Origin of the sequence: Pseudoxanthomonas sp. JBR18 (assembly GCF_028198165.1) — a bacterium.
Classification (GTDB): domain Bacteria; phylum Pseudomonadota; class Gammaproteobacteria; order Xanthomonadales; family Xanthomonadaceae; genus Pseudoxanthomonas_A.
In genome coordinates, this window is the sequence record NZ_CP116339.1 from 1,091,575 (window position 1) to 1,149,245 (window position 57,671).

The following is a 57,671-nucleotide window of genomic DNA, read 5'->3' on the forward strand; positions in this document are numbered from 1 at the left end:
GGCGGCTGTCCCCCACGCGGGAGGGGCAGTTGCTGTTCGAGTTGGCGCAGCCACTGGTGGAAGGCGTCGACGGCCTGGCGGCCACCTTCCGGGAGAAGGTCAGCGGGCTGGATGCCGGCGAGCTGAACATTGCCGCCAACAGCTCGACCATCCTCTACCTGCTGCCACGCATCGTGGACGCCTTCCGCCGCGCCCACCCGGACGTGCGCCTGACCCTGCACAACGCCATCAGCGCCGACGGCACCGATTTGCTGCGCGAGGATGCGGTGGACCTGGCGGTCGGCTCGATGGTGGATGTGCCGGCGGATCTGAGCTACGAGCCGGTCTACCGCTTCGAGCCGATGCTGATCACCCCGCACGACCACCCGCTGGCCAAGAAGTCCCGGGTCACCCTGGAGGACATCTCGCCTTACGGCCTGATCCTGCCGCCGCGCCGGCAGATCACCTACCGGCTGGTCGACCTGACCTTCCAGCAGGCCCGCGTGCCCTACAACGTGGTCCTGGAAGTCGGCGGCTGGGAGGTGATCAAGCAGTACGTGGCCATGGGCATGGGCCTGTCGATCGTCAGCTCGATCTGCCTGGGCGAGGCCGACCGCGGCCGCATCGCCGCACGCTCGCTCAGCGCGTACTTCCCCTCGCGCAGCTACGGGGTGGTGGTGCGCAAGGGCAAGTACCTCTCGCCGCAGGCGCGCGCCTTCATCGCCCTGATCCGGCCAGACCTGTTCCATCCGCGCGACCACGACGAGAGCGGGCATTCGGAGCGCTGAGGCGGCGCCGTTGCGCCGCGGCCTGGACCCACAAGCCGACGACCAGCAGCGTGGCCAGCACCACCGAGGCCCCGCCCGTGCCCAACTCCAGCCCGCCTTCGCCCCGCGGCTTGGTCAGCAGGTCGCCAAAGGTCGCGCCGAAGGGCCGGGTCGCCACGAACGCCACCCAGAACAGCAGCACGGGGCTGGCCGCGGTGAAGCGCCAGGCCAGCGCGGCGGCGGCGATCACCGCACCGGTCAGCGCCGCGCCCGCGGCGAAGCCCAGGCCCAGACCATCGGCCAGATAGTCCCCCAGCGCGGTGCCCAAGGTGTTGCCGACCAGGATGGCCGCCCAGTAGAAGACTTCCGTGCGGCGGCTACGGATCAGGTCCACCGAAACATTGCGCTCGACCGCGAACCAAACACCGAGCACCGCCGCCAGCGCGACGGCCAGCAGCAGCGCCCCGCGCAGATACCCAAGACCGAGCGTGCGATCCATGAAATCGGAAATCGCCGTGCCGGCCGTGCTGGTGGCCAGGATCACCGACCAGTACAGCCCGCGATGGAAGCGCCGCACCGCCAGCTGCCCGGCCAGGGTCGCCGCCAGCACGCCACCAAGCACCAGCACGCCCAGGCCATATCCCAGCCCCAGGCTCATGGTCAGCCAGTCGCCACCGGTCTCGCCCAGCGTGGTGGCGAGGATCTTGAGGATCCAGAAGCCCAGGGTGACCGCCGCGACCTTGCTGGCGACCGCCGGCCGCGCGTGGTGTTCGGACATGTCCAGCAACCTCCAGGCTCGAGCCAGTCCCTGCACGGTCGCAGCCGCGCTGTCGGATTTCGGTCGCATCGCACGCCGTGGGCGAGTGGCCGCCCGAGCTCAACGCCTCCTCAGTCTCGACCGCCCGAGGCGGATGCGATCGAGCGAATGAACGCGAGCAGGTCGCGATTGAAGCGGTCCGGTTCTTCCAGGAACGGCGCATGGCCGGATTCGGCGTAGAGCACGCTGCGGATCCGCGGATTGAGGGCCTTGGCGCGCGCGATGCTCGGCGCGGCCTCCACCAGCGCGTCGCGCGCGCCGTAAAGCAGCAGCACCGGGACCGTGGCCCGGCTCAACCCGCCGGCAGCGTCGACGGTCATCGACGGGACGGCTTTCTGCATCTCCCACGACGCCAGCGCCGCATTGGCGAGCAGCAGCGAGAAGGTGTCCGGATCGGGCTGACGGTGGAAGCACAGCCGCAGGAAGGCGCGTTCGCCCTGCAGATGGGTCTTCAGGTCCGGGGCGACCATGTCGCGATAGACGTCCGGATGCGGCACCAGCTGCTCGGGCTTGAGCTCGATCACGCCATCGACATAGACCGCACCGCCGATGGCGCGGTCGCCGTAGGCGGCGAGGTAGTTCGAGAGCACGGCGCCGCCCAGCGACCAGCCGACGAGGATCGGCCTGCGTGCCTGTGTGGACGCGATGACCGCCGCCAGGTCGTCAGCCCACCTGCGCCCGTCGGTATAGACGGCGGCGTCGATGGGCTTGCCGGACAGGCCGTGGCCCCGCAGGTCGTAGGTGATCAGTCGATGGCGCTGCAGCTGGGGGTCGTGCAGTTGCTTGTCCCAGTTCAGCCGGCTGCCCAGCAGGCCGTGGATAAAGATGACTGGAGTACCGTCGGGATCACCGGACTCCTGCACGGCCAGCGCCACGCCATCCGGCGCGGAGACGGTGTATTGCCTGGTCGCGGCGAGCGCGGCCGGTGCGCCGATCAGCAGCGCGAGCCCGACGATCAGCGCGCCGAGCGCGCGGTGAAGCCTGGACGGAAACATGGCGAATCCTCATCGATGCCTTGGATGCGCGCAGCCTCAAGCCTCACACCAATGTGAGAGTCAAGCGCGGCCTGTGCTAGCGTTCGCCCATGCCCAAGGCCCGTCCCCAAGCTGCCATGTCCATCGGCGAACTGGCCCGCGAGACCGGGGCCAGCCTGCGCTCGATCCGCCACTATGACGACCATCGGCTGCTGTCGTCGGTCCGCGCCGAGAACGGCTATCGCGTGTTCCCCGCCCTGGCCGTGACCCAGGTCCGCCAGATCCAGCGCCTGATCGGCGCGGGCTTCAGCCTGGCCGAGATCCGCGAGTTTCCCGATTGCATGCGGATGATCGAAGGCGCGGCGGCCTGTTCGGAAACGACCGAAGTGCAGCGCCGACGGCTGGCTTCGATCGAGCGGCAGATCGCCGAACTCGAGCAACGACGCAGCCGACTGCGCCAGATGCTGGAAAAGGGACAGCAGACCGATCGCGATCCGGTCTAGCGCCTGGATGGCTTTCCCGCAGGGCGTCGGCCGTGCTTGCCCTGCTGCTCGGCCTCACGCTTGGCCAGCTTGGCGGCGGCCGTGGCGACCTCTTCCTGCAGCTTGAGGTAGTTGGCCAGGCGGCCTGGGTCGAGCACGTCAGCCTCGATGGCGGCCTGCACCGCGCAGCCCGGCTCGCCCTGGTGGGCGCAATCGCGGAAGCGGCACTGCGCAGCCAGCGCCTCGATGTCGGCGAAGCCGCCTTCGGCCAGGTCTTCCTCGCCGGTGGGCTTGAGCTCGCGCATGCCAGGCGTGTCGATCAGGCAGGCGCCGGAGGGCAGCGGAATCAGGGCGCGATGGGTGGTGGTGTGGCGGCCGCGCGAATCGGTCTCGCGCACCGCGCCGGTCTTCATCCTCTCGATGCCCAGCAAGGTGTTGGTCAGGGTCGACTTGCCGGCGCCCGAAGAGCCCACCAGCACCGCCGTGCGCCCTGGCCCCAGCCAGCCATGCAACTGGGCGACGCTGGCCGGGTCCTTGGCGTTGACCGTGCGCAGCGGCACGTCCTGCGCGGCCAGGTCAGCGAGCACCTCGAGCGCGTCATCGGCGTAGTCGGTGCGATCGGCCTTGGTCAGCACCACCACCGGTTGCGGGGCACCGGTCTGCTGTCCGCCCGCACCACCGACCAGCATCAGGTAGCGCTCGATCCGACGCGGATTGAAGTCCGCATCCAGCCCGCAGACGATGAACACCACATCGACGTTGGCGGCGATCACCTGCTGGTGGTAATGCTCGCCGGCCGCGGCGCGCTTGATCGCGGTCCGACGCGGCAGCAGCGCGACGATGCGCTTGGCCTCCTCCACCAGCACCCAATCGCCCACCGCCGGGCGCGCGTGGGCGGGAAAGCGCGGTCGCTGCCAGTCCGGCAGGGATTCGGGCCTGAGGGTCTGCCCGGGCGCCGGCCCATGGGCGACGACATAGCCGGAACGGTGCTGCTCCACCACCCGCGCCGGGCGTGCCTGCAGATGGGCGGCGAACAGCGCCTGCCATGCCGGGTCGGCAGGACGGTCGGCAGCCAGGGGCCAGCCGATCCGGCGCAGGTCGGCATCTTCGGAAGCAACATCGGTCATCGCAAGATTCTACGGGGTGACCAAGCGCCCGCCGCAGGTCGCTGCATCGACGGCGCGCCGGAGCCGGCCCGCGGCGCACCAACCGCAGCCGTAAACGCAGGCAATGGTTTCCTTTGAAACGCCCGCAGGGACGGCGTATCAGGCGTATGCTTGGGGCGTTTTTCACCCTTGATCCCGTCCGCCATGTCCTCCGCTCCCGTCAAGCCGCTCGCCGTCCGTGAACGCCTGTCCGAAGTCCGCTACGAGATCCGCGGAGAACTGGCCCGGCGAGCGCGTGAGCTGGAGGCCCAGGGCCGCAAGCTGATCAAGCTCAACATCGGCAATCCGGGCGCCTTCGGCTTCCGCGCGCCCGAGCACCTGCAGCACGCGATCGCCGACGACATGGGGCGCACCGACCCCTACACCCACCAGCAGGGCCTGCCGGCCGCGCGCGAGGCCGTCGCCGCCTACTACGCGCGGCGCAATGCCCCCGATGCCCACCCGGACCGGGTCTTCATCGGCAATGGCGTGTCCGAGCTGATCGACCTGTCCCTGCGCGCCCTGCTCAACCCGGGCGACGAAATCCTGGTGCCCTCGCCCGACTATCCGCTGTGGTCGGCCGCGACCATCCTCAACGACGGCCGCCCTGTGTATTACCGGTGCGACGCGGCCAACGGCTTCCTGCCCGATCCGTCGGAGATCGAGACGCTGGTGTCCAGCCGCACCCGCGCCATCGTGCTGATCAATCCCAACAACCCGACCGGCGCGACGTATCCGCGTGAGCTGCTCAAGCGCATCGTGGCCATCGCCGCCAAGCACCGCCTGCTGCTGCTGGTCGATGAGATCTACGACCAGATCCTCTACGACGGGGCGAGCTTCGAGCCGCTGGCACCGCTGGCCGGCGACGTGCCGTGCATCACCTTCTCCGGCCTGTCCAAGGTGCACCGCGCCTGCGGCTGGCGCGTGGGCTGGGCCCTGCTGTCCGGCAGCGCCGAGTTGATCACCCCGCTGCAGCACGCCATGGACCTGCTGGGCGCGCTGCGCCTGTGCGCCAACGTGCCGGGACAGTACGCGGTGGAGGCCGCCATCAACGGGCCGGACACCATCAGCGCCCTGGTCGCCCCGGGCGGGCGCCTGTACGAAACCCGCCGCGCGGTGATCGAGGCCTGCGCCACATCCGAGCACCTGCGGCTGTGTGCGCCCGCCGGCGCACTGTATGCCTTTCCGGCCGTGGTCGGCGACGCGGCCAAGGGCTTCGACGACTACCGCTTCGCCCTGGATCTGATGGAAGAGGAAGGCGTGCTGGTGGTGCCGGGTTCCAGTTTCAACGTGCCCTACCGCAACCACTTCCGCGTGACCCTGCTGCCTGACGCGCTCTCCATGCGCGATGTGTTCGCCCGCATCGACCGCGCGCTGGCGCGGCGCGCCGAGGCCAACACCAAGGTCGTGCCGATCAAGCCGGCCTCGCGCAACGCCGCGGCCTGACCATGGCGGGTGAAAGCCTGCGCTATCTGGCGCTGGGCGACTCCTACACCATCGGCGAAGGCGTGCCGCATGCCGCGCGCTGGCCGGTGCAGTTGGCCGCGGCGCTGCGCCAGGCCGGCGTCCCGCTGGCCGATCCGGACACCATCGCCACCACCGGCTGGACCACCGACGAACTGGAAGCAGCCATCGACGCGGCCACGCCGGCGGGCGATTACGCTCTGGTCACGCTGGCGATCGGGGTGAACAACCAGTACCGCGGCCGGTCGGTGGACGAATACGCCACCCAGTTCGACGCACTGCTGCGACGGGCGATCGGCTTTGCCGGCCAGCGCGCCGGGCGGGTGCTGGTGTTGTCGATCCCGGATTGGGGCATGACCCCGTTCGCCGCCGCCAATGGCCGCCAGAACGCCACCACTTCGGCGCAGATCGATGCCTTCAATGCCGCCGCGGCGCAGGTCTGCGCACGGCACGGCGTGCGCTTCGTGGACGTCACCCCGGACAGTCGGGACCACGGCATGGCACCAGCGATGTTGGCCGACGACGGGCTGCATCCCTCCGGCGCGATGTACGCGCTGTGGACCGGCCACGCCCTCCCTGCCGCGCTGAATGCGTTAGCCTGAACACCTCTCACCCCGCCACGCGCCGAAGGAACGACGTTGAGCGAGTCCATCCGTCCCATGCCCGCCTCACAGGCCCTGGCCATCGCCCGTGCCTTCCTGCCCCGGCGCCCGTGGGGCAACCGCTACGACTACTACTACACCCGCGCCAAGCTACGCACTGACCCGCTCTACCCGGGCGTACTGGCGGCGCTGCGCGACCATCCGGGCCCGGTCCTGGACCTGGGCTGCGGTCTGGGCCTGCTGGCCCATGCCCTGCAGGCCGACGGCCAGGCGCGCGGCTATTACGGCGTGGACATCGACGCGAACAAGATCGCGCGCGCAAAGCGCATCGCCCAGCGCAGCGGGCTGCGCGACACCCGCTTCGAGGTGGTGGACCTGGCCGCGCGCTGGCCCGCGCATCGCGGCAACATCGCCATCCTGGACATGCTCCAGTACCTGCCCGACCACGTGCAGGCCGGCATGCTGGCGCACATGGCCGGCATGCTGGAAGGCGGCGCCCGCCTGGTGATCCGCACCGCCCTGGGCGATGACACCCGCCGCGGCCGCACCTCCAAGATCACCGACCTGATGGCGCACTTCGCCGGCTGGATGCAGGAAGTCCCCAAGAGCTACCCGACCCGCGACAGCCTGGAACACCACCTCGCCAACGCTGGCCTGCACGCGCGCTTCTCACCGCTGTACGGCAACACGCCGTTCAACAACTGGTTGATCGTGGCCGAGCGCGTCCACGCCTGACCAGCGCTACGCGGCACAGCGCGGTGAACCGATCTCCACCGGATCATGCAGGCGCCCACCCGCCGATTCCCGTCGCGCCGAGCTTGCTCGGCTGGGCTTTATCGGCCATGCCCTAGCCGAGCAAGCTCGGCGCTACATCGGCTGGGCTATCTATCGGCCATGTCCCCGCCGAGCAAGCTCGGCTCTACAGACGAGTCCACCGCATTACGGCAGCACTGCATGCAGGCCGCGTGCCTTCAGCGCCGCCAGCGCCCGCCGCAGGATCTCCACGTTATGGCCATGCGCCGCACCTTCGTGCAGCAGGACGACGGCGCCGGGCTTCAGATCCGGTGCGATCCGGGCGAGCACCTGGTCCGGCGTGCAGCGCACGCCGTCGAAGCCGCGCGCGCTCCAGGCCACGCGGGTCAGGCCGTGACGCGCAAGCACCGGGCCGATAAAGGGATTGGTGTGGCCCACGACCGAGCGGAACCAGCGCGGCGCGCTGCCGGCGATCTCGGCCAGGCTGCGCTGGTTGGCGGCGATCTCGGCCTCCAGTCGTCCCGGGCCCAGGCGCCAGAACGCCGCCTGCGGGTGACTGTCGCTGTGGTTGCCCAGGCCATGGCCGCGACGCACGATCTCGCGCACCAGGTCCGGCCGCGCCCGCGCCCGCGCGCCGACCACGAAGAAGGTCGCCTTGGCGTCGTGGGCGTCCAGCAGGTCCAGGATCGGCAGGGTGTCCTCGGAGGGACCATCGTCGATGGTCAGCCACACCCGGGGCTGGTCGCCCGGCAGGCGCACCAGGGCCGGGCAGAACAACTGCGAGCGCGGGTGGAAGGTAGACCACAGCACCGCCGCATGGCTGAGCAGCAACAGGGCCAGGCCAGCCTGCCAGCCCAGCCACCACCAAAGCGCCACCGCGACCACTTGCGATAGCGCCAGCAGCCCCAACCTCAGTCGGGGCGTGCGGGGCACACGATGCTGCGTTGCGCGGGCTTCCATCCCGCCGATCATGCCACGCGCGTAAAATTCCCTGTCCGCTCAACTGCCGGTGTTGCCATGTCCCTCGATCCCGCCCTGCGTTCGCGCATCGATTCCCTGCTGCAGTCCAACCGCGTGGTCCTGTTCATGAAGGGGCAGCCGACCATGCCGCAGTGCGGCTTCTCGGCCAAGGCCGTCGGCGCCCTGTCCACGCTGGGCGTGGACTATGCCCACGTCAACGTGCTGGCCGACCAGGACATCCGCGAGGGCATCAAGGCCTACGGCGACTGGCCGACCATCCCGCAGCTGTACATCGACGGGGAGTTGGTCGGGGGCAGCGACATCATTGAGCAGATGACCAACTCCGGCGAGCTGGCCGCCCTGCTGGGCGTCCAGGCGCCCGATCGCACCCCGCCTTCGATCACCGTGACGAGCTCGGCCGCCGAAATGCTGGCCAATGCCCTGGAAGACGCCGGCCCGGGCGCCGCGCTGATCCTGGCCATCGATGCGCAGTTCCAGCCGAACTTCCAGCTGGGCCCGTTCGATGCCGGCGCGATCGCCGCCGAGTCCAATGGCGTGCGCATCCAGTTCGACCTGGCCAGCGCACGCCGCGCCGAAGGCGTCACCATCGACTGGGTCGACGACATCCGCGGCAAGGGCCTGGCCATCGACAACCCCAATGCACCGCGCCCGGTGAGCCAGCTGGCGGCCACCGACGCCGCCGCCCAAGTCGCCGCCGGCGAACTGCTGCTGGTGGACGTGCGCCCGGCCGAGGAACGCGCGATCGCCTCGGTCAACGTGCCGTTCAAGACCTTCGACGGCAGCGGCCGCGCCGAACTGGAAGCCCTGCCCAAGGACACGCGCATCGCCTTCCTGTGCCATGCCGGCGGGCGCAGCCACCAGGCCGCCGAACAGTTCCGCGTCCTCGGTTTCACCGATGTCCACAACATCGTGGGCGGCATCGAGGCCTGGGCCAGCGACGTGGACCCCAACGTCCCGCGCTACTGAGCCGTACGCGCGCATGGCCTACGCAACACGCCCCGCAAGGAGCGTGTTGTCGTTTGGGAATATCGATTTGGAAGAGCGGCCAGGCGCCATCTTTTCCCGTGGGAGCCGCCATGGCGGCGATGAGGCTTCCCTGCACTGCCTCAGACCAGGGATTTTTGGCTTAGACGGCTCGGGTTTGAACGACCCATCGGGAAAGCCCCGTCGCCGCCGTGGCGGCTCCCACCCAGCCGCGCCACCGAACAACTAGAAGCCACCCCCGGCATCGAGCCAGGCCTGTTCCTCGGCGGTCGTGGTCCTGCCCAGGGCGGCATTTCGATGCGGAAATCGGCCAAAACGCGCGATCACCTTCTGATGCGCGTGCGCATACTGGAGCGACTTGGCGTCTCCCAGCGCCTCGAACAACGCCACCGCACGCGCCTGCTCGGCCGGCGCCTCGGCATGCTCGAAGGGCATGTAGAAAAAGGCACGCAGGGAGGGGTCGACCGCCTGGTCATGGCCGGCCTCCAGGGCGGCTCGTGCGTAGACCAGCGCCAACCCGTCGGTCGCGAAGGCATGACCACTGCCGCGAAACGCGTTGCGCGGAAACTGGTCCAGCAAGAGCACCAGCGCCAAGGCGCCATCCGCGCTGTCCAGCCAGTGGGCATGTTCGCCGCGCGCGGCGGCATGGTGGGTCTCCAGGAAACGGGTCTTGAAGTTGAGGTCGAACGAGGCGTTGCTGGCGAACCAGCGCTCAGGGCCGGCCTGGCGCCAGAACTCGACAACCTCCTGCGCCAGCGCCGGGGCCGTGCTCATCGGACGGCTCCGATGGCGTCGCGCAGCAAGGCGTGCAGGGATGGGCGTGGCGGCATGGTCGACTCCGTCGCAAGGGGCGTCCGAGCATAAGGGTGGGGCATGAACCTCCCGTCGAATGTCCGGGCGCCCTGCGCAGCGGCCACCACCCGCACCGGATCAATGACGCGATGGTCATGCGACCGTACGTATCCGCATGCCCTCGGGGCGAGGTCTGGGCCACAATACCGTCCTGGCAGGGTCACGCTGCGCTGCGGTTCGACGCGGCGCGGCGGCCGTGGTACACAGCGCCGCGCATCCAGGCGAGACGCCATGCAAGAGGGGGAACGAACGCATGCGGATTGGAATCGTGGTGGACTCGGCCTGCGACCTGCCGGCCGACTTCATCGAGCAACACAACATCGTGGTCTTGCCCATCACCGTGCGCATCGGCGAGGCGGTGCTGGCCGACCATCGCGACGAGGAGGCCACGCTCGAATTCCTGCGTGCCCACGTGGCCGAGCGCGGCCATGAAGCCGAGACCACGCCGTTTTCGGTCAACCAGATCCGAGACCTGTTCCTGCAGCGGCTGGTGATGGACTACGACCATGTGTTCTGCCTGACCATCTCCAAGCTGCGCAGCCAGATCCACGACAACGCGATGCAGGCCAGCTTCGCGATCCTCAACGACTACAAGCCGATCCGGCAGGCGGCCGGGCACAGCTCGCCGTTCGCGCTGCGGGTGATCGACACGCTCAACCTGTTCGCCGGCCAGGGCATCACCGCAATCGAAGCGGTGCGCCTGCGCGAGGCCAACGAGAGCGTGGCCACCATCCGCACCCGCCTGGAATCGCTGGCCGAGAACACCTACGGCTACATGATTCCGCGCGACCTGTACTACCTCCGCGCCCGCGCCCGCAGCAAGGGCGACCGCAGCGTGGGCCTGATCGGCGCGGCGCTGGGCAGCGCGTTGGACATCAAGCCGGTGCTGCGGGCATACCGTGGCGTCACCGAGCCGGTGGCCAAGCTCAAGGGCTTCGAGCCCTCTGCGCAGAAGCTGTTCGAGTTCACCGGCAAGCAGGTGCGTGCCGGCCTGCTCACGCCGGTGGTCAACATCGGCTATGGCGGCGAGCTGTCCGAGCTGCGGGCCCTGCCCGGCTACACGCAGCTGCGCCAGGTCTGCAGCGAGCATGGCGTGCAGGTGACCGAATCGGTGATGAGCCTGACCGGCATGGTCAACGTGGGCAAGGGCGCGCTGGGCGTGGGTTTCGCCGCGCAACCGCATACGTTCTCGACATGAACACGGCGCGCTGACGGGGCTGCGGCTAGTTTGGCCCCTTCAAGACCGGTTGGAGGACACCCATGCCCCGTTTCTACATTGCCCTGCCCGATCCCGCCCAGGCGCGTGGCCCGGAGCCGGCCTTCAGCTTCAGCGAGTCCAGTGCCGAGGGCCTGGCCCAGCAGCTGCAGGATGCCTTGCGCACCGATGGCCTGTTCTCGCGCTGGCGTGCGGCGCAGGACGAGCCCGACGAGGTCGATCCGGCGCTGGGCGCGGTCGATCCGGCCGCACGCGTGACCGGGCAGGTCGACGACCTGCATATCGACCTGGTCGCCGAGACCAGCATCCCTGGCGAGGTCCTCAAGCATCGCCTGCGCCTGTTGGCCGGCAGCGGCTGGCAGCTGCGCGACGTGCGCTGAGCAGCGGCTCCACGATGTAGGGGAAGGCCGCGCCTGGCGCGGCCTTTTGCCGTCAGAAGGTCGCGTCCAGCGGCGCGGCACGTCGCGGCCAAAGGCGCCATTTCAGATTGACGCCCAGCGTGCCGACCACGATCAGGATCAGGCCCGCCAGCTGCACCGCGTCCAGGCGATGGCCGTAGAGCGCGTAGTCCAGCACCAGCGTCACCAGCGGATAGACGAAGGCCACCACCGCGATCGTCGCCACCGGCAGGTGCCGGTAGGATGAATAGAACAGCACGTAAACGATGCCGCTGTGGATCACGCCCAGGCCGACCAGCCAGAACCAGTGCGGGCCCGGATGCAGCGCGGCGGGCGAGGCGAATGCGCCGAGCATCAAGGTGCCAACACAGCATTGCACCGTGACCACGGCGAACGGCCGCTGCCGGCCGACGCTGCGCGACATCAGCAGCGACGCGCCGCACAGCAGTGCCGCCAGCAAGGTCAGGCCGATACCGGACAGATAGCCGACATCGGCCTGGCGCAGCAGGCGCAATGGATCGGCCGAACCGATCACGCCAACGAAGGCCAGCGCGGTCCAGCCCCAGTCCGCCGGCCGCGTGCGTTCGCCCAGCAACAGCGCGGCCAGGATCAGCATCACGAACGGGAAGAAGTGATAGACCATCGTCGCCACGCCGATCGACGAGCGTGCCATCCCGGCGAACAGTGCCACCCAGTTGAGCACCAGCAGCACGCCGGAGATGACCGCGCCACGCAGCAGCGCGCGATCTTGCCACAGCCCGCGCAGGTGGCCGCGCGCCACGCCCCAGGCGATGAGGAACAGCGCGCCGAACAGGCAGCGATAGAACACGGCAGTCACCGGATCCTGGCCGCTCTCGTGGACGAATACGCCCACCGAGCCGATCAGCACCTCGCCCAACAGCAATTGCCATAGCGCAGCGCGCGACGCAGCGGGATCGGGGGCGGGAGAGGACATGGCGCTGGTTCCTGCGAAGGGAACCACAGGCTAGGTCGGGCCGCGCATGCAATACAGATTCAGTTATCCTGAAAGTGCACCGGTACAGATGCGGGAACGACATGCTGCTTTACGAGACCATCGCCACCGGCCTGCGCCGGCAGATCGCCCAGGGCACGCTGCGCGCCGGCGAGCGCTTGCCGTCGGTGCGCCAGCTCGCCCGGGCACACCAGATCAGCCCGGCCACGGCGGTACAGGCCTGCCTGCAGCTGGAGCGCGAAGGTCTGGTGCAGGCACGACCGCGCTCGGGCTACTTCGTCCATGCCGCGCCCTCTGCCGCCCCGATCGCATCGGCGCCACGCCGACGCGCGCCAGGCATGGTTGACAACCCTGCGCTGCAGGATCTGCTGGAGCTGCCCGAACGTCCCGGCCTGCTGCCCCTGCACGCGGCGGTCGCCGATGCATCGTTGTTGCCCCACGCCGCGTTGAGCGCGGCGCTGGCCCGCGTGCTGCGACGGCGTCCGACCGCGAGCTTCGACTACGCGCCACCGCAGGGCGACGCGGCGCTGCGCCGCCGGATCGCCCTGCGCTACGAACAGATCGGCACGCCGATGACGGCCGAGGAAGTCGTGGTCACCGCCGGGGCGATGGAGGCGATCAGCCTGGCGCTGCGTACGGTCACCGCGCCGGGCGACGTGGTGCTTGTCGAGACCCCGACCTACTACGGCATCCTGCAGGCAATCGCCGCGCTGCGCCTGAAGGTGCTGGAAGTCCCCAGCCGCCTGGGCAATGGCATCGACGTGGCGCGACTGGACCGCCTGCTGCAGCACACGCCAGTGCGCGCGGCGGTGCTGGTGCCGAATTTCAGCAATCCCACCGGCGGCCTGACCTCCGATGTGGACAAGGCGGCACTGGTGGCCAGCTGCGCGCGCCATGGCACGGTGGTGATCGAGGACGACATCTATGGCGAGCTGGCGTGGTCCGGGCAGCGCCCGTTGCCGCTGCGCCATTGGGACACCACCGGCAAGGTGATCACCTGCGGCTCGTTCTCCAAGACGCTGGCGCCAGGGTTGCGCGTAGGCTGGCTCGCCGGCGCGGGCTGGACCGATGCGCTGACGCGCGCCAAATACTTTTCCAGCTGCAGCAGCGCCAGCCTGCCGCAGCTGGCCGTGGCCGATTACCTCGCCCGCCACGGCCTGGAGCGGCATCTGCGAAAGCTGCGGCGCACGGTGGCCGACAACGGCCAGCGCATGCGCGACGCCATCGTCCGCCACTGGCCTGAGGGAACCCGTTGCAGTGCGCCCAGCGGTGGCCTGTCGCTGTGGCTGCAGCTGCCGCCGGGCGGCGACGGGCAGGCGCTGTTCGAAGCGGCGCTGGCCGACAACATCGGTATCTCGCCCGGCACCCTGTTCTCCAGCCGCGGCGACTACGGCGACTGCGTGCGCCTGAGCTGCGGCCTGCCCTGGGATGCGCGCCTGGAAGCCGCGCTGCGCCACCTGGGCACCCTGGCCAGCACCCAACTTTGAACGCAAGACGTGCGAATTCATGACTGACAAGACCCAACTCATCCTGGCCTGGAGTGGCGGCAAGGATTCGGCGTGGACGCTGCATGCGCTGCGCCAGCGCGATGACGTGGAGGTCGTCGCGCTGCTGACCACGATCACCGCCGAATACGACCGCGCCTCGATGCAGGGCGTGCGCCGGCAAGTCATCCGCGCGCAGGCCATTGCCGCCGGTCTGCCGCTGATCGAACAGGACATCGCCGCCGGCGGCGACAACGCCGGTTACGACGCCGCGATGGCCAACGCATTGCAGCGCGCCCAAGCGCGGTGGCCGGCGCTGCGCACCGCCGCGTTCGGCGATCTGTTTCTGCAGGACATTCGAGACTACCGCGTGCAGCGCCTCGGCGCGCTGGGCTGGGAGGTGGTGACGCCGCTGTTCGGCTTGGAGACCGCCGGCCTGGCGCGCACGATGCTGGCCGGCGGCCTGCGCGCCGGCCTGTGCTGCGTGGACACGACCCAACTGGACGCGGGCGTTGCCGGACACGATTTCGATCACGCGCTGCTGGAGGCCCTGCCCGCCTCGGTCGACCCCTGCGGCGAGCGCGGGGAGTTCCATACCTGCGTGTGGGACGGGCCGATGTTCAACGCACCGATCGCCCTGCGCCGCGGCCAGACGGTGCTGCGCGACGGACGTTTTGCCTATACCGACTGGCTGCTCGCCTGAGTGTCACCTCCACGCCCGCGCCCATGGCGCTCCGGCGTCGCTGGCCACCTCAGCCGCGCAGGGCGGCAGCGTGGTGGGCGATGTGCTCGCCGATGAAGCTGGCCATGAAGTAGTAGCTGTGGTCGTAGCCGGGCTGCATGCGCACCGTGACCGGGTAGCCGGCCTGCTCGGCGGCCTGCACGAACAGCTGCGGCTTGAGCTGGCCTTCCAGGAACTCATCGGCGTCGCCCTGGTCGATCAGCAGCGGCAGGTGCGGCGTGGAGGTCCTGACCAGTTCGGTGGCGTCGTAGGCCTTCCAGGCGGCGCGGTCCTCGCCCAGGTAGGCGGTGAAGGCCTTCTCGCCCCACGGCACCTGCGTGGGCGCCACGATCGGCGAGAACGCCGAGACGCTGCGGTAGCGCTGCGGGTTCTTCAGCGCGATCACCAACGCGCCGTGGCCGCCCATCGAGTGACCGGAGATCGAGCGCGCGTCGGTGGCCGGGAAATGCGCTTCGACCAGCGCCGGCAATTCCTCGACGATGTAGTCGTACATGCGGTAATGCGCTGCCCACGGCTGCTGGGTGGCGTTGACGTAGAAGCCGGCCCCCTTGCCCAGGTCGTAGCCGTCCGCATCGGCGACATCGTCGCCGCGCGGGCTGGTGTCGGGGGCGACGATGATCACGCCATGCTCGGCGGCGTAGCGCTGCGCGCCGGCCTTGGTGATGAAGTTCTGTTCGGTGCAGGTCAGCCCGCTGAGCCAGTACAGGACCGGCAGCTTGCCGGTGGTGGCCTGCGGCGGCAGGTAGACGGCGAAGTTCATCTCGCAGTCCAGCACCGCCGAGCGATGCCGATACACGTCCTGCCAACCGCCGTTGACGGCGCGGTGTTCGATGCGTTCCATGGGAATTCCTTGAAAAGGCGCGGCGGGCCGACGAGCGGCCCGCCACGCTTGGATTGCGCTACTGCAGCACGCCGCTGCGCTTGGCCACGTGGGTGGCGATGGCGTCCATCAACGGCGGGTTGAGGCAGTCGTAGGGTGGCAGCCCCAGCTCGCTGAGGCGGGCGCGCACATCGTCCATCTGCTCGGGCCGCGCACCGCCGCCCTCAATGATGGACGAGACGAACGCGGCAAAGCGCGGCTCCTCCCAGCCCGACTCGGGCGAGAGCTCCACGTGGATGAAGTCCAGCCCATAGAACGGGTGGTCCTTGTTCTCGATGCGGCCATACAGATGCGTACCGCAGGCCTTGCAGGCATGCCGCTGGATCGCCGCCTTTTCATCGACGATGGACAGCTTGCCTTCGTTGGCGGTGACGGCGAGCTTGTCGCGCGGCACCACGCCGACGACCGAGAACGCCGCTCCCTCGGGCTTCCAGCACTTGGTGCAGCCGCAGGCATGGTTGTGCGCGACATTGGAGTCGACCCTCACTTCGACCTTGTCGCTGCCGCACCTGCATTGCAGGGTGCCGCCACTGAAGCCTGCGGTTCCTTTCTTGACGCCTTGATCCACACTCGGATGTATCGATGGAGCGCTCATCTGCTTCCTCCCGTGGTACAGACAGAAAAACGTGCGGAAGGCTTCCGCACGCCCAAGCGCACGGCGATGGATCAGTAGGAAATCACCGTACGGATCGATTTGCCTTCGTGCATCAGGTCGAAGGCCTGGTTGATGTCATCCAGCGGCAGGGTGTGGGTCACGAACGGGGCCAGCTCGATCTCGCCCTTCATCGCATCCTCGACCATGCCCGGTAGCTGGGTGCGGCCCTTCACCCCACCGAAGGCCGTGCCCATCCACTTGCGCCCGGTCACCAGCTGGAACGGACGGGTGGAGATCTCCTGCCCCGCGCCGGCCACGCCGATGATCACGCTCTGGCCCCAGCCGCGGTGCGCGCATTCCAGCGCCGCGCGCATGACGTTGACGTTGCCGATGCATTCGAAGGTGTGGTCCACGCCCCAGGTCGTCATCTCCACGATGACCTGCTGGATCGGCTTGTCGTAGTCCTTCGGGTTGACGCAGTCGGTGGCGCCGAACTGCTTGGCCAGCTCGAACTTGGACGGGTTGGTGTCGATGGCGAAGATCCGCCCGGCCTTGGCCTGGCGCGCGCCCTGGATGACCGCTAGGCCGATGCCGCCCAGGCCGAACACGGCCACCGAGTCGCCTTCCTGCACCTTGGCGGTGTTGTGCACCGCGCCGATGCCGGTGGTCACCCCGCAGCCCAGCAGGCAGACCTGTTCGGGGTTGGCGTCCGGGTTGATCTTGGCCAGCGAGACCTCGGCCACCACGGTGTACTCGCTGAAAGTCGAGCAACCCATGTAGTGGTAGATCGGCTCGCCGTTGTAGGAAAAGCGCGTGGTGCCGTCGGGCATCACGCCCTTGCCCTGGGTGGCGCGCACCGAGGTGCACAGGTTGGTCTTGCCCGACTTGCAGAACAGGCACTGGCCGCACTCGGCGGTGTACAGCGGGATCACATGGTCACCCGGCTTGACGGAAGTGACGCCTTCGCCGACCTCGACCACGATGCCGGCGCCCTCGTGTCCCAGCACGGCGGGGAACAGCCCTTCCGGGTCATCGCCGCTCAGGGTGAAGGCATCGGTGTGGCACACACCGGTATGGGTGATCTTGACCAGCACCTCGCCGGCCTTGGGCGGGGCGACGTCGATCTCGACGATTTCCAGCGGCTTGCCGGGGCCGAACGCAACGGCGGCACGGGACTTCATGATGGCAACCTCCTCAAGGATGGCAAAGGGATGTGGGGGCGCAGGGCGGGCGTGGGGCGCGCCGTTACTTCAGGTAGGACCGCACCAGGCCGGTCATCTCGATGACCCGCGCTTCGCGCTGGGCCTCGTCGGCGGCGGGATGGTCGAAGGTCTCGCGGATATGGGCTTCCATCACCTCGGACATCAACCCGTTGACGGCGCCGCGGATGGCCGCGATCTGCTGCAGCACCGGGCCGCAGTCAGCCCCCGCTTCCAGGGCGCGCTCCAAGGCTTCGGCCTGCCCCCGGATACGGCGCAGCCGGGCGATGACCTTACGTTTCTCTTCAACGGAATGCGGCAAAGCGGCGGCCCTCGATACTCACCCCCAGTATACGACGCCCATACCCGCCCACAAGCCCAACCGCACGGGGACGCGGCCTGGCGCAAAAGCGCGCAAGCAGGTGCCCGGGTCGAGACCGAACCGGGCGGGTCGTTGCCACCCCGGCCCGGCCAAAGACGGCACACGCCCGCCTGTCTGACGGCGCAACCTCCATGTCGATACTTTGCCGTCTTGACAAACGCTGCCTACACTTGCGCGCTATCAATCCCGTCATGAACGCCATCCTCGCTGACATGGACCCTGAATTTCGCATCCTGGTCGTTGACGACGACCCGGATCTGCGCCGGCTCACCGTCGACTTCCTGATCGGCCACGGCTATCTCGTGGACGAGGCGGAGAGCGCCAAGGACATGTGGGAGATCCTGGAAAAGGGTCGCCCGGACCTGATCATCCTGGATGTGATGATGCCCGGCGAAGACGGCCTGAGCGTGGCGCGGCGGCTCAACTCCGGCAACGGGCCGGCCGTGCTGATGCTCAGCGCGCTGGGCAACGACACCGACCGCATCGTCGGCCTGGAAGTCGGCGCCGACGACTACCTGTCCAAGCCATGCAACCCGCGCGAGCTGCTGGCCCGCGTCCGTGCGCTGCTGCGCCGCCAGAAGGCCTTCGGCACGGCGCCTGAGGTGCGGGGCAGCCAGTACGAGTTCGGCGGCTGGCGCCTGGACGCGGTGCGCCGGGACCTGCGCGATCCCAGCGGGACCTATATCACCCTGTCCGACGGCGAGTTCTCGCTGCTGCGGACCTTCGTCGAGCACCCCCAGCGCGTGCTCAGCCGCGATCAGCTCCTGGACCTGGCCCGTGGCCGTGGCACCGAGGTCTTCGACCGCGCCATCGACAGCCAGGTCAGCCGCCTGCGCCGCAAGATCAATGGCCGCGGCCATGCCGAGCTGATCCGGACGGTCCGCAACGAAGGCTACATGCTGCTGCCAGCTGTCACACGTCTGTGATCCACGCGGCCGGAGGCCGCTCCGGCCGCTCGATCTTCTCCCGGACCTTCATGCTGCTTGCGGCAGCCTTGCTGCTGGCCCAGTGCATTGGGCTGGCGCTGCTGTTCATGCGTACGCCGGTCTACAACCCGCCGGTGCAACTGCCGGAAGTGGTCGCCCTGCTGTCCACGCGCATGCCGGCGTCGAGCAAGGACGTTTCGGTCAGCGACGAATCCACGCCCCCGGCCCCCACCGACCGGATGGGGGTGGAAGACCCGCGCATGCGCGCGGTGCTGGCCGACTGGATGGGCCAGCCCGTGGCGCAGGTCCATTTCTACCGGCCCAAGCTCCATGGCCTTGGCCAGGCGCCCCTGGACCAGCCGGAGATGGTGATTCCCCCACCGCTGCGCCATGGCCCGCCCTGGGCCAGGCGGACGCCACGCACCGAGCCGGACGGCGCGCCGTCCACGAGCACCCCGCGCGACGCCGCGCCCGCCCAGCCCGACCCGCCAGCGGACCTGACGGTCACCGATGCCCCAGTGACCCAGCCGGTGGGAACAGACAGCACCGAGGACGGCCGGGGCATGGCCTTCGGCCAACGTGACGTCCTGTCCGAAGGGTTCGTGGCGGCCGCACAGCAGACCGACGGTAGCTGGCGCGTGGTGCGCTACAACGGCCTGACCCTCTCCAATGTCTTCAAACTGCAGCTGGCGATCCTGTTCGCGCTGGGCCTGCTGCTCATGCTGCCGCTGGCGTGGTGGTTCTCACGGGCTTTGTCGGCTCCCATCCGGGAATTCGCCGCCGCCGCGGACCGACTGGGCCGCGACCCCGATGCGCCTCCGCTGGAGCGCCGCGGGCCGGCCGAGATCGTGCTGGCCACCGATTCGTTCAATGCCATGCAGGCCCGCCTGAGCCGGATGGTGGCCGAGCGCACGCACATGGTCGGCGCGATCGCCCACGACCTGCGCACGCCGTTGGCACGCCTGGCCTTCCGCCTCAACGACATCGATTCGCCGCTGCGCGAGCGCGCCACGGCCGACATCGACGAGATGAAGCACATGATCACCGTGGCCCTGGAGTTCCTGCGCGACCAGTCGCGCAGCGGTCCACGCGAACGCGTGGATTTCCAGGATCTGGTCGAGAGCGTGGTCGACGACGCCGCCGATATCGGACAGGACGTGGCCCTGGAACCCGGCGACAGCGCGATCCTGGACTGCGATCCCCTGGCGCTGCGGCGCGTGGTCGGCAACCTGATCGGCAACGCGGTGAAATACGGCAAGCGTGCCCGGGTGCGAGTCCGTCAGATCGACGGGCATGCGCGCCTGGAGATCGACGACGACGGCCCGGGCATCGATCCCAGGCTGGGCGACAAGCTGTTCATGCCGTTCTTTCGCGGCGAGAACTCACGCAACAAGGAAACCGGCGGGATCGGCCTGGGCCTGTCGGCTGCGCGCGCCATCGTCCTGGCCCATGGTGGCGAGATCGGCCTGACCAACCGCGAAGGCGGCGGCCTGCGCGCCTGGGTGACGCTGCCTCGGGCCAAGATCGAGCGCTGATCCAGCGTCTGCGCAAGCCCGACCCTCTGCGCAAGGCTCAGTAGGCGAACTCGCGGAACACCGGATCCACGCTGCCGCCCCACGCGCCGTGGAACAACGCCAGCTTGCGCTCGGCCGCGGTCTGGCCGGCGTCGGCGATCTCCACCAGCGCATCCAGGAAGCCCGACTCGTCGGCGCCCTGCGCGTTGTGGATCGCGCGCCGGCGCAGGCCGGCCTGGGCGATCTTGAGCGCCTCGATGGCCAGTTCGCGCACCGTCGCGCCACGGAAGGGCAGCTTCAGCGCCTGGCGCGGCACGCCGTCGCGCAGCGCGTGGCGCTCTTCCCGGGTGAAGTCCTTGACCAGGTCCCAGGCCGCATCGAGCGCGGCATCGTCGTAGAGCAGGCCCACCCAGAACGCCGGCAGCGCGCACAGGCGATTCCAGGGACCACCGTCGGCGCCGCGCATTTCCAGAAACTTCTTCATGCGCACCTCCGGGAAGGCGGTGGTCATGTGGTCCGACCAGTCGCGCAGCGTCGGCAGCGCCCCAGGCAGGGCCGGCAGCTTGCCCTTGAGGAAATCGCGGAAGCTCTGGCCCGAGGCATCGTGGTAGATGCCGTCTCGGTAGGAGAAGTACATCGGCACGTCGAGCAGGTAGTCGACGTAGCGCTCGAAGCCGAAGCCATCCTCGAACACGAAATCCAGCATGCCGGTGCGATCGGCGTCGGTGTCGGTCCAGATGTGCGAGCGGTAGCTCAGGTAGCCGTTGGGCTGGCCTTCGACGAACGGCGAATCGGCGAACAGCGCCGTGGCGATCGGTTGCAGCGCCAGCGAGACGCGGAACTTCTTCACCATGTCCGCCTCCGAGCCGTAGTCCAGGTTGACCTGCACCGTGCAGGTGCGGGTCATCATGTCCAGGCCGAGCTGGCCGACCTTGGGCATGTAGGACTTCATGATCTGGTAGCGGCCCTTGGGCATCCACGGCATCTGGTCGCGGCGCCACTTGGGCTGGAAGCCCATGCCCAGGAAACCCAGCTGCAGCTCGTCAGCGACCGTGCGCACCTCCTTGAGGTGGGTCCCGACTTCCACGCAGGTCTGGTGGATGGTTTCCAGCGCCGCGCCGGACAGTTCCAGCTGACCGGCAGGCTCCAATGTCACCGAGGCACCGTCGCGCAGCAGGGCGATGGTGCGGCCATTCTCTTCCACCGGCTCCCAGCCGAAGCGGGTCAGGCCGCGAAGAAGCGCCTCGATGCCGCGCTCGCCGTCGAACGCTGGCGGATGCAGGTCGTCGGTGCGGAAGCCGAACTTCTCGTGCTCGGTGCCGATGCGCCAGTCCGCGCGCGGGCGTGCGCCGGCGGCGGAATATTCCACCAGCTGCGACAGGTCGGTGATCGGCGTATCGGCAACGTGGCTGGGGCTGGACAAAGGGCGGCTCGCAATCGACGGTGGATGGGGTCGGGCGATCCGTGTCCGGCATGCACACCCTTCGCAAGGGCCGCACTATACCGGCCCGGCACCGCCAGATCGTTGCCCCTAGCCGGTTGCTGCATTCCATGGCCGGATGCAGCCGCGGTGGCGACGCCACGGCAGGCCAGCGATCGCATTCGGTTCGCATTCGCACCAGGGATCGCACTCCGCGATGCCGGCGCCAGAGCCGCTACGCTCCGACCCTCCGCCGCCGGCCCCTCCACGATGAAACAGACCCGCCACCATGAAACCCATCGCGCGCACCGCACCGGCTGGTTGCGCGCCGCGGTGCTGGGCGCCAACGACGGCGTCGTCTCGGTCGCCGGCCTGATGGTCGGGGTGGCCGCGGGGGGCGCCGGCGCGACCACGCTGCTGGCCACCGGCGTGGCCGGCCTGGTCGCGGGTGCGATGTCGATGGCCGCAGGCGAGTACGTGTCGGTCAGCACCCAGTCCGATACCGAGCGGGCCGACCTGGTGCTGGAAAAGCGCGAGCTGGACGAAGACCCCGCCAGCGAACTCGACGAGCTGGCCCGCATCTATGAGCAGCGGGGCCTGCAGCCGGCGCTGGCCCGGCAGGTCGCCCAGCAGTTGACCGAACACGATGCCCTGGGGGCCCATGCACGGGACGAACTGGGCATCACCGAGACCTTGCGCGCGCGTCCGGTCCAGGCGGCGGCCGCATCGGCCGCGGCGTTTGCCGCCGGGGCGATGCTGCCGCTGCTGGCCGCCATCGTGGTCGCCGACCACGCGCGCGTGGCCGTGGTCGTGGCGACCCTGGTCGCGCTGCTGGTCTCCGGCGGCCTGGCCGCGTGGGCTGGCGGCGCGCCGGTCCTGCGCGGCGCGCTGCGGGTGGCCTTCTGGGGCGCGCTGGCGATGGCCGCCGCGCACCTGATCGGGGGGCTGTTCCAGCTCGCCTGACGCCTCAGGCTTCCGGAGGCTCCGGGGCCACCGGCGCCGGCAGCAGCTCGAGCCACTGCTGGACCACGGTCCGCGCCTGGTCCACGCCCAGCTTGGACTCGGAGGAGAACACCTGGAGGCTGACGGTGTCGCCGAACGCCGAGGACAGCTCCTTCTTCACCGCGGCCATGGTCTGGGCCTGCTGGCCGCGCCCCAGCTTGTCAGCCTTGGTCAGCAATGCGTGCGCCGGCAGGCCGCGCTGGACCGCGTAGCCCAGCATCTGCCGGTCGTAGTCCTTGAGCGGATGGCGGATGTCCATCACCACCACCAGGCCGCGCAGGGCCTGGCGGGTGGCGAAGTACTGATCGATGAACGCCTGCCAGTGCGCCTGCAGGTCCATCGGCACCTTGGCATAGCCATAGCCGGGCAGGTCCACCAGGCAGCGCTCGGGCCTGACCTCGAAGAACACCAGCTGCTGGGTGCGCCCCGGCGTCTTGGACACGCGCGCCAGCGCGTTGTGGCCGGCCAGGGCGTTGAGGGCGCTGGACTTGCCGGCGTTCGAGCGCCCGGCGAAGGCCACTTCCAGCCCGGCATCGGGCGGAAGCTGGCGGGCGTTGTGGGCCGACAGCAGATAGTGCGCGGCGTTGAGATAGTTGGAGACGGCCATGCCCATAGGATCGCATGGGGATGCGCGCCGGTGAGCGATCCCATGCTGCACCGCGCCACGTTTTGCCGCGAACCGGACGCCAAAACGCTTCAACACGCCGAATCGGGCGCGGCGGCGGGCGGCGAAATTGACCGCCTGCGCGCGCCATGACGATAATCGGCCGGCTTCGCGTCGGCGCATGCCGGCGCGCGATCCAAAGGGAACCACGGAGCTCCAGCTAATGCGCCACGCTCGCGTCTTGGGACTGTCCTGTCTTGCCATTGCCGCGGCCGCCTGTGCCGCGTACGCCCAGACCAGCGTGACAGCGCTGCCTGACAACGCGCCAGTCCAGGCCCAGCCGCTGGAGATCAATCTGGCCAAGACCCACTGGGGCGATCCGCAAGCCGGCGCGGCCAAGGCCGCGCCCTGCGCGGCCTGCCACGGGGCCGACGGCAATCCGCCCACGCCGATGTACCCACGCCTGGCCGGCCAGGGCGAGCGCTACATCTCCCAGCAGCTGGCGCTGTTCGCCACCGGTCAGCGCACGTCTGGCATGGCGGCGGTGATGATGCCGTTCGCCCAGTCGCTCAGCCCGCAGGAGATGCGTGACGTCGGCGCCTATTTCGCCCAACAGAAGGCCGGGGCCGGCGTGGCCGACGACAGCGTCATCGCCGACGGTCCGTACAAGGGCGAGAAGTTCTACGAAGTCGGCCAGGCACTGTTCCGCGGGGGGGACGCCAAGCGCGGCATCCCGGCCTGCATGGCCTGCCACGGCCCCAGCGGCGCCGGCAATCCCGGCCCGCCGTATCCGCACATCGGCGGCCAGCCGCAGGACTACGTGGTCCGGCGCCTGCAGGAGTACCAGGCCGGCACCACCGCCTACAAGGATCCGGCCCACTTCCAGATCATGGCCCAGGTCGCCAAGCCCTTGACCGAGCAGGAAATCGCTTCGCTGGCCAGCTATATCCAGGGCCTGCATGACAGCGCGCTGGATGCGGCGGCGGCGGACGCGGGGACCGCGCCACCCTCGGCGTCCGCCCCGGCGCCCGCCGAGGCACCGGCCGCTGCGGAACCAACCCAGCAATCCTAGGGTCCAAGCCGCCGGCGACACGCCGGCTGTCACCCTCGTCACGCTCGACGCCGGCCCCACCATGGCCGGCGTCGTCGTTTTTCCCGGACAATCCCGTTCCCCACCCCGATCACGGAAGGACCCCTCCCGTATGAAGCCCCGCCTGCTGCTGTTGACCCTGCTCGCCCTGCTGCCCCTGGTGGCCTGCGCTTCGCCCACCCAGCCCGTCGAAGGCGAAGACTACGACGTGATCCCCGGCGGCAAGCCGTTCGCGCCGCTGACCGGCAAGCAGAAGGTCGAGGTGGCGGAGGTATTCGGCTATGTCTGCATCCATTGCGCGCATTTCGAGCCGGTCCTGGAAGCCTGGGAGAAGAAGCAGCCGGCCAGCGTGCGCGTCACCCCGGTGCCGGCCGCCTTCGGCGGTTACTGGATTCCCTACGCCAAGGCCTATTACGCCGCCCAGCAGATGGGCGTGCTCAAGCAGAGCCATGCGGCGATGTTCCGTGCGCTGCACGACACCGGCGAGCTGCCGATCCAGAACGCCGGCGATGAGGAGATCGGCCGCTTCTACGCCCAATACGGCGTCGACCCGGCCAAGTTCGCCGCCACGATGGAGTCGCCGCGGGTGACCCAGCAGCTGCAGCATGCCCGTGAATTCGGCATGGCCAGCGGCATCACCGGGACCCCGACCCTGGTCGTCAACGGCCGCTACCGGATCAAGGTCGCCAGCCCCGACGACGTCCTCAAGGTGGCCGACTACCTGATCCAGCGCGAGCTGGCCGCGGCCAAATAACATCCACATCTGAAATGAACACGCCGGTTGGCATCATGCCGACCGGTGCCCGTATCGACGATCCAGGAGTGTGTTGCACATGAAGACCCGTTTCGCCCTGGCCCTGGTGGCCCTGCTGCCCGTGCTGGCCGCCTGCTCCAAGTCCGAGTCCAACGCCGCGCCGACGACCGAAACCGCCGCGCCCGCAACCAGCGCCCCAGCGGCCGAACCGGCCACCTCGCAGCCGCCGGCCAGCAGCGCCCCGGCCACCGCCGAGGCCGCCGCACCGGACCAGCCCAACAACAACCCGATCGTGCCGCCGCAGGGCCCGGCCCCGGTCGAGGGCCAGGACTACACGGTCATCACCGATGGCCAGCCCTTCGAGCCGGCCGACGGCAAGGTGGAAGTGGTCGAGGCGTTCAACTACATCTGCCCGGCCTGCGCGCAGTTCGAGCCGCTGTTCAACCAGTGGAAGTCCAAGCAGCCGGCCGACGTGAGGGTGGTCTACGTGCCGGCACAGTTCCGTCCGGACTTCCGCGAGTACGCCAAGGTCTTCTACGCCGCCGAATCGCTGGGGATCGCCAAGCAGAGCCATGACGCCATGTTCCAGGCCATCCACGTCGAGCACGCCCTGCCGGGCGAGGGTGAACCCTTCGATGCGGACAAGGTCGCCCAGTGGTACACCAAGTACGGCGTGAGCGCCGAGCAGTTCAAGCAGGCCATGGGCAGCTTCGCGGTGGCCGGGCGGATGAGCAAGGCCAACCAGTTCATCCTGCGCGCGCAGATCGGCGGAACCCCGTCGGTGATCGTGGGCGGCAAGTACCTGATCAAGCAGAAGCCTTATCCGGAAGTGCTGCGCATCGCCGACCACCTGATCGCACGCGAGCGTCAGGCCGCCAAGGCGCAGTAAGGCCCACCGATGTCCGACGTGTCTGCCCCCCCGCGCCGGCTGAGGATGTTGAGCGCCAACATCCAGGCCGGCTCCAGCACCCGCCGCTACAGCGACTACTTCACCCGCAGCTGGTCGCACGCGTTACCGGTCGGCGCTAAGCGCACCAGCCTGGACGCGATCGCCCAGCTCGCCGGGGAGCATGACATCGTCGGTCTGCAGGAAGCCGACCCGGGCAGCCTGCGCTCGGGCTTCACCAACCAGACCCACTACGTGGCCGAGCAGGCGGGGTTCAAGCACTGGAGCCACCAGCCCAATCGCAACGTGGCCCGGGTGGCGGGCAGCGCCAATGGCCTGCTCAGCAAGCTGCAGCCGGTCAAGGTCGACATGCACCCCCTGCCCGGCCGCATCGCAGGGCGCGGGGTGCTGCTGGCGCACTTCGGCCATGGCGACGAAGGTCTGGTCGTGGCGGTCGCCCACCTGTCGCTGGGCAACGGCTCGCGACGGATGCAGCTGGCCTTCATCGCCGAGCTGCTGGCCAGCCATCCGCACGCGGTGCTGATGGGCGACTTCAACTGCGTGCCCGACGTGCCGGAGATGGAGCTGCTCTACAGCCGCACCCACCTGCGACCGCCGAGCTTCTGCGTGCCCACCTTTCCCAGCTGGAAGCCGGCGCGCGCCATCGACCACATCCTGGTCACCGACCACCTGGTGCACGAAAACGCGCGCGCGCTGCCGGCGGCCTTTTCCGACCATCTGGCGCTGGCCCTGGACATCGACGTCCCGGTCGCGGCGCTCAAGCAGTAGCGGCACGAGGAAGTCGCGCGAGCCGCCATGGCGGCACAATGGCCTGTGCCTGCGTCTTTCCGCACGTGCTGCGCCTGTCGGCTGCGGCCCGCGCCGGCATGCAAAAAAGCGATTCATGCGCGCCTGCTTATCATCGCCGGCATGATGCGCACCGCCTTGCTCTGCAGCTTCACCGCCCTGTTGGCCCTCGCGCCGATGGCCCATGCCCAGGACCTGGACGCCCAGCGCCCCCTGGTCCGCACCGCACTGGAGAACGCCCAGCGCGGCCAGGCCGACGACGCCCTGCGCAACCCCGCCCTGGCCGACAGCCCGCTGCGCGGCTGGATCGAATACGCCCAGCTGCGGCGCAACATCGACGATGTCGGGGTCGCCCAGGCGCAGGACTTCCTGCGCCGCTACGCCGGCCAGCCGGTGGCGGCCAGCTTCCGCAGCGCGTGGCTGCCGGCGCTGGCGCGGCAGAAGGATTGGAGCGACTTTCTTGCGGCCTGGCAGCCCACCGATAACCTGGCCCTGCGCTGTGCGCGCCTGCAGGCGCAGTGGGTGCTGGGACGCACCGATGCGAGCTGGGTCGAGGAGGCCCAGTCCATCTGGCGCGCGGGCAGCAGCTCGCTGCCCGATGGCTGCGACCCGGTCTTCGCCGCGCTCGACAGCCAGGGCAAGCTGACCGACGCCCTGCGCTGGGCGCGCATCGACGCAGCCGCCGCCGAAGGCCAGACCGGCGTGATGCGCTTTGCCGCCAGCGGGCTGCCGGCCAGCCAGCGCAGCCAGGCGGTGGCGTATGCCAGCTTCCTCGATGCACCCAGCGCGCAGGCCCTGTCCTGGGATCGCTCGGACCGCAGCCGTCAGATCGCCGCCAATGGCCTGGCGCAGCTGGCCCGCAAGGACCCCGATGCCGCCGAGCGCCTGCTGCCGCAGTACGTGCAGGCGCTCAAGCTCGACGACACCCAGCGCGGTCAGGTGCTGTACCAGATCGCGCTGTGGACGGTGGCCTCCTACCTGCCCGATTCTGCGCGACGACTGGCCGCAGTGCCGGCATCGGCCTACGACGAACGCCTGCACGAATGGCAGGTGCGCGAAGCGCTGTCGCGCGGCGACTGGCCCGCGGCGCTGGCCGCCATCCGCGCGATGCCGGCCAGTCAGCGCCAGGACCCGCGCTGGTCGTATTTCGAAGCGCGCATGCTGGACAAGACCGGTCTGCCCGACGACGCGCGCCCGTTCTACGCGCGCGCCGCACGCAGCGCGACCTACCACGGCTTCCTGGCGGCCGATCACCTGGGCCAGGCCTATGCGCTGTGCCCGGTCATCCCGCACGACAGCGCACAGGCCCGGGCAGCCGTGGCCCGCGACCCGGCGCTGATCCGCGCCATGGAGCTGTGGAAGCTGGACCAGCCCGCCTGGGCGGTGGCCGAATGGAAGGACGCCCTGACCCGCTTCAACGACGACCAGCGCCGCATGGCGGTGGAGGTCGCACAGGACAACGGCTGGTTCGATCGGGCGGTGTTCTCGCTGGGCAAGCAGCCGGGCGAACTGCAGCTCTACACCCTGCGCTTTCCCCTGCACCACGACGCGACCATCCGCCGCGAGGCGAAGAAGAACGCGCTCGACCCGGCCTGGATCGCCGCCGAGATCCGCGCCGAGAGCATCTTCAACCCGGCCGCGCGCTCGCCGGCCAATGCCCGCGGGCTGATGCAGGTGCTGCCGGGCACCGGCGCGGCGGTGGCCAGCCGCCAGGCCATCGCCTACGACGGCGCCCCCAGCCTGTACGACGCGGACACCAACATCGCCATCGGCACGGCCTACCTGCGCGAGCTGCTAGACAAGTACGGCGCCCCCTACGTGACCATCGCCGCCTACAACGCCGGGCCCACGCCCACCGCGCGCTGGCAGTCGCAGCGGCCCGGCTTCGATCCGGACATCTGGATCGAGACCATCAGCTACAAGGAAACGCGCGAATACGTCGCGCGCGTGCTGGCCTTCAGCGTGATCTACGACTGGCGCCTCAACGACGATGCGCTGTCACTGAGCGAGCGCATGGCCGGCCGCCTGGACGGACGGCGCAAGGGCTTCACCTGCCCCGGCGCGACCTCGGCACAGAACGAGGAAGGCTGACGTTTCGCCCCACGCGGGCGATTATGGACGGCATGAAGACGTATCTGGTTGGCGGCGCGGTCCGCGATGCCCTGCTCGGCCTGCCCGCCGGTGATCGCGACTGGGTGGTGGTCGGCGCCACCCAGGCGCAGATGGAGGCGCAGGGCTTCCGCGCGGTGGGCAAGGACTTCCCGGTGTTCCTGCATCCGGACACCCAGGAAGAGCACGCGCTGGCGCGCACCGAGCGCAAGTCCGGGCGCGGCTATCGCGGCTTCGTGGTCGATGCCGACCCTTCGGTGACGCTGGAAGAGGACCTGCAGCGCCGCGACTTCACGCTCAATGCGATCGCCCGCGACGCCGATGGCACGCTGGTCGATCCCTACGGCGGGGCGCGCGACATCGCCGCACGCGTGCTGCGCCATGTCGGCCCGGCCTTCGTCGAAGATCCCCTGCGTGTGCTGCGCGCGGCGCGGTTCATGGCGCGCTTTGCGCCGTTGGGCTTCACCGTCGCCCCCGAAACACTGGCGCTGATGCGGCAGATGGCCGACAGCGGCGAGCTGGACACCTTGGTGCCCGAGCGGGTGTGGCAGGAGCTGCGTCGCGCGCTGGCCTCCAAGCAGCCCAGTGCGTTCCTGCGCACGCTGCACGAGGCAGGCGCGCTGCGCCACGTGCTGCCCGAAGTGGAGGCGCTGTACGGCGTGCCGCAGCGGGCCGAGTTCCATCCGGAGATCGACACCGGCGTGCACCAGGAACTGGTCAGCGACATGGCCGCGCACCTGGCCCCGGGCGACGATCTGATCGGCTTCGCCGCGCTCACGCATGACCTGGGCAAGGCGCTGACGCCGGCCGACGTGCTGCCACGCCACATCGGCCATGAGCGCGCCGGAATCAAACCGCTGCAGGCACTGGCCGCGCGGCTGAAGGTGCCGGCCGAACACCGCGACCTGGCGCTGATCGCCTGCCGCGAGCATCTCAACGTGCATCGCCTGGACGAACTGCGCGATGCCACCGTGCTCGAGCTGCTGACCCGCTGCGACGCCTTCCGCCGGCCTGCGCGCATCGCCCAGTTGGCGACGGTGTGCGAATGCGACAAGCGTGGCCGTGCCGGCAGCGCGCACGATGCCTATCCGCAGGGCGCGATGCTGCAGCGGCTCCATGCCGCCGCACTGTCGGTCAACGCGCGCGACCTGGTAGCCGAAGGCCTGCAGGGTCCGCAGATCGGGGAAGCGCTGCGCAAGGCCCGTGTCGCGGCGATCGGCGCGGCGCGGCGCGGCGGCTAGGGCGAACGCGCGCGCTCAGGCCGTTTCCAGCGCCTGCAGGAAGGCCTCCAGCGCCGGCGAGCGCGGGCGGTTGCCCAGCTCCAGGCGATAGAGCGGACGCTGCAGGGCCGGGCCGTCGGGTAGCCCCAGCGCGCGCAGTCGGCCATCGGCGATGAAATCGGCCACCACGGCGGCCGGAAGGATCGCCACCCCGGCGCCGGCCGCCACCGCGCGGGCGATGGCCTCGTTGCCGCCGATCTCCACGCTGCGTGCCGGGGTGATGCCGCGCGCAGCCAGCAGGTGTTCGGCGACCTCGCGCGTGCCCGAGCCGGGCTCACGCACCAGCCAGCACTGTGCTGCCAGCTGCTTGGCACTGGCCCGTCGCGCCTGTCCCAACGGTGCCTGCGCGGCGATCACCGCCTGCAGCGGCTCCTCGCGCCAGCGCGTGGCCACGATGCGCTCGTCGTGCGCCGGACCTTCGACAAACCCGGCATCGATGCGACAGTCGATCAGCGCAGCGACCACCTCCTCGGTGTTGCCGACCTCCAGGGCGCTGTCCAGCTGCGGCTGGCGCACCACATGCGCGGCGAAGGCCTCGGCCAGCCAGTACGCGGCCACCGTCGTGCTGGCCCCGATGCGCAGCCCGCCGCGGCGCAGCCCGACCCGTTCGCGCACCTCGTCCATGGCCGCCCGCTCCATCGCGAAGATGCCGCGCGCGTGGCGATACAGCGCCTGCCCGCCCTCGGTCAGGCGCACGCCGCGCCCGCCGGAGCGATCGATCAACGGCAGGTCGAGCTGGTGTTCCAGCTCGCGCAGGGCCTTGGACACCGCCGATTGGCTGACGAACAGCGCCTCGGCCGCGCGCGAGAAGCCGTTGTGTTCGACCACCGCGGCAAAGACGCGCAACAGATGCAGATTCAAGCCATGAGCTGGATTCATGGAATCGTGAGAATGATGTATTGGACGCATTCTAGGCCCGGGCGGAGGATGCCTGCATCCCTCCTTGCCTCAGCGCCAAGATCGCCATGTCCAGCACCGCCACCCATCCGCTCGCCAGCCCGATGCGCAGCCCCGGCTTCTGGCCGGGCCTGACCCTGGTCCTGGCCGTCGCCCTGGCCGGCATCGGCCTGTCCAAGCTGCCCTGGGCCCAGACCGCCGGCCTGAGCGCGCTGACCCTGGCCATCGTCATCGGTATCGTGCTGGGCAACACCGCCTTCCCGGCCATCGCACCCAGGACCGGGGCCGGCGTGGACTACGCCAAGGGCATGCTGCTGCGCGCGGGCATCGTGCTGTACGGCTTCCGGGTGACCTTCCAAGACGTGATGGGCGTGGGCCTGGCCGGATTGGTGATCGACCTGGTGGTGGTCTGCGGCGTGTTCTGCACGGCCACCTGGATCGGCACGCGGCTGCTGAAGATGGACCGCGAGACGGCGATGCTGATCGGCTCTGGCAGCGCGATCTGCGGTGCCGCCGCCGTGCTGGCCGCCGAGCCGGTGATCAAGGCGCAGGCACACAAGGTGTCCGTCGCGGTGGCCACGGTCGTGGTGTTCGGCACGCTGGGCATGTTCGTCTATCCGTGGATGTATCCGCATCTGGGGCTGGATGCGCATGCCTATGGCGTCTATGCCGGCTCGACCATCCACGAGGTCGCACAGGTAGTGGTGGCCGGGCGCTCGGTCAGCGACGAGGCAGGCGCCGCTGCGGTGATCGAGAAGATGCTGCGGGTCATGCTGCTGGCGCCGTTCCTGCTGATCCTGGGCGCGTGGCTCAAGCGCGGCGCGCAGACGGCGGCCGGCGCCGAGGCAACCAAGCTCACGATCCCGTGGTTCGCGATCCTGTTCGTGGTGGTGGCCGGCTTCAACTCGCTGCACCTGCTCTCCAAGCCGGTGCTCGATGCGATCCTGCTGCTGGATACGCTGCTGCTGGCCATGGCGATGGCCGCACTGGGCCTGCGCACCCACTGGGGCGCGATCAAACAGGCCGGCGCACGGCCGCTGCTGCTGGCCTTGATCCTGTGGGTGCTGCTGATGGGCGGCGGGTATCTGCTCAACATCGGGGTCGTGGCACTGCTGGGCTGAACCGCGCCAGCCTTTGTCCTTGAACTTAGCTGTTGCTGCTGTTGTTGCTGTCGTTGCTTTCGAGTTGTTGCCGTTGCCGTCAGCTTTTTGCCTTCCCTGTCTGAGCCGTAAAGCGAGCCGAGCATCGCAGGAAGGCAGGGCCGAAGAGTCGCCCTGTCTGAGCGAAGCGAGTTTGGGCGACGTGCCCTGACTTCCGAGAAGCGCAGGGAACCGCCGCGTAGCGGCGGCGAGTGTCCGGCGAGTAGCGGTTTTGCCTTCTTTTGTCGCCACAAAAGAAGGTCGCGCCCGAAGGGCGTGAAAGCTCTTGATCCTGTTTTCAGCTTCAGACTTTGGCTTGAGTTCGCCGAAACAAAATCCACGGCATCACGCCTGCGGCGCGCCAAGTGCAAGGCTTTCGCGCTTGCCGCGCGAGTGACTTTTGTCGCGGCAAAAGTCACCAAAACCGCTACTCGCCGGGACGCGATCCGCCGCTACGCGGCGGTTCCCTGCGCTTCTCGGAAGTCAGGGCACGTCGCCCAAACTCGCTACGCTCAAACAGGGCGACTCTTCGGCCCTGCCTTCCTGCGATGCTCGGCTCGCTTTACGGCTCAGACAAGTGAAGCAACTGCAACAGCAGAAACAACAGCAACAGCAACAGCAACAGCAAGTTCGAGCGTGCTGCCGACGCGGTCGCCTGGGACGCCCGCGCGACATCGGCCACCGACTGGGCGAGCTACACCCGCGCCAGTACCCACTCCGCGGACGCAGGGTTTGCTGGGCGACCAGCCAGGTGCGTCGATCGATCGCACCGACCTGTTGGCGGACCTGGTATAGGCGAGCCACGTCCTGCGCGGCCTTGTCCGACTTGGTCGCCGTAGCAAGCTGCGCAATGGAAGCGTACCGCGTCACCGTGCATGTCGCCGGCTTCGACTTACCGCAGGACCAGCGCGAGGCGATGTTCGTTCCGCTTGTGCGGCCGGATGCCTCGCATTCGCACCAAGGTGCTGAAGCGCTCGCAGCGGACCACAGGTCGCCCGACACGCACCGCTCGCCCGATCAGTCGGCCCGGTCCATCGACAGCTGCGCCGGATCCAGCACGACCTGCGCGATCGCGGTGCGCTTCCAGGTGTAGCTGATGTGCACTTTCCCATCGTGGGCCTGGATGACGGCCGGGTAGGAGAACTTCTCGCCGGGCGTGTTCTCCAGCGTGAGCACGCGGTGCCAATGCAGGCCATCGTCGGACAGCGCCACGGCCAGCACGCCGCGCCCATCCCACCAGTCCTTGCCGCTGGTGGTGGGGTTGTAGACCAGCAGCGAGCGCCCATCGGCCAGCTGCACCGCGTCGATGCCGGCGTTGGGGTTGTCCACGTCCAGCAGGGTCGGCGCGGTCCAGTGTGCGCCATGGTCGGAGGACCACAGGCTGGCGATGCGGTTCTGCTGGGTGCGTGCCAGCGCCTGCACGCGGCCGTCGGCATGCACCAGCAACGCGGGCTGGATCGCGCCGATCCGCACGGGATTGTTGAGCGGACCGGTGCGCTGCCAGTGCGCGCCGCCATCGTCGGACCATTCCATGTGCAGGCGCCAGCCATCGTCCTCGGTACTGGACGGGGCGAGGATGCGGCCGTCGGCCAGTTGCACCGGCTTGTCCTTGATCGGGCCAAGGATGCCCTCGGGCAGGCGTCGCGGTGCGGACCAATGAGCGCCATCGTCGGTGGAGGTGATGACCATGCCCCACCATTGGCGCGGATTGGGGCCGAGCTTGTAGTAGAGCTGCAGCGGGCCGTGGTCGGGCTGAAACAACACCGGGTTCCAGGCGGCGATCGGCTTGCCGTGCGCATCGACGCCGTCGGCCACGCGCACGGGCGTGGACCAGCCGCCCGTGTCACGGCGCGCCAGCCAGATGCCCACGTCCGTCGCGCCTTCGTGGTCACCGCCGAACCACGCGGCCAGCAGCACGCCGTCGCGGGTTTCCACCAGGGTGGAGGCGTGGCACTGCGGCGTGGGACAGACCAGGTGCGTGCGCGCCACGACGGCGCCGGGCGCCGGAGCGCGGGCCGCTGCCGCGCCCGCGGCGGCCAACCCCACCATCGCGCACAGCGCTGCACGCGGCCACAAGAATCTATCTGCAATCACTTGAATCCCTCATTCAACGGTGGGCGCCACCTCAGGGCGTAGACGCCTTCGGTGGGTCGATCCACACCGGATGCGCCACGCCGGCGAGCTGTGGCGTGGCCGCCGTGTCCAGGTCGAAGACCACCACCGTGTTGTCGCCCGTCCGCTGCCAGGCGCCGGGAAAGTACAGCGCCGCCTGCGGGCCGATCTTCCACACCCGGCCCAGGTTGTGGCCGTTGGCCCACAGCTGGCCCTGGCCGAAGGCGCGCGTGTCCAGATAGGTGTCGCCGGGATGGGCGATGCGCAGCGTGCCGCGGTGGAAGGCCGGGCCGGCGACCGGCTGCCGGGTCCAGCCACGCACCGCGTCCGGGTCGTCCATCGGCAGCGGGAAGGTGTCCCAGCCCTTCACTGGAACGCCGGCCAGGAACACCGGGCCGACCAGTCCGGCGCGGCCATCGGCCAGGTGCGGGCCGTAGTTCACCCGGCCGGTGTTCTGCACCAGGACCTCCAGGGTGTGCTCGCCAGCGGGAATGTCGACGTCCACCTCGACCTGCTTGAGGCGGCGCTCGGCCGCACCGACGTCGCGGCGATCGACGTAGATCCGCGCCGCATCGCGTACTTCGCCCAGGTACAGCGCGCCGTGGACCGGACCGGTGACGCGGGTGCGGTAGAGGATGGCGCCGTAAGCCTGGCCGACCTGTTCCATCGGCAGCGGATCGGCGGCGTGGTGCGGCGCGGGCAGGTTGTCCCAGAGCGAGGCCGCTTCTTCCAGCCGCACCGTCGGCAGTGCCTGCAGCGGCGCCTGCGCCGGCAGGGGCGGCGGCGTGTGGCCGGTGGCCGTGGCGATCACCTCGCGGAACAAGGCGAACTTGGGCGTCGGCCGGCCCGCCTCGTCCAGCACCGCGTCGTAGTCGTAGCTGGTGATGTCCGGCGCGTAATGGTCGGCCGGGCCACCCTGAAAGTTGGCCCCGGCCATGTAGCCGAAGCTGGTGCCGCCGATGAACATGTACAGATTCACCGAAATCCCCTGCCCCAGCATCCAGGCCAGTTCGTCGGCCTGCTGCCGCGCATTGGTGTGCGCGTGCGCCTCGCCCCAGTGGTCGAACCAGCCGGCCCAGTATTCGCCGGCCATACGCGGCTGCCCGGGACGCGCCTTGGCCAGCGTCTCGAACGCGCCGCGCGCCTGCCCAGGGGCGAAGTTCACCGTCGCCAGCGTGCCGGGCAGCGTGCCGTTGGCCAGCATGTCCGCCCCATCGGCGGTGAACAGCAGCGCCTGGTCGAAGCCGGCTTCGACCAGCATCTTCCGGGTGTCGCGCATATAGGCGTGGTCGTTGCCGTAGGAGCCGTATTCGTTTTCCACCTGCACGGCGACGATCGGCCCGCCATGACCGTTGAGCAGCGGCCGCACCTGGTCGGCCAGCGCCTGCAGGTAGCGCCGCTCGGCGGCGAGGAAGCGCGGATCGCGCGAGCGCACCTGCAGCGTGGGATCGGCGAACAGCCACGCCGGATAACCCCCGGCATCCCACTCGGCGCAGGCGTACGGCCCGGGACGCAGGATCACATTCAGTCCCTGCGCGGCGGCGGCGCGCACGAAGGCGGCCACATCGTTGTTGCCGCTGAAGTCGAACCGCCCCGGCTGCGGCTCCACCGCATTCCAGAACACGTAGGTCTCCACCGTGTTGAGCCCCAGCGCGCGCGCCTTGCGCAGGCGGTCGTCCCAATCCGCGCGCGCGATGCGCTGGAAGTGGATCGACCCGGAAATCACCTGGTAAGGCTGGCCGCCGCGTACGAAATGGTCGCCTTCGATGCCCAAGCGCGGCCACGCCGGCGTGGCGCCGAACGCCGGTCCGGCCAATGCCGCCAGCAGCAGCGCCAGTCCGAACAACGCCAACGCCAGTCGCGCCAGCGCGGTGTGACGCCATCCAGCCATCATGCGAACGACGGCGGCAGGTCTTTGCCCGAGGCGCCGAAGGCCTTGTTCGGCTCGGGCCCCATCACGAAGGACAGCGTGCCGCCCGCGGCCAGGTCGGCATGCTTGAGCCAGCTGCGCGTGGTCGGCGCCCCGTTCCAGGCCAGCGACTGCACATAGACGTTCTTGTCGCTGTTGCCGCTGACTTCGATGCGCAGGGTCTTGCCTTGGCCCACCTCCACCGTGGCCCCATCGAACAGCGGGCTGCCGACCACGTAGTGGCCACTGACCGGATCGACCGCGTACAGGCCGAGCGCGCTGAGCACGAACCACGCGCTCATCTGCCCGCAGTCCTCGTTGCCCGACAGGCCGTTGCGCGCATCGTGGTATTGCTCGACCAGCAGCCGGCGCACCATCGCCTGGGTCTTGTAGGCCTGTCCCGCGTAGGCGAACAGATAGGCCACGTGGTGGCTGGGTTCGTTGCCATGCGCGTACTGGCCGACCAGGCCGTCGATGTCCGGCGGCGCATCGGGGGGTAGCTCGGAGCTGGTGGTGAACAGTTCCTCCAGCTTGGCGGCAAACACCTCGCGCCCGCCGAACAATTCCATGTAGCCGTACAGGTCGTGCTGGTTGAGGAAGGTCGCCTGCCAGGCATTGGACTCGGTGAAGTCGCGCCACCGCTTGCTGTGGCCGACCGCGCGCGGATCGAACGGCTGCGCCCAGCTGCCGTCGGACAGGCGCGGCTGCATGAAGGTGCTCTCGCGGTTGAACAGGTTGCGGTAGTTGCGCGAGCGCTCGCGCAGCTTGCGTGCCTCGCCATGGGCGCCGGCTGCGTCGGCCAGGTGCGACACGGCCCAGTCGTCGTAGGCGAACTCCAGGGTGCGGCTGACCGCCTCGTCGACCTTGTCGCTGGGGATATACCCCAGCTCGCGGTACAGCGCCAGGCCATGAAAATCATCGTCCATCGCACGCTTGCGGTACTGCTTCCACGCGGTCTTGTAGTCGATGCCGGTGAAGCCCTTGGCGTGCGCCTCGGCGATCACCACCGCCGAGTGGTAGCCGATCATGCAGTCGGTCTCCACGCCTTGCAGCGGCCAGATCGCCACGCCGGCCGGCGACTGCCCGTTGCCACGCACCAGGCATTGCACCAGGTCGGGCACGCGCGCGGACTGGACCAGGGTGAACAGCGGATGCAGCGCGCGGTAGGTATCCCACAAGGAATAGGTGCTGTAGTTGTGCTGACCCTGCGGCAGCTGGTGCACTTCCTGGTCCATGCCGCGGTAGCGGCCATCGACGTCGCTGAAGAGCGAGGGCGCGATGCAGGTGTGGTAGAGGCTAGTGTAGAACACGCGCCGGTGCGCATCGTCCTCGGTCTGCACGCGGATGCGGCCCAGCTCGGCTTCCCAGGCCTGCACCGCCTCGGCGTGCACGCGGGCGAAGTCGAAGTCCGGCAGCTCGGCATCCAGGTTGGCCAGCGCGTTCTCCGCACTCACCGCCGACACGCCCACCTTGACCAGCAGCGGACCTTCGCCGGCATCGGGGTAATGCAGCGCGGCCTTCAGGCAGGTGCCCGCCGACTGCGTGGTGCCGTCGGCCAGGGGCGCATCATCGCTGTAGAGCTGGGCGCTGGCGAAGGGGCGCGACAGGCGCATGGCGAAGTAGATGTAGCGACCGCTGGCCCACTGGTGCACGCGGCGCCCGCCCATCAAGGTCTGCGCATCGACCACCTGCAGGGTGGCATCGCTGACACGCGTGGGCACGCCTGGACGGTCCTGCATGCCGTGGAACAGATCCAGCAACAGGTGACCGGCCGCGCCCTTGGGGAAGTGGTAGCGATGCAGGCCGGCGCGCTGTGTCGCGGTCAGCTCTGCGTGGATATTGTCGTCCTGCAGGCGCACCCGGTAATAGCCGGGCGAAGCGGCCTCGTCGTCGTGGTCGTAGCGCTGGCGGTAGCCGCTGTCGGGGTCGTCCAGTTCCCCCGGTTTCAACTGCACGGGCCCGGTGGACGGCATCACCAGGAAATCCAGCATGTCGCCGATGCCGGTGCCCGACAGGTGGGTGTGCGAGAAGCCCATGATCGAGTGGTTGTCGGTGTGGTAGCCGCCACACGAATCCCACACCGCGTTGTAGGTGTCCGGACTGAGCTGGACCATGCCGAAGGGCAGCGTCGCGCCGGGGAACACGTGCCCGTGCCCACCGGTGCCGATGAAGACGTCCACGTGGCGGGTCAGGTCAGGCTCCACGCGGCGATCGGCAGGCAGCGCGTAGTTGCCGGCGCGGGCGAAGGCGCGGCCGGCCAGTCCGGTACCGCTGAGCAGGGCCAGGGCGATGGCGCCCTGCAGGAACGTGCGTCGTGTGGCCATTGCGAAGAAGTCCTCGTGGAGCGGTGTTGGTGTGGGAGCCGCCATGGTGGCGATGGCAAGCACGGGGGAAGCCATCGCCGCCCACGGATCAGGCGCGCAGCAGTTGCGGCCGGGTCTGGTGGAGATGGACGACGAGTTCGCCGAACAGCGTGTTGGCCCAGGCGAACCAGGCGCGGGTGAAGTGCGACGGGTCGTCCTGGTCGAACGCCTCGTGCATGAAGCCAGTTCCGTTGTCGGTGGTCTTGAGCCACTGCAGGCACTGGCGGATCTGCGCGTCGTCGTCGCTGGTGAAGGCGTACAGGATGATCGCCATCGGCCAGATCATCCGCAGGCCCTCGTGCGGGCCGCCGATGCCCTGCGCCGCCGTGCCCTGGAAGAAATACGGGTTGCGCGGGCTCCAGGCCAGCGCGCGGGTACGCTGGTAGACCGGGTCGTCGCGATCGACGCAGCCCAGGTAGGCAAGGCTCAGCAGGCCCGGCGCGTTGGCGTCGTCCATGAACAGCTGGTTGCCATAGCCGTCGACTTCGTAGGCCCAGTGCGTGCTGCCGTCGGCGTCGCGCTGCAGGCCGGCCTTGCGCGTGGCCTGTTCCACCTCGTCGGCCAGGGCGCGGCACTGCGCGGCGAAGTCCGCATCGTGGTGGATCGCCGCGCTCATCTGCGCCAGTTGGCGCAGCACGGTCACCGCGAACAGGTTGGCCGGCACGAACAGCGGATACAGGCAGGCGTCGTCGGACGGGCGGAACATCGAGTGGATCATCCCGTTGGGCCGGGTCGGATTGCCGTAGCCGTCCAGGAACTGGCTCTCGGTCGGGATCGGCGAGGGTCGCTGGAAGCGATACGGCCCCGGACCGTCCTTGCGCTGCTGCTCACGGAAGGTCCGCACCACCAAGGCCATCGCCGCGCGCCAGTCGTCATCGAACGGCGCGGTGTCGCCGGTCGCCTGCCAGTAAGCGTGTGCCAGGCGGATCGGATAGCACAGCGAGTCGACCTCCCATTTGCGCTCGCCCACGCCGGGCTTCATCTCGGTGTCGTCGCTGACCGCCCACTTCAGCCGCTGGCCGTGTGGGTCGGGCAGGAAGGCATTGGCATAGGGATCGATGCGGATGCACGCGGCCTGGCGCTGGATCAGGCCATGGAACATGCGCCGCAGCGCCTTGTCGCCGCGCGCGAGGGGAATGTAGGGATGCACCTGGGCGGAGGAATCGCGCAACCACATCGCGTCGATGTCACCGGTGATGACGAAGGTGTCCGGCTTGCCGTTGAGGGTGCCGATCTCCACCGTGGTATCCAGCGTGTTGGGGTAGCAGTTCTCGAACAGCCAGGCCAGCTTGGGATCGGCGATGCCGGCCTTGACCGTGCGCAGCTGACGCTCGACCGCCTCGGAGGTGAAGCGGCGCTTGCCCGGCGCCGGGCGCTGGCTGGTCAAGCCCGCGGCGGTGACCGGAGCGGCGGCCCAGCCTGGCAGGGCCGCGGCCATCAGGCCGGCCCCGGCGCTGGCGCCGAGCAGTTGCAGGATGTCGCGACGGGTAGTCATGGGGCTCTCCTGGAGCGGGACGGCGCGGGCCATGCCGCGCCAGGACACGGGCTTACTTGGGCAGCGCGGCGCTGCCGGTGATCGAGAAGGCGACATCCCCGCCAGGCGCGCCGGTGCCGGGTTGACCACCACCGACGAACACGCGGTAGTCGCCGGGCTGGACCGCGCGGTCGCCATTGGCGGCCACGCTGCTGAGCGCACGCGCATCCAGCTCGAAGGTCAAGGTGCGCGACGCACCCGGCTTGAGATGCACGCGCTGGAATCCCACCAGGCTGCGCAGGGGCGCGCCGTCTGCCTGCGGTGGAACCAGATAGACCTGGGCCACCTCGTCGCCGGCCCGCGCGCCGGCGTTGCGCACGGTGGCGGTCACCCGCAGCGACTGCCCGGCGCGCAGCGTGGTGGTCGACAGCTGCGGCGCGCCATAGGTGAAGCGCGTATAGCTCAGCCCGTAGCCGAACGGATACAGCGGCGTGCCGCTGAAATAGCGATAGGTGCGGCCCTGCATGTCGTAGCTGATGTACGGCGGCAGCTCGCGGGTGGAATGGTAGAAGGTCACCGGCAGGCGCCCGCCGGGACTGATGTCGCCGGCCAGCGCCTGGGCCACCGCGGTGCCACCGGACTGGCCCGGGTACCACGCGGCGATGATGGCGTCGGCATTCGCCTTGGCCCAGTTCAAAGCCACTGCGCCGCCGCTCATCAGCACCACGACCAACGGCTTGCCGCTGGCCTTGGCGCGGGCCAGCAACGCCTCCTGGCTGGCTGGCAGGCCAAGGTGGGTGCGGTCGCCACCATCGAATCCGGGCACGTCCACCTGCAGCTCCTCACCCTCCAGATCGGGCGAGAGGCCGACGAAGGCCACCACCGCGTCGGACTGGGCGATGGCCGCATCGGCCTGGGCCAGCTGGGCGTCGGCAGGCGCCAGCCACTCCAGGCGCAGCCCCTGGTCCTGGCCGCGGTGCTCGATCTCCAGGCGCAGGTCGTGCGGGCGGGTATCGTCGAAGTGCAGCGTGACCTGCACGTTGCGGCCGTCGGCGTTGTGCACCCCTGCGGCCACGCGCTTGTCCTCGGCGTTGCCGGCGATCACGCGCTTGCCGTCCACGTACAGACGCACCGGGTCGTGGCCACTGCAGTCGAAGCAGCGCGCCACGCGCACGGCCAGGGTGTAGTCACCCGCGGCCGGCGGCAGCAGCTGCCCGGTCCAGCGCACCGCGTACCGGTCCGGGTCCACACCCGGCGCCGGCGCCACGTGGTCCCAGTTGAACATCACCACCCGGTCCTGGCGCACCACCTTGGGCGTGCCGGCAAAGTCCAGGTTGTCGAAGTACTCGCCCTTCAAACCGGGCTGGCCATCGCTGCGCAGCGCGGTCTCGGGAATGGTGCCGGGCACCTGCGCGGCCAGCGCCGCGCCCTGCGCGTAATGCACCCGGTCGGCGCCGAAACGCGCGCGCAGGCCCAGCAGCGGGGTGACCGGATTGGCCGAAGTGCCCTGGTAGTTGGCTTCCAGCGCGGTCAGCGCATCGGCGTCCGGGCCGATCACCGCCAGCCGCGTCCCCGGCTTGAGCGGCAGCACGCCGGCGTCGTTCTTGAGCAGCACCAGCGATTCCTGCGCGGCCTTCAACGCCAGGGCCTGGTGGGCCGGGCTGTCGATGTCGGCCGCGCCCAGGTGGGCATAGGGGTCCGGGCGCTGCGGATCCAGTTCGCCCAGCCGGTAGCGGGCGGTGAACAACCGCACCAGGGCACGGTCCAGCGTGGTCTGGTCCACCTCGCCACGGGCAATGGCCTGGGTCAGGCTGGCGTTGGCATAGCCGCAATTCAGGTCATGCCCGGCCTTGAGCGCGGCGGCCGCGGAACCGGCGTTGTCCAGGGCGAAATGGTGGAAGTGGGTCATGTCATCGATGGCGTCGCAGTCGGACACCACGAAGCCGGTGAACCCCCAGTCGCGCCGTGCCTTGCCATTGAGCAGCCAGTCGGCCGCGCACACCGGCGTGCCGTGCAGCGCGTTGTAGGCGCACATCACCGACTGGGCCTGGCCCTGCACCAGCGCGGCGCGGAAGGCGGGGGTGTAGGTCGCCTCGATGTCGCGCGGCGAGGGGTCGGCATCGAACCCGTGCCGGCCTGGCTCCGGCCCGCTGTGGGCGATCATGTGCTTGGGCGTGGCGATGGCGCGTGGATGCTCCAGGTCATCGCCCTGCAGGCCCTGGACGAAGCCGACCGCCAGCTGCCCGGTCAGGGTCGGGTCCTCGCCGTAGGTCTCCATGCCCCGGCCCCAGCGCGGGTCGCGCAGGATGTTGATGTTGGGCGACCAGATGGTCAGGCCCTGGTAGCGGGTGTGGTCGTGTCCAGGCCCACCGGCCAGGTTGAACTTGGCCCGGGCCTCGGTGGAGACGACCGTGCCCACGTCCTTGAGCAAAGACGCATCCCAGGTCGCGGCCAGGCCGATGGCCTGCGGGAACACCGTGGCCGTGCCGTTGCGAGCGATGCCATGCAGGCCTTCGCTCCACCAGTCGTAGGCCGGCACGCCCAGCCGCGGGATGGCCGGGGCCGCGCTCATGCTCTGGGCGACCTTTTCTTCCAGCGTCATCCGTGCCACCAGCGCGGTGGCGCGGTCCTGGGCCTGGTCGGCCAGCGCCGCCGGTATCACGGCCAGCAGCGTGGCCAGCGTGGCCAGACGCGAGGCGGGCCGGCGCTTCACTTGGCCTGCGCCGGTTCGGCCGGGGCGCCTTGCAGGGTCGAGGCCACGTCACGCAGCTGCAGCCCGGCCCTGAGCGCGTCCAGCGATGCGCTGCTGCGCACGTGCACCGTCGCAGGCGTACCGGGCAGCAGGTCGAAGGCGTTGTCCGAGAGCGTGGCGTCGATGTCGCCGAAGGACAGCCACAGCTCGCGCGCCAGCACCGGGCTGGTCAGCGTGACCGCATAGCCGCCCTGCTCGGCCTGCCACTGGGCGGCCACCTGCGGGATCGGCAGGTCCAGGTGCTTGGCCGCGTCGAAGTACACGCTCTGCCGCGACAGCACCGTGTCCCCATCCAGCAATTCGAACACCGCCAAGCTGGTCTTCGGGTCGGCGCCCTTGAGCAGATCGGCGTCGGCGAACTGCCCAAGCTGGGTGCTGCTCAACGCCGGCAGCGTCAACGCATGGGTGTCGGTGGACAGCAGCTTGCCGTGGAAGTCCATCACCCGTACGCGCCAGCGTGCGGCCAGCGGTGTGGTGCGGTCGGAGACCAGGGCCACTTGGGTCTGTCCGTCCTTGCGCAGCGCGGCGACCAGCTCGGGCGCGAAGAAACGCCGCGCGTGGTACTGCAGCGCCTTCCAGCGGCCCTCGTAGTCCACGCTGGACCAGGAAATCACCGGCCACACGTCGTTGAGCTGCCAGAACAGCGTGCCCATCGTGCGTGGACGCGAGGCGCGATGGTGTTCGGCCGCGATCTGGATGCCTTCGGCCTGCATCAGCTGGCTCAGGTAGACCAGGCTGGCAAAGTCCTTGGGTTCGCCGAATTCGCGGCGGATGTAGAGCAACTGGCGCGCGTTGCCACGGCCGTGGTCCCACTTCTGGTGGGCCTTGATGGCCGGCGTCTCCAGGCTGAGCGGGCCGTCGCCGGCGAAGTCACGCACGGTGCGCATGTCCGGGAAGGACTGCAGGCCATACTCGGACATGAAGCGCGGGGTGACGTCCATGTACTGGGTCACCGGATAGGCCGGGCCACCCCAGACCTGCCAGTAATGCATGTCGCCGTCGTCGGTCTGGTTGGCATCGGTGTCCAGGTCGGTGCCGGGCGAGGTCGCCCAGTACGGCACGTTCGGGGAATAGCGGGTCACCACATCGCGCAGGACCGAGCCGAACAGGTTGTCCATGCCGCGCTCGATGCGGCTGCGTTCGGCCGGATCGATCGACGCCTGAAGCTTGGCGCTGTCGCCCATGCCCTCCCAGCCGACCTGGACCTCGTTGTTGCCACACCACAGCACGATGCTGGGATGGTCGCGCAGGCGCATGACCTGATCGATCGCCTCCTGGCGGGTGTTCTCGCGGAAGGCGCGGTCATAGGGCGGGATGCCGCCGCCGAACATGAAGTCCTGCCAGACCATGATGCCCAGCGCGTCGGCCGTCTCGTAGAAGCGGTCGCTCTGGTAGATGCCGCCGCCCCAGATGCGCACCATGTTCATGTTGGCATCGCGGGCATCCTGCAGGGTGCGGCGGATCGTGGCCTCAGTGACCCGGCTGGAGAAGCTGTCCAGCGGGATCATGTTGGCGCCCTTGGCGAAGATCGGGATGCCGTTGATCACGAACTCCATGCCGCGGCCCCACTGATCCTTCTCCCGGCGCAGCTCCACGCTGCGCAGGCCGGTCACGCGGCGCGCCTGCTGGGTATCGCCGGCGGCATCGGTGAGGCGGGCCACGAAGGTGTAGCGATCCTGCGCGCCATAGCCAGCCGGGAACCAGCGGCGCGGATGGGCGATGCGCACCGGCAGATCGATCCTGTTGCGGCCCGGGTCGAGCACGCGCTGCTGGGTGAAGGTGGTCACCGGCTTGCCGTCGGGATCGAGCACCTGCAGTTCCACCGTGGCCGTCCCGCCCCGTGTGGCCTGCACGGTGAGCTGGGCCTCCAGCTGGGCCGCCTCGGCATCCACGCGCCGCTGGTCCACGTGCAGGTCATCCACGCGTGCCTCGTCCCAGGCCTGCAGCGCCACCGGCTTCCATGGGCCGGCGGTGACCAGACGCGGGCCCCAGTCCCAGCTGAAGTGGTACGGCGCCTTGCGCAGATAGATGGAACTGTTGCGTCCGGCCGGCTCGTCGCCGAAGGCCGAGTCATACGTGCCCGGCAGGGTGTAGGGCTGCTTGGCCAGCCATGGGCGCAGGGCTTCGATCGGCGAGCGGAAGGTGATCTCCAGGGTGTTGGCGCCGCGCTTGAGCAGCGGCTTGGCATCCACCGTCCAGCGCCGGAACATGTTGTCGGCGTCGAGCACCTTGCGCCCGTTGAGCGTGACCTGGGCCAGCGTGTCCAGGCCTTCGAACACCAGTTCCACATGCTGGCGCGCCAGGGTATCGGCATCGACGTCGAACTGGGTGTGGTACTGCCAGTCACTCAGGCCCACCCACTGCACCCTGGCCTCGTTGTCGCCCTTGAACGGGTCCGGCATCAGGCCGGCGGCCATCAGATCGGTCTGGACCACGCCAGGCACCTGCGCCTTGACCCATTGCGCCGCCTGCGGGTGGTCCTTGGCCTGGGCCTGTCCGGGGGCCAGGCGCAGCTGCCAGCCGGCATCGAGCATGCGCGTGGTCGGCGCGGCTGCCTGGGCCGGGCCCAGCCCGGCCAGCAGGCCGAAGCCCAGCATCACGCGTGGCAGCAGGGACGGAAGGCGGATCGACATGAGCAAGGGACTCCTTGGGTTCAGTGCGCGCCGGCCGGCGGCGCGGACGAGGCCGGGATCAGGTGGACCGCGCCAATCGCATACAGCGGGCCGGTGATCGGGGCGGTATAGCGCAGGCACAAGGCGTGGGTCCCGCTGCGGGGCGTCATGGCGGCCTCCAGCGGAAACTGTTCGCCCAGCGTCTCGCCATCGGGCAGCGGGATGCGCGCCAGCAGCGGCCCATCGCACTGGTCCTGGTAGATCTCCAGCGCGCCGCGCGGGGTCTTGCCGGCGTACTGCACGACCTTGGACTGGTCGTGGGCCAGGCCGAAATTGCGCGCCAGCCGCGCTGCTTCCACGCGCAGCGTGCCGATGTGGTCAAGCGACCGCTTGGGTGTCATCCAGCAGGCGTGGAACAGGTCCACGTCGAACACCGGGGTGTCGGCGGCAGTCAGGTCCGGCAGCAGCGGCAGGCGCAGGCCCAACGCCCCTTCCGGGCAGGCCAGCAGCGCGTGGCTGGCCACGATCAGGCCCGCGGCATCGTCGAAGCGCCGCGTGCGCGTGGCCGCCAGCGGCAGGCCGGTGTCGGAGAACACCGCCGCGTTGACGGTCACCGGCAGGGTGACCGGCACCGGCGCGTCGTAGCGCGGCGAGTCCATCGTCGGCGTGCTGCCATCGGTGGTGTAGTGGATCTGGCCGAACTGCACCTGGTTGTCGAGCACGACCTTGGCCGGCTGGCCTTCGCGCGCGGCGGCCGCCTCGTCCTGCAGGGCGATGTCGGCGGCGAAGGCCGTGTCGCTGGCCTGGATGTCCAACTGGCGATAGCGCTGCAGCTGCGCCGGCAGGCGCGCCAGGAAGCCCTCCCAACCGCGCGCCGAGGTCGGAGACCAGGCGATCTCGGCCACTGCGTCCAGACGCGGGAACAGGGCGTGGTCCACATGCCACGGCGAGGTCACGTATTCGGTCCACAGCGCCCCCTGCACGCCCAGGACATGATGGCGCTGGTCGGCGGTGAGCTCGGTCGGCACCGGGTCGAAGCCGTAGACCTTGGACAGCGGCAGCACGTCGCGCTGACCCGCGGGCTCGTCGGCCCGTCCGGTTTGCGGATAGTTGAAATACATCCAGCCGGCCGGGGCCAGGACCACGTCGTGGCCCTTGCGCGCCGCATCGACCGCGCCGTCGACCCCGCGCCAGGACATCACCGAGGCGTTGTCCGGCAGGCCGCCTTCCAGGATCTCGTCCCAACCGATCAGGCGCCGGCCGTGCGCGCTCAGGTAGGCGGCCAGCTGCGCGTTGAACCAGCCCTGCATCGCGTGGGCATCCTTGACGCCCAGGCGCTTCATCTGCGCGCGGATGGACGGCGAGGCTTCCCACTGGTCCTTGATCGCCTCGTCGCCGCCGATGTGGATGTAGGTCGAGGGAAACAGCGCCAGCACTTCGTCCAGGACGTGCTCGATGAACTGCATGCTGCGCGCATCGGTGGACAGCAGATAGGGATTGACGCCCCAGTCCACGCCGACCTGGGTCTTTACGCCATCCACCCCGACCTGGTCGGGATAGGCGGCCACCGCCGCCTGCATGTGCCCGGGCATGTCGATCTCGGGCAGCACGGTGATGTGGCGCGTGGCGGCGTAGGCCACGATGTCGCGCACCTGATCCTGGGTGTAGAAACCACCGACCCGCTCCGGCACGTCCTGGGTGCCCGCGCCCGGCGGCGTGCGCCAGGCACCGACGTCGGTGAGCTTGGGATAGCGCTTGATCTCCAGGCGCCAGCCCTGGTCGTCGGTCAGGTGCCAGTGGAACACGTTGAGCTTGTGCTCGGCCATCGCGTCCAGGACGTGCTTGATCGTGTCCACGTCCATGAAGTGGCGCGACACGTCCAGGTGCTGTCCGCGCCAGGCGAAGCGCGGCCAGTCGCGGATCTGCACCACCGGCACCTGCGCCGCGCCGTGTCCGCCATCGCTGGTCAGCAGCTGCCAGGCGGTCATCGCCCCGTAGTACACGCCGGCCGCATCGCGCGCGATCACCGTGAGGCCTTTGGACGTGACGTCCAGCGCATAGCCTTCGGCCTGGGTGACCGGGGCGTTGGCGTCGGGCTGCAGGCGCAGGCTGCCGGGCGTCGGCGTGTTCTCGGCCCGCACCGACAGCACCAGCCCGCGCGTACGCTGGATCAACGCGGCCAACTGATCGGCGCTCTGCCGGGTCTGGGCGTCATCGACGGGGATGGAGATCACCGTGCCGGCGCCGATCTCCAGACGACCCTGACCGGGCGTGAGCTGGACTGGCGCGGGGATCAGCGACGGCGGTGCCGCGATGGCGGCGTCGGTCGCCGCGGGTGCCGGGCCTGACCCAGGCTGTGGCGCGCGAGCGCAGGCCACCAGGGCCAGCCCCAGCACGAGCGCGGACCAGCGTGGCAGGCGACGCAGACGGAACGAGCAGGACGACATCGGCAGCTCCAATAAAAAAAGCGGCGCCCGGGACCAGAGGCCACAGGCGCCGTCACCACACAGTTTACGGATGCACGACCGGCAGCAGGTCCCACACCTTCGGATCCTCGGCGCCCAGCACCCAGCTGCTGAAGCCTTGCAGGTCGTATTGCTTGACCAGCGCATAGCGGGCCTGGAACGACTTGGCGTCCGGCATGAAGACCCACTCGCGCATGTCGTCGCGGTAGAAGTAGTACCAGCTCTCCTGCTCGCGCGCGTCCCACTGCACATCGACGTGCTGCTCGATGGCCAGCGGCATGGACTCATCGAAGTCGATGTAGGTGCCCATGATGTTGGAGGCCTCGGTGCCGTCTTCCTTCACCGGGTTGCCGGTGTACCAGCGGTAACCGTAGGTGGCGATGCCCAGCGACAGCTTCTCCTTGGGGATCTGCGTGAGCGCGTAGTCCAGGTGCATCTTCATCCATGGCATGCCGTCGACCGGCCCGGGCGTGGTCCAGCGGGTGTGCTGGTCGTAGGTCATCAGGCTGACCAGGTCGGTGGCCTTGGCCAGCCCGGCCAGGTCGTAGGCCCCGCGCCAGTATTCCCACATCCACTTGGAGAACTGACCGCGGCCCGAACGCCCCGGTGCGTTGGGCACCACCGCCACCGAGAGCTTCATGCCGGCCTTGTGCAGGGCATCGGCGGCCTGGCGCGCCATCAGGGTGAAGGCATCGCGGTCGGTCCAGGCGATGTTCTCGAAATCGAACTGGAACCCGTAGTAGCCGTTGTCGCGACCGGCCTGGACCATCGAGGCGATCATCCGCGCCTTGGCGTCCTCGTCGTGCAGCAGCTGGTGGAAGCCCGCGCGCGTGGTGGTCATCGAGATGATCGGCATCACCGGCACCTGATGCTTGCGGGCGATGGCGTACACGTAGTCGTTGGGCGCGCCGTTGACCAGGCCACGCTGGTCCACGCCGTACCAGGTGGGCACCAGCATGTCGATCTTGTCCACATGGGCGACGAAGGCGTTGACCGACTTCTGGGTCTCCATCAGGTAGAACAGCGCACTGGGCGTGGCGGCGGAGGCGAACGGAGCGGCCAGCGTGCACAGCAGCGCGAGCCAGAGCGAGGAGAGGATCTTCATCAGGGCGTGGAGGGACTCGTTGGGGTGGTCAGGTCGATGCGGAACACATAGGCGTGCGCGCCCACGGGCTTGGCCGGCAGGTGCAGCAGCAGCCCATCGGCGCGCTGCTCGAAGGCGATCTTGCGGCGGTCGCCCAGCAGGGTCACCGCGCGCACGCCATCGGCGGCGCTCAGCGAATGGATCAACGCCCGGCCGTCTTCCGGCCACGCCATCTCGATCGCGTACAGGTGGCCGTCGTGGGTGGTGAAGCGGAAGTCCTGCGCGGTGTAGGGCTTGGTCTTGGTGTCGTTGAACGTACCGCCTTCCACCTCGGTCGGGCCTTCGCCATAGACGCGCCACGGGCGGCTGCCGTAGATCGCCTCGCCATTGGTCTTCAGCCACGCCCCGATGGCCAGCAGGATTTCGCGCGCCGGGTCGGGAATGGTGCCATCGGCGCGCGGCCCGATGTTGAGCAGCAGGTTGCCGTTCTTGGACACCACGTCGGCCAGCATGTGGATCAGGAACGTCGGGCTCTTGTAGGTGTCGTGCTCGATGTAGCCCCACGAGGCGTTGCTGATCGAGGTATCGGTCTGCCAGGTCGTGGGATGGATGCCGGTGAGCTGACCACGCTCGATGTCCAGCGTGCCGGCGCCGGGCGGGAACGCGCCCAGCTTGTAGTCCACCACCGCGCCGCCGCGCGAAGCCGCGCTGTTGTAGTAGTAGGACAGCATGGTCGGCAGCGTCGCGCGGAAGGTCGGGTGCGCGATCCACCAGTCGAAATAGATCAGGTCGGGGTGATAGCGATCGATCAGCTCGGTCGTGCGCGCCAGCCAGTCCTCGCGGAAGGCCTGCGACACCGGCGTCCAGTCGTAGGCCACCTCGCCATCATCCTTGCCGGCCTCCAGCTGACGCAGCTGCGCCGGCCCGTACAGGCCCGCATAGCGCGGATCGTTGACGTCCGAGTCGAAGTGGCGGCCCCCATCGAAGAACCAGTCGTGCTCGGCCCGGTGCGAAGACAGACCGAAATGCAGGCCCTGCGCGCGGATCGCGGTAGACAGCTCACCGAGCAGGTCGCGCCGCGGCCCCATCTTGACCGCCGTCCAGTCCGACAGGTGCGAGTCGTACAGGGCGAAGCCGTCGTGATGCTCGGCCACCGGCACCACATAGCGCGCGCCGGCCTGCTTGAACAGCGCTGCCCAGGCATCCGGATCGAAGCGCTCGGCCTTGAACTGCGGGATCAGGTCCTTGTAGCCGAACTGCGCCTGCGGTCCGTAGGTGTCGATGTGATGCGTGTAGTCCTTGTCACCCTGCAGGTACATGTTGCGCGAGTACCACTCGCTGCCGAAGGCAGGCACCGAGAACACGCCCCAGTGGACGAAGATCCCGAACTTGGCGTCCTGGTACCAGGTGGGCGTGGTGTAGCCGCGCAGCGAAGCCCAGTCCGGGCGGAACGGGCCGGTGCGGGCGCCGGTCTCGGCCTCTTGCACCAAACGCTGGCGCTCGGGTGCGTACTTGGAGGTGGCCTGCTGCCACTGGGCATCGAAATCCTCGGGTGTCAGCCTGTCGGCCGTGGCCGCCGTCTGCGACGCAGGTTGCGCGGCCGAGGCCGAGGCCATCGCCAGGGCGGACGCCAGCGCGAGCGCGCACCGTGCCGTCCTATCGATCGTGCCGGAGGGGCCGGATCGATCCACGCGGGTCAGGAAGCGGTTGGTCATGGCTGCACTCCTCTTGCAGGCCCCCGCCGGCCTTGGCCCGGCGCGAGCCGTGGATGGGGGAAACACGCCGGCTCATGGCTTCATACCATCGCCGGCTTGCACCCGGTCGGGCTCCACAGGTCACTGCCCTTGAAACTTTGAATCCATCAGCAAAAAAAGGCGCGCCACCGGGGGGAGGGTCCGGTGGCGCGCCGCACATCAGAACTTGAAGTTGAGCTGCGCCTGGAAGCCGCGACCGCTCTTGTACATGCCGATGGGCGCGTACTTGACCTCGTTGTACCAGTAGTAGGTGGAATCCAGCAGGTTGGTGGCGCTGAAGCTGACCCCCATCCAGTCGTTGATCTGGTAGGAACCGGTCAGGTCCAGCTGCTTGTACTCGTCGGTGAAGACCTGCGAATTCAGTCGGCCCACCTGGGTGAAGTACTTGGAGCGGTAGCTGTAGTTCACGCGCGCGGTGAACGGGCCATGCTCCCAGTACGGGATCACGTTGTAGGTGTTGCGCGACAGGTAGGGCAGGTTCAAGCCGGTGCTGGCATCGGCTTCGGCGTAGGTGTAATTGGCCTGCAGACCGAATCCGTAGCCGTAGGCCTGCTGGTAGTTCAGCGAAGCACCCTTGACCTTGGCGCCGGAGGCGTTGATCGGGCGGGTCACGGTATAGGGCTGGTCGACGATGTTGTAGGCCGGATCGCTGAGCACTTCCGTCGTCGTGGTGGTGACGATGTAGGAACTGATATCGCGGTAGAACACCTCGGCCGACAGCATGCTGGACGGAGCGAAGTACCACTCGGCGGCCAGGTCGTAGTTGGTGGACTGATACGGATCCAGGTCCGGGTTGCCGCCGCTGGCGGTCAGGTCGCCGGTGGAGCTATTGAGCGAGAACGAACCGGCCAGGTCGCTGTAGCGCGGGCGAGCGATCACCTTGGCCGCGGAGAAGCGCACCACCTTGTCCTCGTCCAGGTCATAAGCAAGGTTGAAGCTCGGCAGCGGCTTGTAGTAGTGCTTGTTGCTCTGCAGGAGGGTGTAAGTGCTGCCGCCGTCGTTGGTCTGGTAATACTGCGACTTGTCCTTGGTATCGGCGTACCGCAGGCCGAGGTTGCCGCGCCAGCCGCCCGACTCGAAGTTCAGCTGGGCGTACAGGTCGTTGGTGATTTCCTTGACGTCGTAGATCTGGCCGTATTTGGTCGTCATCGCCCCTTGCGGCAATCCGCGCAGGTAGGACAGCACCGAGTTGAGATTGGCCGTGGGCCAGTTGGCCAGGTCCGAGCTGGCATGCAGGCCGTCATACAGACCGCCGGGCGTGGTGCCTGGATTGAATTCGGTCAGCAGGACGTCCTGATCGGCAAAGATCGAGCTGCCGCGCGAGTCCTGACCATTGTCGTGATTGATGTACTTGTAGCCGAACTGCAGCTTGTTCAGCGGACCCCAGTCGAGATCGCGCGCTGCGTCGAACTGGAAGTACCTCTCCTTGTCTTCGGTGGTGGTGTATTCCACGCCACCGGCCTGTTGGCCACTCTTCAAGCCCCAGTTCGACGCGCTGTTGTCGTCGTATGTCACCCCGGTGCTGGTCCCGTCGTAGTTGAAGTTATAGCCACCGTTCTGCAGCAGGAACTTCATCAGGTACTCGGGGTTCTTGCCGCCGGTGGCCTTGGTGGTACCCACCTGCGAAGTGAACACCCACTTGTCGCCGTACCAGTCATGGCGCAGGTTCAAGCTCTTGGTCTTGACTTCGCTTTCGCGGTAGTTGGTATCCAGCTGCGCGTAGGGCTGGTTGCCGTTGCCGGCGCCGTCGGTCACGGTCGCGGCCGTCACGTAGCCGTTGTTGACGGTCAGGTCGGTGATCTTGTCCTGGTCACCGCAGCCCGGGCAGACATAACGCGACTCACTGAAATTGTTGTACTTGCCCTTGATGTACACGCCAGTGAGGTTGAATTCGTTCTGGTCGTTGGGCTTCCACTGCAGCGCGCCCTGCAGACCGTCACGCTGGCGGGTCTGCTGGAAGTAGGAGCTGTTGATGCCGACCGGGATCTTGGCCGTCGCGACATCGCTGCCGTCGCCGGACACGTTGGCGGTCGGCGAAATGCCCGCACCGGTGTTGTAGCCGAAGAACTCGACACCCGCACGCGAGATGTCCTGCTTGTCGTGGGTCACCGAGAGCAAGGCACCGAAGGTGTCGTCGTCGGTCTTCCAGCTCCACAACGCCGAGCCGCGCGGATTGCCTTCCTCGGAGCGGTCGTTGTAGTTGTAGCCCAGCGAGCCGCGAATGGTGTTCTTCGGCAGGTCCAGCGGCTTGCGGGTGTGCACGATGACGGTGCCGCCGATCGAGCCTTCGTCGATGCGCGCTTCCGGGGTCTTGTAGACCTCCATCAGGCCGATGATCTCAGGCGAGAGCAAGGTGTAGTTGAAAGTGCGGCCGCTGGTGTCGGTGGGGTTTCCACCCCAGTCGCCGGAGGCGATGGTCTGGCCATTGAGCAGCACCCGGTTCAGCGCCGGATCGGTGCCGTTGATGCTGACCTTCTCGCCCTCGCCGAACTGGCGATCCACGCTGATGCCAGGCAGATGCGACAACGACTCGGCGGCATTGGTGTCGGGGAACTTGCCGATGTCCTCGGCGCTGATCGCGTCGACGATGGAATTGGCGGCACGCTTGACCAACTGGCTCTTTTCCAGCGAAGCGCGGTAGCCGGTGACGGTGATCGTGTCGACATTGACCACCTCACCAGACTGATTCTTGTTGTCGTCCTGCTGCTGCGGAGACGCCATCGCGACTCCGGAGAAATACAACGCTGCGGCGATACTGACCGCCAACTTGCTGGTAGGGCTATGCATGGCTCAACCTGTCTGGCTAGAACATGAAATTCGGATTCATAGGCGCTATCGGGCCGCCATCGAGTCCGGGCTGATCGATCGGATAAGCACCTCCCGGCAGGGCGCGTTCAACGCCGCACCGTTTGGTGACGCATTGCAATAAGCATGGCTCGGCTCAAGCACAGCCAAGCGTGGCACTCCATCGCTGCCGGCGATCCCACGCCACGCAGCGCCCCACATGGGCCTTCTAAGGCTTTGCGCTGCCCGGCCCCCGGAGCGACGCCAACCGCCAGACCGCTGTCACATTTCTGCACTTGACATCGATCTGACTCGAGTCTGTCGCAGAGTTGACAGCGTTGTCAACACTGATTTCACATATAACCGTACGGCGCGCCGCTTTGAGCACATTGTGCTCAATTCCGCGCTTTCATTCGATTGAAATTACTTTTTTAGTTTTGGCCGTTTCGCGAAATTGGCTGACCTGGTAAGCGATACTTCCCCGCCGTCCAGACATCCTTGACAACGTTGTCTAAGGCACTTGAAACTCGAAACTCGGCGTGTCTTGTTCCGCCGCTACAGGAGCTCCCGTGTCAGCACGCCACCCGATCCATGCGGCCGCAATGGCACGTGGAGAATGCTTTCTATCTGCCGATGTCGGCGGCACGCATGCCCGTATCGGGCTGATCCAGCCCAGTCCGGCCAACGGCCAGCTGCAGGTGCTGGCCTATAGCAAATATCGATGCGCCGACCATTCAGGGCTGGACGAGATCCTGGCGCTGTTCCTGCACGAAGCGGGCCGCCCGCGTGTGCACCGCGGCGTGATCGCCAGCGCCGGCCATGCGCTGGACGACGGCCGGCTGATTGCCAGCAATCTGCCGTGGCCCCTGATTCCCGAGCAGATGCGCCACAACCTTGCGTTGCAGTCGCTGCATCTGGTCAATGACTTCGAAGCGGTGGCCTATGCGACCCCACGAATGCCCGCCAGCGAAGTGCTGCACCTGTGCGGTCCGCGCAATGCCCAGAAGGACGGTCCGGCCCTGGTGATTGGCCCGGGCACCGGACTTGGCGCAGCGGTCTGCATCCCGAGCGCGCAAGGCGAGGTCGTGCTGGCCACCGAAGCCGGCCAGGCCACGCTCGCGGCGATCACCGACACCGAGCAGGCCGTCGTGCGCGAGTTGCGCCGTCAGCATGCGCACGTCTCCATTGAGCGCGTGATTTCAGGACCGGGCCTGCTGACGCTCTACCGCACCCTCTGCACGCTGCATGCGGCCACCGCCCGCTGCCAGACCCCGTCCGACGTCACCACGGCGGCCTTGGATCACAGCGACCCGCTCGCCCATGAAGCACTCTCGGTCTTCGCTGGCCTGCTGGGCAGCGTCCTGGGCGACATGGCGCTGATGTACGGCATCCACCGCGGCATCTACCTGGCGGGCGGCTTCCTGCCGCAGATCGGCGCCTTCATCGCCGCAAGCACGTTCCAGGAACGCTTGCTGGATCGGGGCGGCATGCGTCCGGCCTTGGAGGCGATTCCGGTCAAGGTGATCGAGCACGGCCAGTTGGGCGTCCTTGGCGCGGCGACCTGGCTGCTGCGCCACCACGGGGCGCATCACTGACGCCAGCCGGTCGCATCGCACCACCGGCGCTCATCAACATACAAGTGCGCGGCGCCACTGGCGGCAGCCTCGCGCGCGCATGCGCGCATCAGCGCCGCTGAGCCGACCGCGACGGACTCCGGCGCCACTGGCGCCAGTTCCCAAGACGATTTGCTCCTTGCCAGCCATCGGCCAGCACACGGCGCAAGCGCATGCAGGAATGCGCGTTGCGGCCACCGGCTTCGGCCGCAACGCCATCGCTCCCTGCCGGTGGCGAGCGGCCAGCCTCCTACAGCTTGAAGTTGAAGCTCAGCATGAACGCGCGCCCGTTCTTGTAGAGGTAGTAAGGATGATCCTTGCTGCCGATGTAGCTGTAATAGGTTTCATCCAGCAGGTTGGTCGCGTCCACCGACATGCGCAGGCGGTCATTGATCTGGTACCCCACCGATGCATCGAGCTGGGTGAAGGCATCGGTCATCTGCTGGCCGTTCAAGCGACCGATCTGGGTGAAGTACTCCGAACGCCAGCCCAGGTTGACGCGCGCGCTCCACTTGTCCCGCTCGTAGTAGGGGCTCAGGTTGTACGAGTTGCGCGAGTTGTAAGGCAGGCTGTAGTCGCTGTCGGTCTGGGCATCGGAGTAGGTGTAGTTGGCCACCAGGCCAAAGCCCAGCCCGAAATCATGCTGGAAGGCCACCGCCACGCCCTTGACCTTCGCCTTGCCGGCATTGGTCGGCACCGAGGTCAGGTAGGTACTCGCGCCACCGGTGGTGTTGTTGTAGTACACCCGGTCCTCGACGGTGGTGAGCACGTAGTCGGAGATGTCACGGTAGAACAGCTGGGCACTGAGCAGGCTACTGGGGGTGAAATACCATTCCAGCGAGGCCCCATAGTTGTCCGACTGGTAAGGCTTGAGGTTGGGATTGCCGCTGGAGGCGGTCAGCGTGGTGTCGTCGGTGGCCACGTACGGGGTCATGTTGGTATAGCGCGGACGCGCGATGACCTTGGCTGCGGCAAACCGCGCGATCAGCGCGTCACTGAGATCGTAGGCAATGTTGAACGACGGCAGCCATTTGCCATAACTGGTCTGGGCCGACACCGGCGAATAGCCACCGCCGGGGGCATAGCTGTAGCCGCTGGTCGCATCCGAAGTGTGGACGTAGCGCGCACCGAGATTGCCGGTGTAACCGTCCCCGCCAAAGTTGCCCTGGATGTACCAGGCCCGGTTCTTCTCCTCGATGTCGTAGGAACCGCTGTAGCTGAAGTCCAGCGCGTCGGCGCCGGGCAGCGCATCGCTGTAAGCGCTGATGGCGCCACTGTTGATGGTCGCCCAGTGCTGCATGTCGTCACTGGCCGAAATGCCACTGAGGAATCCGGATGGGGTATTGCCACTGGAGAAACCGGACAGCGTGGTCCCGTCATCGATGGTCCAGGTCGTACTGGATGAGGTCTGCCCGGTATCGTGATTGGTGGCCTTGATGCCAGTGAGGATCTTGTTGAACGGCCCCCACTCCACGTTGCGGTCGAAATCGGCCTGCAGGTACTTTTCGCGGTCGTGCTGGGGACTGTGGCTGATCGAAGCGGTGTGCAACGCCATGTGCGATGGATCGGTGGGATCGCGGACGTAGTCAATGGAGGTATGCCGATGGTCGATGTCATAGCTGTAGCCGCCCAGGGAAGCGAACTGCATGCCATAGATCCGGCCCGCGCCCCCTTGTGAGCCGGTATAGCCCACCTGGGCCGAGGCATTCCATCCATCACCGTGCCAATCCGCGCGCAGGTTGGCGCTGCCGGTCTCCACCTCGGTGCGGCGCAGGTAGCCATCCAGATAGGTATTGGAGGCATCACCGAAGCTGCCAGAGGTGGCCACCCCGTTTTCGAACCCCAACGCCGTGGCATCGGCTGTGTTCGATCCCCAATACCCGTAGTGACTCTGGTTGTAGTTGTCGAAGGACTCCTTGACGTACAGGCCAGTCAGGTTGAGCTCGAAATCCGTGCTTGGCTGCCACTGCAGCGCAGCGCTGACCCCATCGCGCTTGCGCGTCTGCCGGAACAAGGCGGTATTGAGCGAGGTCGGGAACTGCCCCTGGTTGTCGCCGACCACCGAGGCTGGAAAATTGGCGCCGGCCACGTTGTCGTAGCCGAAGATCTCCACACCGTCGCGCCGCAGCACCTTCTCGGTGTGCATCACCGAACCCAGCACGCCAAAGGTCTCGTCCCGGTTCTTCCAGCTGTAGAGCACCGAGGCGTTGGGCTTGCCCTCCTCGGAACGGTCGTTGTAGCCGTAGCTGAGCGTGCCGCTGAGCGCATTGCGCTCCAGATCCAGCGGCTTGCGCGTGTGGACGATCACCGTGCCGCCAATGGAGCCTTCATCGATCCGCGCCTCCGGGGTTTTGTAGACCTCCATCAGGCCAACCACCTCCGGCGCCAGCACGCTGTAGTTGAAGGAGCGGCTGTCCGGGTCGTTTGGATCGCCGCCCCAACTGGTGGACGCCAGGGTCTGGCCGTTGAGCAGGACGCGGTTCAGTGCCGGGTCGGTCCCCAGGATGCTGACTTTTTCTCCCTCGCCGAACTGGCGATCGACGGTGACCCCGGACAGATGGGACAGCGACTCGGCCACGTTGGTATCAGGGAACTTGCCGATGTCCTCGGCACTGATGGCATCGATGATCGCGTTGGCGTTGCGCTTGACGT

The 57,671-nt window shown here is 68.5% G+C and carries 45 protein-coding genes (2 of these 45 only partly in view); 21 read left to right on the forward strand and 24 right to left on the reverse strand.

What is annotated here, in order from left to right:
* Positions 1-767, forward strand: the 3' portion of a protein-coding gene (locus tag PJ250_RS05110) for a LysR family transcriptional regulator (RefSeq protein ID WP_271647471.1). It extends 196 nt beyond the left edge of the window; 767 of the gene's 963 nt are visible here — the last part of the coding sequence; its start codon lies off the left edge, out of view; the stop codon is at positions 765-767.
* Here PJ250_RS05110 and PJ250_RS05115 read toward each other — a convergent pair.
* A complete protein-coding gene (locus tag PJ250_RS05115; protein ID WP_271647472.1) occupies positions 697-1,524 on the reverse strand; it encodes a COG4705 family protein in 828 nt (275 codons plus the stop codon). The two genes, PJ250_RS05110 and PJ250_RS05115, sit on opposite strands and share 71 nt — an antisense overlap.
* A 110-nt stretch (positions 1,525-1,634) precedes the next feature.
* A complete protein-coding gene (locus tag PJ250_RS05120) occupies positions 1,635-2,558 on the reverse strand; it encodes an alpha/beta fold hydrolase (RefSeq protein WP_271647473.1) in 924 nt (307 codons plus the stop codon).
* A gap of 116 nt (positions 2,559-2,674) precedes the next feature.
* Between PJ250_RS05120 and PJ250_RS05125 the strand changes: the two genes are divergently transcribed.
* The gene (locus PJ250_RS05125; protein ID WP_271647474.1) at positions 2,675-3,040 is read left to right on the forward strand and encodes a MerR family transcriptional regulator; all 366 of its coding nucleotides are present in this window, start codon (positions 2,675-2,677) and stop codon (positions 3,038-3,040) included.
* On the opposite strand, the gene rsgA is transcribed toward PJ250_RS05125, so the two are convergent.
* The gene (gene rsgA / locus PJ250_RS05130) at positions 3,037-4,146 is read right to left on the reverse strand and encodes a ribosome small subunit-dependent GTPase A (protein ID WP_271647475.1); all 1,110 of its coding nucleotides are present in this window, start codon (positions 4,144-4,146) and stop codon (positions 3,037-3,039) included. The genes PJ250_RS05125 and rsgA overlap by 4 nt on opposite strands.
* A 183-nt stretch (positions 4,147-4,329) precedes the next feature.
* On the opposite strand from rsgA, the gene PJ250_RS05135 reads away from it, so the two are divergent.
* Genes PJ250_RS05135 through PJ250_RS05145 form a run of 3 tightly spaced genes read left to right on the forward strand, consistent with a single transcriptional unit; the run spans position 4,330 to position 6,965 of the window.
* Positions 4,330-5,610 (forward strand): pyridoxal phosphate-dependent aminotransferase, encoded by a 1,281-nt coding sequence (locus tag PJ250_RS05135; RefSeq protein WP_271647476.1) that lies wholly within the window; start codon positions 4,330-4,332, stop codon positions 5,608-5,610.
* 2 nt (positions 5,611-5,612) lie between these two features.
* Positions 5,613-6,230 (forward strand): SGNH/GDSL hydrolase family protein, encoded by a 618-nt coding sequence (locus PJ250_RS05140; protein ID WP_271647477.1) that lies wholly within the window; start codon positions 5,613-5,615, stop codon positions 6,228-6,230.
* A 57-nt stretch (positions 6,231-6,287) separates the two neighbouring features.
* A complete protein-coding gene (locus PJ250_RS05145; protein WP_271648535.1) occupies positions 6,288-6,965 on the forward strand; it encodes a methyltransferase domain-containing protein in 678 nt (225 codons plus the stop codon).
* Positions 6,966-7,169: 204 nt separating this feature from the next.
* Here the strand turns inward: PJ250_RS05145 and PJ250_RS05150 are convergent, their stop codons facing one another.
* Positions 7,170-7,943, reverse strand: coding sequence for a polysaccharide deacetylase family protein (locus tag PJ250_RS05150; protein WP_271647478.1), 774 nt, complete (start codon positions 7,941-7,943; stop codon positions 7,170-7,172).
* A 57-nt stretch (positions 7,944-8,000) separates the two neighbouring features.
* Here PJ250_RS05150 and grxD point away from each other — a divergent pair, with 57 nt between their 5' ends.
* On the forward strand, positions 8,001-8,930 hold the full coding sequence (gene grxD, locus PJ250_RS05155) for a Grx4 family monothiol glutaredoxin (protein ID WP_271647479.1): 930 nt from the start codon (positions 8,001-8,003) through the stop codon (positions 8,928-8,930).
* Positions 8,931-9,173: 243 nt separating this feature from the next.
* Here the strand turns inward: grxD and PJ250_RS05160 are convergent, their stop codons facing one another.
* On the reverse strand, positions 9,174-9,722 hold the full coding sequence (locus PJ250_RS05160; RefSeq protein WP_271647481.1) for a DUF924 family protein: 549 nt from the start codon (positions 9,720-9,722) through the stop codon (positions 9,174-9,176).
* A 331-nt stretch (positions 9,723-10,053) separates the two neighbouring features.
* Here PJ250_RS05160 and PJ250_RS05165 point away from each other — a divergent pair, with 331 nt between their 5' ends.
* Positions 10,054-10,998, forward strand: coding sequence for a DegV family protein (locus tag PJ250_RS05165; protein ID WP_271647482.1), 945 nt, complete (start codon positions 10,054-10,056; stop codon positions 10,996-10,998).
* Positions 10,999-11,060: 62 nt separating this feature from the next.
* Positions 11,061-11,396, forward strand: a complete 336-nt coding sequence (locus PJ250_RS05170) for a hypothetical protein (protein WP_271647483.1) — start codon at positions 11,061-11,063, stop codon at positions 11,394-11,396.
* Between the two features lie 52 nt (positions 11,397-11,448).
* On the opposite strand, the gene PJ250_RS05175 is transcribed toward PJ250_RS05170, so the two are convergent.
* Positions 11,449-12,369, reverse strand: a complete 921-nt coding sequence (locus PJ250_RS05175) for a DMT family transporter (protein ID WP_271647484.1) — start codon at positions 12,367-12,369, stop codon at positions 11,449-11,451.
* A gap of 101 nt (positions 12,370-12,470) precedes the next feature.
* Here PJ250_RS05175 and PJ250_RS05180 point away from each other — a divergent pair, with 101 nt between their 5' ends.
* Positions 12,471-13,874 carry an aminotransferase-like domain-containing protein gene (locus PJ250_RS05180; RefSeq protein WP_271647485.1) on the forward strand — a complete coding sequence of 468 codons (1,404 nt, stop codon included), beginning with the start codon at positions 12,471-12,473 and terminating at the stop codon, positions 13,872-13,874.
* A 19-nt stretch (positions 13,875-13,893) separates the two neighbouring features.
* Positions 13,894-14,574 (forward strand): Dph6-related ATP pyrophosphatase, encoded by a 681-nt coding sequence (locus tag PJ250_RS05185; RefSeq protein WP_271647486.1) that lies wholly within the window; start codon positions 13,894-13,896, stop codon positions 14,572-14,574.
* A 49-nt stretch (positions 14,575-14,623) separates the two neighbouring features.
* Here PJ250_RS05185 and fghA read toward each other — a convergent pair whose 3' ends face one another.
* From fghA to PJ250_RS05205, 4 genes are all read right to left on the reverse strand, one after another.
* On the reverse strand, positions 14,624-15,454 hold the full coding sequence (gene fghA / locus PJ250_RS05190) for an S-formylglutathione hydrolase (RefSeq protein WP_271647487.1): 831 nt from the start codon (positions 15,452-15,454) through the stop codon (positions 14,624-14,626).
* Positions 15,455-15,512: 58 nt separating this feature from the next.
* Entirely contained in the window at positions 15,513-16,088 is a 576-nt protein-coding gene (gene gfa, locus PJ250_RS05195) for an S-(hydroxymethyl)glutathione synthase (protein ID WP_271647488.1), read from the reverse strand.
* A gap of 71 nt (positions 16,089-16,159) precedes the next feature.
* Entirely contained in the window at positions 16,160-17,269 is a 1,110-nt protein-coding gene (locus PJ250_RS05200; protein WP_271647489.1) for an S-(hydroxymethyl)glutathione dehydrogenase/class III alcohol dehydrogenase, read from the reverse strand.
* 64 nt (positions 17,270-17,333) lie between these two features.
* Complete coding sequence (locus PJ250_RS05205) at positions 17,334-17,609, reverse strand: metal/formaldehyde-sensitive transcriptional repressor (RefSeq protein ID WP_271647490.1); 276 nt, start codon at positions 17,607-17,609, stop codon at positions 17,334-17,336.
* Positions 17,610-17,881: 272 nt separating this feature from the next.
* Between PJ250_RS05205 and PJ250_RS05210 the strand changes: the two genes are divergently transcribed.
* A complete protein-coding gene (locus tag PJ250_RS05210; RefSeq protein ID WP_271648536.1) occupies positions 17,882-18,595 on the forward strand; it encodes a response regulator in 714 nt (237 codons plus the stop codon).
* A 50-nt stretch (positions 18,596-18,645) separates the two neighbouring features.
* Positions 18,646-20,130 carry an ATP-binding protein gene (locus PJ250_RS05215; protein WP_271647491.1) on the forward strand — a complete coding sequence of 495 codons (1,485 nt, stop codon included), beginning with the start codon at positions 18,646-18,648 and terminating at the stop codon, positions 20,128-20,130.
* Positions 20,131-20,167: 37 nt separating this feature from the next.
* Here PJ250_RS05215 and PJ250_RS05220 read toward each other — a convergent pair whose 3' ends face one another.
* On the reverse strand, positions 20,168-21,532 hold the full coding sequence (locus PJ250_RS05220; RefSeq protein WP_271647492.1) for a glutamate--cysteine ligase: 1,365 nt from the start codon (positions 21,530-21,532) through the stop codon (positions 20,168-20,170).
* A 267-nt stretch (positions 21,533-21,799) separates the two neighbouring features.
* Here PJ250_RS05220 and PJ250_RS05225 point away from each other — a divergent pair, with 267 nt between their 5' ends.
* Positions 21,800-22,492, forward strand: coding sequence for a VIT1/CCC1 transporter family protein (locus PJ250_RS05225; RefSeq protein WP_271647494.1), 693 nt, complete (start codon positions 21,800-21,802; stop codon positions 22,490-22,492).
* Positions 22,493-22,496: 4 nt separating this feature from the next.
* Here PJ250_RS05225 and yihA read toward each other — a convergent pair whose 3' ends face one another.
* Positions 22,497-23,138, reverse strand: a complete 642-nt coding sequence (gene yihA, locus PJ250_RS05230) for a ribosome biogenesis GTP-binding protein YihA/YsxC (RefSeq protein WP_271647495.1) — start codon at positions 23,136-23,138, stop codon at positions 22,497-22,499.
* 220 nt (positions 23,139-23,358) lie between these two features.
* Here yihA and PJ250_RS05235 point away from each other — a divergent pair, with 220 nt between their 5' ends.
* The 6 genes from PJ250_RS05235 (at position 23,359) to PJ250_RS05260 (ending at position 30,022) form a co-directional block, all read left to right on the forward strand.
* Positions 23,359-24,207, forward strand: a complete 849-nt coding sequence (locus PJ250_RS05235; RefSeq protein WP_271647496.1) for a c-type cytochrome — start codon at positions 23,359-23,361, stop codon at positions 24,205-24,207.
* 130 nt (positions 24,208-24,337) lie between these two features.
* Positions 24,338-24,979 (forward strand): thiol:disulfide interchange protein DsbA/DsbL, encoded by a 642-nt coding sequence (locus PJ250_RS05240; RefSeq protein WP_271647498.1) that lies wholly within the window; start codon positions 24,338-24,340, stop codon positions 24,977-24,979.
* 79 nt (positions 24,980-25,058) lie between these two features.
* On the forward strand, positions 25,059-25,868 hold the full coding sequence (locus PJ250_RS05245; protein WP_271647499.1) for a thiol:disulfide interchange protein DsbA/DsbL: 810 nt from the start codon (positions 25,059-25,061) through the stop codon (positions 25,866-25,868).
* An 18-nt stretch (positions 25,869-25,886) separates the two neighbouring features.
* The gene (locus PJ250_RS05250; RefSeq protein WP_271647500.1) at positions 25,887-26,654 is read left to right on the forward strand and encodes an endonuclease/exonuclease/phosphatase family protein; all 768 of its coding nucleotides are present in this window, start codon (positions 25,887-25,889) and stop codon (positions 26,652-26,654) included.
* Positions 26,655-26,795: 141 nt separating this feature from the next.
* Positions 26,796-28,763, forward strand: a complete 1,968-nt coding sequence (locus PJ250_RS05255) for a transglycosylase SLT domain-containing protein (RefSeq protein WP_271647501.1) — start codon at positions 26,796-26,798, stop codon at positions 28,761-28,763.
* Positions 28,764-28,795: 32 nt separating this feature from the next.
* Positions 28,796-30,022, forward strand: a complete 1,227-nt coding sequence (locus tag PJ250_RS05260) for a multifunctional CCA addition/repair protein (RefSeq protein WP_271647502.1) — start codon at positions 28,796-28,798, stop codon at positions 30,020-30,022.
* Between the two features lie 15 nt (positions 30,023-30,037).
* Here the strand turns inward: PJ250_RS05260 and PJ250_RS05265 are convergent, their stop codons facing one another.
* Complete coding sequence (locus tag PJ250_RS05265) at positions 30,038-30,940, reverse strand: LysR family transcriptional regulator (RefSeq protein WP_271647503.1); 903 nt, start codon at positions 30,938-30,940, stop codon at positions 30,038-30,040.
* A gap of 86 nt (positions 30,941-31,026) precedes the next feature.
* Between PJ250_RS05265 and PJ250_RS05270 the strand changes: the two genes are divergently transcribed.
* Positions 31,027-32,079 carry a YeiH family protein gene (locus tag PJ250_RS05270; protein ID WP_271647504.1) on the forward strand — a complete coding sequence of 351 codons (1,053 nt, stop codon included), beginning with the start codon at positions 31,027-31,029 and terminating at the stop codon, positions 32,077-32,079.
* 1,035 nt (positions 32,080-33,114) lie between these two features.
* Here PJ250_RS05270 and PJ250_RS05275 read toward each other — a convergent pair.
* The 10 genes from PJ250_RS05275 to PJ250_RS05320 form a co-directional block, all read right to left on the reverse strand.
* Positions 33,115-34,146: a sialidase family protein gene (locus tag PJ250_RS05275; protein WP_271648537.1), complete on the reverse strand. Its 1,032-nt coding sequence runs from the start codon at positions 34,144-34,146 to the stop codon at positions 33,115-33,117.
* A 76-nt stretch (positions 34,147-34,222) separates the two neighbouring features.
* Positions 34,223-36,100 (reverse strand): glycoside hydrolase family 35 protein, encoded by a 1,878-nt coding sequence (locus tag PJ250_RS05280; RefSeq protein WP_271647506.1) that lies wholly within the window; start codon positions 36,098-36,100, stop codon positions 34,223-34,225.
* Positions 36,100-38,442 carry a GH92 family glycosyl hydrolase gene (locus PJ250_RS05285; protein ID WP_271647507.1) on the reverse strand — a complete coding sequence of 781 codons (2,343 nt, stop codon included), beginning with the start codon at positions 38,440-38,442 and terminating at the stop codon, positions 36,100-36,102. The genes PJ250_RS05280 and PJ250_RS05285 overlap by 1 nt, the downstream gene beginning before the upstream one ends.
* 88 nt (positions 38,443-38,530) lie before the next feature.
* Positions 38,531-39,976 (reverse strand): glycoside hydrolase family 125 protein, encoded by a 1,446-nt coding sequence (locus tag PJ250_RS05290; RefSeq protein ID WP_271647508.1) that lies wholly within the window; start codon positions 39,974-39,976, stop codon positions 38,531-38,533.
* 52 nt (positions 39,977-40,028) lie between these two features.
* A complete protein-coding gene (locus PJ250_RS05295; RefSeq protein WP_271648538.1) occupies positions 40,029-42,635 on the reverse strand; it encodes a glycoside hydrolase family 3 C-terminal domain-containing protein in 2,607 nt (868 codons plus the stop codon).
* Between the two features lie 29 nt (positions 42,636-42,664).
* Positions 42,665-45,304: a beta-mannosidase gene (locus tag PJ250_RS05300; RefSeq protein WP_333909518.1), complete on the reverse strand. Its 2,640-nt coding sequence runs from the start codon at positions 45,302-45,304 to the stop codon at positions 42,665-42,667.
* A gap of 56 nt (positions 45,305-45,360) precedes the next feature.
* Positions 45,361-47,766 carry a beta-N-acetylhexosaminidase gene (locus PJ250_RS05305; protein ID WP_271647509.1) on the reverse strand — a complete coding sequence of 802 codons (2,406 nt, stop codon included), beginning with the start codon at positions 47,764-47,766 and terminating at the stop codon, positions 45,361-45,363.
* A 64-nt stretch (positions 47,767-47,830) separates the two neighbouring features.
* Positions 47,831-48,892, reverse strand: coding sequence for a glycosyl hydrolase family 18 protein (locus PJ250_RS05310; RefSeq protein ID WP_271648539.1), 1,062 nt, complete (start codon positions 48,890-48,892; stop codon positions 47,831-47,833).
* Positions 48,889-50,484 (reverse strand): alpha-L-fucosidase, encoded by a 1,596-nt coding sequence (locus PJ250_RS05315; RefSeq protein WP_271648541.1) that lies wholly within the window; start codon positions 50,482-50,484, stop codon positions 48,889-48,891. Before PJ250_RS05315 ends, PJ250_RS05310 begins: the two co-directional genes overlap by 4 nt.
* 297 nt (positions 50,485-50,781) lie before the next feature.
* Positions 50,782-53,409: a TonB-dependent receptor gene (locus PJ250_RS05320; RefSeq protein ID WP_271647511.1), complete on the reverse strand. Its 2,628-nt coding sequence runs from the start codon at positions 53,407-53,409 to the stop codon at positions 50,782-50,784.
* Positions 53,410-53,975: 566 nt separating this feature from the next.
* On the opposite strand from PJ250_RS05320, the gene PJ250_RS05325 reads away from it, so the two are divergent.
* Positions 53,976-55,001 (forward strand): glucokinase, encoded by a 1,026-nt coding sequence (locus tag PJ250_RS05325; protein WP_271647512.1) that lies wholly within the window; start codon positions 53,976-53,978, stop codon positions 54,999-55,001.
* Positions 55,002-55,269: 268 nt separating this feature from the next.
* Here PJ250_RS05325 and PJ250_RS05330 read toward each other — a convergent pair whose 3' ends face one another.
* Positions 55,270-57,671: the 3' portion of a TonB-dependent receptor gene (locus tag PJ250_RS05330; protein WP_333909519.1), read on the reverse strand. It continues 115 nt past the right edge of the window; only the last 2,402 of its 2,517 coding nucleotides appear in the window; its start codon lies beyond the right edge, outside the window; its stop codon occupies positions 55,270-55,272.

Excerpts from the sequence above, each read along its gene's own strand:
- PJ250_RS05115 (WP_271647472.1), bottom strand. The coding sequence starts at position 1,524 with ATGTCCGAACACCACGCGCGGCCGGCGGTCGCCAGCAAGGTCGCGGCG.
- PJ250_RS05120 (WP_271647473.1), bottom strand. The coding sequence starts at position 2,558 with ATGTTTCCGTCCAGGCTTCACCGCGCGCTCGGCGCGCTGATCGTCGGG.
- PJ250_RS05125 (WP_271647474.1), top strand. The coding sequence starts at position 2,675 with ATGTCCATCGGCGAACTGGCCCGCGAGACCGGGGCCAGCCTGCGCTCG.
- rsgA (WP_271647475.1), bottom strand. The coding sequence starts at position 4,146 with ATGACCGATGTTGCTTCCGAAGATGCCGACCTGCGCCGGATCGGCTGG.
- PJ250_RS05135 (WP_271647476.1), top strand. The coding sequence starts at position 4,330 with ATGTCCTCCGCTCCCGTCAAGCCGCTCGCCGTCCGTGAACGCCTGTCC.
- PJ250_RS05140 (WP_271647477.1), top strand. The coding sequence starts at position 5,613 with ATGGCGGGTGAAAGCCTGCGCTATCTGGCGCTGGGCGACTCCTACACC.
- PJ250_RS05145 (WP_271648535.1), top strand. The coding sequence starts at position 6,288 with ATGCCCGCCTCACAGGCCCTGGCCATCGCCCGTGCCTTCCTGCCCCGG.
- PJ250_RS05150 (WP_271647478.1), bottom strand. The coding sequence starts at position 7,943 with ATGGAAGCCCGCGCAACGCAGCATCGTGTGCCCCGCACGCCCCGACTG.
- grxD (WP_271647479.1), top strand. The coding sequence starts at position 8,001 with ATGTCCCTCGATCCCGCCCTGCGTTCGCGCATCGATTCCCTGCTGCAG.
- PJ250_RS05160 (WP_271647481.1), bottom strand. The coding sequence starts at position 9,722 with ATGAGCACGGCCCCGGCGCTGGCGCAGGAGGTTGTCGAGTTCTGGCGC.
- PJ250_RS05165 (WP_271647482.1), top strand. The coding sequence starts at position 10,054 with ATGCGGATTGGAATCGTGGTGGACTCGGCCTGCGACCTGCCGGCCGAC.
- PJ250_RS05170 (WP_271647483.1), top strand. The coding sequence starts at position 11,061 with ATGCCCCGTTTCTACATTGCCCTGCCCGATCCCGCCCAGGCGCGTGGC.
- PJ250_RS05175 (WP_271647484.1), bottom strand. The coding sequence starts at position 12,369 with ATGTCCTCTCCCGCCCCCGATCCCGCTGCGTCGCGCGCTGCGCTATGG.
- PJ250_RS05180 (WP_271647485.1), top strand. The coding sequence starts at position 12,471 with ATGCTGCTTTACGAGACCATCGCCACCGGCCTGCGCCGGCAGATCGCC.
- PJ250_RS05185 (WP_271647486.1), top strand. The coding sequence starts at position 13,894 with ATGACTGACAAGACCCAACTCATCCTGGCCTGGAGTGGCGGCAAGGAT.
- fghA (WP_271647487.1), bottom strand. The coding sequence starts at position 15,454 with ATGGAACGCATCGAACACCGCGCCGTCAACGGCGGTTGGCAGGACGTG.
- gfa (WP_271647488.1), bottom strand. The coding sequence starts at position 16,088 with ATGAGCGCTCCATCGATACATCCGAGTGTGGATCAAGGCGTCAAGAAA.
- PJ250_RS05200 (WP_271647489.1), bottom strand. The coding sequence starts at position 17,269 with ATGAAGTCCCGTGCCGCCGTTGCGTTCGGCCCCGGCAAGCCGCTGGAA.
- PJ250_RS05210 (WP_271648536.1), top strand. The coding sequence starts at position 17,882 with ATGGACCCTGAATTTCGCATCCTGGTCGTTGACGACGACCCGGATCTG.
- PJ250_RS05215 (WP_271647491.1), top strand. The coding sequence starts at position 18,646 with ATGCTGCTTGCGGCAGCCTTGCTGCTGGCCCAGTGCATTGGGCTGGCG.
- PJ250_RS05225 (WP_271647494.1), top strand. The coding sequence starts at position 21,800 with ATGAAACAGACCCGCCACCATGAAACCCATCGCGCGCACCGCACCGGC.
- yihA (WP_271647495.1), bottom strand. The coding sequence starts at position 23,138 with ATGGCCGTCTCCAACTATCTCAACGCCGCGCACTATCTGCTGTCGGCC.
- PJ250_RS05235 (WP_271647496.1), top strand. The coding sequence starts at position 23,359 with ATGCGCCACGCTCGCGTCTTGGGACTGTCCTGTCTTGCCATTGCCGCG.
- PJ250_RS05240 (WP_271647498.1), top strand. The coding sequence starts at position 24,338 with ATGAAGCCCCGCCTGCTGCTGTTGACCCTGCTCGCCCTGCTGCCCCTG.
- PJ250_RS05245 (WP_271647499.1), top strand. The coding sequence starts at position 25,059 with ATGAAGACCCGTTTCGCCCTGGCCCTGGTGGCCCTGCTGCCCGTGCTG.
- PJ250_RS05255 (WP_271647501.1), top strand. The coding sequence starts at position 26,796 with ATGATGCGCACCGCCTTGCTCTGCAGCTTCACCGCCCTGTTGGCCCTC.
- PJ250_RS05260 (WP_271647502.1), top strand. The coding sequence starts at position 28,796 with ATGAAGACGTATCTGGTTGGCGGCGCGGTCCGCGATGCCCTGCTCGGC.
- PJ250_RS05265 (WP_271647503.1), bottom strand. The coding sequence starts at position 30,940 with ATGAATCCAGCTCATGGCTTGAATCTGCATCTGTTGCGCGTCTTTGCC.
- PJ250_RS05270 (WP_271647504.1), top strand. The coding sequence starts at position 31,027 with ATGTCCAGCACCGCCACCCATCCGCTCGCCAGCCCGATGCGCAGCCCC.
- PJ250_RS05275 (WP_271648537.1), bottom strand. The coding sequence starts at position 34,146 with ATGGTGGGGTTGGCCGCCGCGGGCGCGGCAGCGGCCCGCGCTCCGGCG.
- PJ250_RS05280 (WP_271647506.1), bottom strand. The coding sequence starts at position 36,100 with ATGGCTGGATGGCGTCACACCGCGCTGGCGCGACTGGCGTTGGCGTTG.
- PJ250_RS05285 (WP_271647507.1), bottom strand. The coding sequence starts at position 38,442 with ATGGCCACACGACGCACGTTCCTGCAGGGCGCCATCGCCCTGGCCCTG.
- PJ250_RS05290 (WP_271647508.1), bottom strand. The coding sequence starts at position 39,976 with ATGACTACCCGTCGCGACATCCTGCAACTGCTCGGCGCCAGCGCCGGG.
- PJ250_RS05300 (WP_333909518.1), bottom strand. The coding sequence starts at position 45,304 with ATGCTGGGCTTCGGCCTGCTGGCCGGGCTGGGCCCGGCCCAGGCAGCC.
- PJ250_RS05305 (WP_271647509.1), bottom strand. The coding sequence starts at position 47,766 with ATGTCGTCCTGCTCGTTCCGTCTGCGTCGCCTGCCACGCTGGTCCGCG.
- PJ250_RS05315 (WP_271648541.1), bottom strand. The coding sequence starts at position 50,484 with ATGGCCTCGGCCTCGGCCGCGCAACCTGCGTCGCAGACGGCGGCCACG.
- PJ250_RS05320 (WP_271647511.1), bottom strand. The coding sequence starts at position 53,409 with ATGCATAGCCCTACCAGCAAGTTGGCGGTCAGTATCGCCGCAGCGTTG.